This window comes from Bacillus zhangzhouensis (assembly GCF_000715205.1).
Taxonomy (GTDB): Bacteria; Bacillota; Bacilli; order Bacillales; family Bacillaceae; genus Bacillus; species Bacillus zhangzhouensis.
The window spans coordinates 1-57,671 of the sequence record NZ_JOTP01000014.1 but is presented as its reverse complement, the minus strand read 5'-3'; the positions used below and the strand labels follow the sequence as shown (position 1 = coordinate 57,671).

The following is a 57,671-nucleotide window of genomic DNA, read 5'->3' as shown; positions in this document are numbered from 1 at the left end:
GGCCAGCGATCCGCTGAATTGTTGTCACTATTCGGATAGTATACTTCTGTCATCCATAGCTCCTTCCCTCCTCCTTTTTGTTTGAAAAGAGGATACGGAAGCTGGCTGATTTGGGTCCCGTACAGGTGGGCACCGAGAATGTCCATATTTCTAAGCGCCTGCGGATCGTTTAGAATAGGATCGGATATATTTTTCAGGTACTGAAAGGATTCTGGCGCAATCACGCGGGCATTAATGGAACCGGCATTTTCTCTCATGAAACGCAGGATTTCCTGCGGGGTCCACCATGTCCATTCATGTGCATAATCGGGCTCATTTTGCACAGAAATGGCATAAAGATTCACTCCATTATTCTTCATGTACGTGACAAAGTCATTGAGATGCTGTGCATATGCTGCGTATTGATTGTATCTAAGCCGCTTTGCAGATGCGCCATTGCGGTTAAAGGTCTCAACCATATGGCTTGGAGGATTCCAAGGCGAAGCAATGACGAAAGCTCCATGCTCTATCGCCCTTTTGGCTGTTGCGACTTCTCTGTGCCAATTATTTCTGTTCTCGTCTACATAAATTCTAAGAATTGAAAATCCTAACTGATTCTGTCCATTGCCAAAGGCAGTTTCCCTTTGTGGTGCAGTCAAATCACCAATCCAAGCTGGGTGGTTCATTCCGCCAAAGCCGCGAATCACTTGTCTTTCTGCATTCATATTAATATTTGCATCACTTGCTGCTGAAACCTCAGTCACTCCAGGTCCTATGAACATAACAGACAGCATGGTAAAGCAGACCAATAATGTACAGATTGGTTTTTTTACAATTGACATCAAATTTTCCCCACTCCCCCATCAAACATTTATGGAACTAGCAGCATCCGTTTTTGTCTTCCGCTACTACCTTTGAGTAAACTGCCAGGAATCAAATTGAAATAGGTTTCCGGCGCCTGTTCCGGTAAAGACAAAAAATACGTTGTGCACGCCTGTTGCGCCGTTTACTGCCGTTTCTATTTCTCTCCAGTTGTGCGTACCGCCTGTGGATGGGACATTTAGTGTTCCGACAAGCCTGCCGTCTGCACTGCCAAGGCGGACTTCTATTTTTCCACCACCTGTAGCGGCTGCGACATTGGCTTTAAAGGTTCTGGCACCGCTTGATCCAAAGTCTACATTCCCTACAGCCACCCAATCTCCGTTTTGAATATTGGTGACATGCTGATTATTAACCGGTCCTCCGGGTGCTGAGGAGGCTTCTGTCAAAATGCGTCCATTCCAAGCGAATGTTTCAGCTTCAACCCGCTGATATGGATGCAGATTGGATAGCTGTTTCACCCCTTCATAATTGGCTGCTACTTCTCGAAGGGAACCGTCTGCATTATGCACAAGCTTATTAATATGTGGGGAACGGTAGCCTTTGCCAGCACCATATAATGCGGAACTGACAGTTTGCGTATGATACACCACATACCATTCGTTTTTAAAATTGAACACAGCATGATGGTTGTTACCGCCGCCACCGAAAAACGCGCCCGGATTTTTCAGGAAGTGTCCTTTATACGTAAAGGGGCCCATAGGACTTGAGCTCGTCATATAGCCGATTTCACCAGGTGGTTTATCTGCTGGGTGGGAGCCGCCAAAATTGATGCAATAGGAATAGTAATAGGTTCCGTTATATTTATGCATCCCCGAATCTTCAAACATAAAAGGGGCATCAATGGTCGATGCACTGCTGGCAACACTTGTCATATCAGGCCCTAATTTCAGGACTCTTGCTGTTTTAGGATTGGCCCATTGTCCCTGCGTTGGATTTGACCCGCCTGGAACGCCTCCGCCTGCATATAGATAACCTGTACCATCATCATCTACAAATACAGCGGGATCAAAAAGCCATACAACACCGGACATGCCTGGCGTACTTGGCGTGACAAGCGCTTTTCCGATTGGATCGGTCCATGGACCGATTGGACTGTCTGCTGTAAGGACTCCGATCCCTCCGCCACTGTTTGCGAAATAAAGGAAAAACTTATCCTTCCCATTGATCTTTTTCACCGCTGCTGCTGGGGCCCATGAAGCACCTGCCCATTTGGCAATACCCCGTCCGCCATTTGCTCCATTTGCGCCCGCTACTGGAATTGCGCCGTGATCTGTCCAGTTCACCATATCCGCCGAAGAGATGACGAATACCCTATTCAAATTTGCAAATGAATTATCTTTAATTGTTCCGTTACTATGATATTCATAGTCATCACTTGACATATAAATGTACACTCTTCCGTTATAGGTGAGAGCATACGGATCTGCCCCCAAGTGGTGGTCTATGAGCGGGTTTGCATTCCCTACTCGTTTTGCAATTGGGGTGCTTGCCGCACTCGCATCATATACCGGTATAAAGCTCAGTACCAAAGCAAGAATCAATAAACCTACGCTGCACTTCATCCTCGTCCTCATCGTTTCATTTCCTCCTGTTTTCTTCTTCCTCATATTGGGGTTTACGCCCAATTCCAAAATATGTTGATATGTGGTGATGAAGAATGAATACAAAGGATGATTTCTAGTGCAAATCACTGTAAACATCATGATGAAAACCCTTACTTTCCGACTAGAAGACAACAAAAAAATGCAGTCATCCATTCTGGAGCTGCATTTTTTCCTCTTTATTCAATGAATGTAGACTACATATAACGAGCGGTTACCATTTTCTTTCTTGTGTAAAACTCCACTCCATCTGTTCCATTGGCATGCAAGTCGCCGTAGAAAGAATCTTTCCAACCGGAAAAAGGGAAGAAGGCCATTGGTGCGGGAACACCGATGTTAACGCCGAGCATACCTGCTTCTATATTTTCGCGGAATTCTCTAATGCTTGATGCACTATCCGTGTATAGGCAGGCACCGTTAGCAAATTTTGATTGATTGGACAGGTCGATCGCTTCTGTTAGTGAAGAAACACGGACAATTGATAAGACTGGGGCGAAAATCTCGTCCTGCCAAATTTTCATTTGATGTGTGACATGATCAAAGATCGTTGGTCCAACAAAATAACCTTTTCCATTTGTTTCATTGTCTTGTCGGCCATCACGAATGAGGCTTGCCCCTTCCTCAATCCCTGATTGGATGTATTGAAGCGTTCGCTCCTTGTGCTCCTTTCGAATGACTGGACCAAGAAAGACATCTTCATCGATTCCGTTTCCAATCACGAGCTGATTTGATTCATCAACTAATTTTTGAATCAAATCGTCCGCCACTTCTTCTTCAACTGCGACAACGGCTGCGGCCATGCAGCGCTCTCCTGCTGATCCAAAAGCAGCCCCAATGATTTGTTTTGTTGCTGCATCTAAGTCGGCGTCTTTCAAGACAATGGAGTGATTCTTTGCACCGGCAAGTGCTTGGACACGTTTGCCATGCTCTGTTCCTTTTTTATAGACATATTCTGCGACTGGCTGAGAGCCGACAAACGAAATGGCTTTGACCTTTTGATGTTCAAGCAGGCCGTTTACGACATCGTGAGCACCATTTACAATGTTGAGAACACCTTTTGGTAGTCCCGCTTCTTCAAATAGTTCTGCTAGCCGTGCAGCGAGAATGGGCGTTCGCTCTGAAGGTTTTAAGACAAATGTATTTCCGCAGGCAATGGCAAGCGGGAACATCCAGCATGGGACCATCATCGGAAAGTTAAATGGTGTAATACCACCGATGACGCCAATTGGATAGCGGTACATGCCAGACTCGAGTCCTGTTGCGATATCTGGCAATTGTTTTCCCATCATTAAGGTCGGTGCGCCAGCGGCAAATTCCACACATTCAATCCCGCGCTGCACTTCTCCTTTTGCTTCTGTTAAACTTTTTCCGTTTTCAATTGTGACCAGCTCTGCTAGCTCATCCCATTTCTCAACGAGTAACTGTTGGTATTTAAATAAAATACGTGCACGCCTAGGGACAGCTGTTTTAGACCATGTGGTAAACGCTTCTTGTGCTGCTTGTACTGCACGTTCTACATCCGTTTTCGTTGAAAGTGGTACTTCTGCAATGACTTCGCCAGTAGCCGGGTTATAAACAGCCTCTGTTTGACTTGTTTCTGCCTCAATCCATTGTCCGCCAATATAATTTTTCAACGTTTGTACATCTGTTCTGGTCATGTTCCCTCTCTCCTCTTTGTTCAGATTGTCATGCTATAAGACGTTTATTTATCGTCATTGTCTCATCTAACGGGAGCTCATCTGTATACACTCTTTGTCAAATCAAACCGCTGTTTTGGTTTACGTTGTGATAAACAGCATTCTCTATGATGAAAGGTCAATTGCTGTCAGCTCTTTTTTGCCGCAGATTCGTCCCCATTTTAGATCAGTTTGTCTGTGTGTCATATGACATCACGATGCAACCATTTTTTGATGCATTATTGGTTAAATGTTGGTGAACTTTAGAGAATCATAATATTAAAAACGCTTACAGTCAATGATCTTTTTTGCTCGATTTCCTGCTTGTTACATAAAAAACCTGATGCGTGGTGCATCAGGTAGAGGCTCGTTCATTTCAGTTATGTGGAGGATGCGACATATTGGTTCGGTTCTTTATAATCTGGCAACATCTCTCCATGTGCTTCAATTAATTCATCACATAATTTGATGGTGTCATCAATCGAAAGTTCAGCGCTTGTATGTGGGTCTAGTAAAGCCGCTTGATAAATATGCTCTTTTTTGCCGCTGATCGCTGCTTCGATCGTCATGAGCTGTGAACTGATGTTGGTCCGATTGAGTCCAGCCAATTGTTCAGGTATCTCACCGACATAACATGGCATGATGCCGCTTCGATCTGCAACACATGGCACTTCTACACAGGCTTTTTCAGGCAGGTTGTGAATGAGTCCTCCTGTGTTCAGTACATTCCCGCCAAATTTAAAGGGAATGTTGGTTTCAATGGCTTCAATAATACGTGAACCATATTCTTTAGAGCGAGTATGGGTGATTTGTGTATTCCCCACAAGATCATGCTTCATTGTATTCCAATTATTGATTTGCTCCTCGCAGCGCCTCGGATATTCATCGAGCGGAATGTTAAACTGACCGATCAGTTCTGGATAGCGTGATTTGATGAAATAAGGATGGTATTCGGCATTATGCTCTGAGGACTCTGTGACATAGTAGCCGAATTTATCCATTAGCTCAAATCGAACCATATCATGATGCCTCGATTGCTGCTTTTCTTTTGCTCTTTTTTTGATTTCTGGATATAAGTCTTTTCCGTTTCGTTTCACCTCTAATAACCAAGCCATGTGATTAATGCCGGCAATTTTTTCTTCAATACCTTCATGGTCCATTTCAAGTGAGTCAAACAGATCCTTTGTACACACTTGCACGCTATGGCAAAGACCAACCGTTTGGATTGGCGTATAACGCAGCATGGCGCCTGTCAGAGTGGCCATTGGATTTGTGTAATTTAACAATAAGGCATTTGGACAAACCTCTTCCATATCCTTTGCAAAATCAAGCATAACAGGAATAGTTCGAAGTGAACGAAAGATGCCGCCGATACCAACCGTATCAGCAATCGTTTGTCTTAACCCATATTTTTTCGGAATCTCAAAATCAATGACAGTGCTTGGCTGATAGCCGCCAACCTGGATGGCATTGATGACATATTTCGCATCCTTTAAGGCTTCTTTACGATTGTGATAGGACTGGATCGTCACATTTGCAGCGTAGTTTTCTTTTAAGTGCCGCAGCATCGTTTCTGATTCTTTCAGCCGGTTGTGGTCGATATCATATAACGCGAATTCAAAGCCGGCAAGTGCAGGGACAAACAGACAATCTCCTAATATATTTTTAGCAAAGACGGTACTCCCAGCACCGATAAACGTAATTTTTGACATAGACGACTCTCCTTTTTACAGCAATGTAGGATTACCCTTTGACAGAGCCTTGTGAAAGCCCTGCGATAAAATATTTTTGCAAAAGTAAAAACATCGTGACCATTGGCAGCATCGCGATAAGAGCAGCGGCGCCAACGAGCTGGAGCTGATGCTGATTTTGACCAAAAAAATTGGATAAGGCGACCGTGAGTGTATGCATCTCTTTATCTTGCAAAAAGAAGATGGCAAATTGATAGTCGTTCCAAATATACACACAGGCAATAATTAAAACAGAAGCGGTAATCGGCTTCAGCAGCGGAAAAACGACGGTGAAAAAGACTCTAAATGTTCCCGCGCCATCAATACGAGCGGCTTCTTCAAGCTCCTTTGGAATCGTTGAACGGATAAAGCCTGCGTATAAAAAAATCGTCAGCGGCAAAAAGGCGGCCACATTGTTTAAAATAGCGATTTGATACGTATTCATCATTCCGATTTGAACGACCATTTTATATAGCGGGACAAGAGCTGTGAGCGGTGGAATGACCATAATGGCAATGAATAACACATAAACCGCTTTATTGAGCTTTGTGACCCTTCTTGCGAGCGGATAGGCTGCAAGAGATCCAAGAATGATGAGTAAGACAGCGGAGCTGAACGTAATGATCACTGTATTCAAAAAGGACTGGCCAAGCTGAGCCTCTGTCCATGCCTTGCGAAAATTTTCAAGGTGAAGCGTTGTCGGAAACAGCCATTTTGAACTGAAATCTCCTATCCCCTTTAGCGATGTCGTCACTAAGATATAAAATGGGATGAGGTGAAGCAATGTAATCAAAAGTGCGAGTAAGGAGTACCATCTTTTCTTGCGTTTATAGGCGTTATCCATCACACCTCGGTCTCCTTTCGTTTGAAATAAATCAACGCTGCGACACTTATCACAAGAATGATGACAGCCATGAAGACACCTTGTGTCGCGGCATAGCCTGCATCCTGACGTTTGAAATATAGATCATACATAAAGGTCGACATCGATTGCGAAGAATCTCCAGGTCCGCCGCCAGTGAGTGCCACAATGACATCAAACAGCTTGAGTCCGCCAATGACATTGAGCACTATATTAATGGTGATGGACGGCATTAAAAGCGGCAATGTGATCCGCCTGAATTGCTGGAGGCTTGATGCGCCGTCTAATTGTGCCGCTTCATAATAATCCTGAGGAATACTTTGAAGTCCTGCTAAATAAATGATCATTGCAATTCCGACGAATTGATACGTGTTGACAAGCACAATGATCCATGTGTTTAATTGCGGATTGCCAAGCGCATTTATTTGGTCAAATCCAAAAAGCGTCACCACATCGTTTAAGGCACCGCCTTGATAAGCAAACACAAAATACCAAATATAGCCCATAGCAATCGGACTGATCATGACGGGTAAATAGATCACAGTCCTTGTGATGGCTCTCATCTTTAAGCTTTGATGTAACAAAAGAGCATACCCAAGTCCAATGATATTTTGTAAGATGGTGCTCCCAATTCCGTAAAGAAGTGTGTTTTTGACAACAAGCCATGTGGTAGGGTCTTGAAGCAGCCGTTTGTATTGATCAAGCCCAATCCACTCATAGTTTTGTGAAAAACCGTTCCAATTTGTAAAAGAAAGCTGAATCCCGTTAAAAAAGGGATAAATGATAAAGGTACTGACCACGAGAACAGCTGGCATGTACATCCACCAAAGTGATGAATTTTGGCTTCTTTTCATTTTCTGTTTTGGAAAAGAGGTGAATGCGGTCGCCTGTTTTGCTTTTGTGGTGTCACTCATTGGCTTCACTCCTGTTTCAGCATCAGTCGGCTATTGTTTTTTCAAGCGCTTATATTCCTCTTCCATTTTCTTTGATAATTGTTCTGGTGTGATGGAGCCTGCTAATAATTCTTGACCGGTTGTTGCCATGACAGCCCACATTCCGCTTGGTAAGTATTTTCGGTCAAAATATGGTTCAATCTTGATATGTTCGTATTGATCGTAAAACGTAGAGTAATAGTTTTTGGCTTTCACTTGCTTTAAGGCCGTTTCAGAGGATGTGCCCTCTGCGATTTTCTTCACATTTTCTGGTTTTGCTAAAAAGTCGATGAATTGTTTTGCTTCTTTTAGATGTTTAGAGTCCTTCCAGGCAGCGACAGTGAATCGTTCTCCGCCAATCCAGCTTTGCTTATCTCCTTCATGAATGGCTGGAACAGGCATCGTACCTACTTTGATCGATTGATTGAGCTCTGTCGCTTCAGGACCTAGAGATCCTCCGACAAAAGTGAAAGCGATTTTGTTTTGCGCCATCAGCTCAGGTGCCTGAGACAGTTTCGCTGTGAGGACATCTTTGTTTAAAAGGTCTTGATCCTTTAGCTCCTTCATGAACTGTGCAAGCGGAGTATAGTGAGACCAATCAAACGTTCCGTTTTCAAGTTCTTTTCCGTATTGATGTTTTTGATCGGTGATTAATAAAGGTGTGGCTAGTTCGTCAAAGATCTGGGCGATATTTGAATTATCTCCTCCTGGTATCCAGAGCGGCACAACATCTCCCTTACTCCTTTCTTTGACCGTTTGTAAAGCACTTTTGAGTTCATCAAGTGTTCTAGGTACTTCAATGCCATATTTTTTTAATAGATTGGCATTGAAACTAAGCCCATCCTTCGCTTGATTCAGCGGATAGGCGTACACTTTGCCATCTTTGTCCTTTAAAATCTGGTCGAGTGAAGGATCAAGCTGTTTGACCCAGTCCATCTCCTTTAAATCAGCCACATACTCGCTATATCGCAGTTTGGCCCAGCCATGTGTATCAAATAGGTCAGGCATATCGTTCGCTCCCATTTTGACACGTATCATATCTTCATAGCTGTTGCCAGGGAAATTGGCGTCGATTCGAATATGTTGATGCTCCTTTTCAAAATCACGAATCACTTCTTCAAACGCTTTTCTTTCTCCGCTGTTACTCATCGTCGAAAATAGAGTCAGGGTGACCTTTCCGTTTGCTTCAGAAGCGCCGTTATTGCTGCAAGCAGACAAAATCATGGTCAAAACAAAGGCTACAGTCATCAGCAGCATGCTTTTTTTATTCATGGTTTCCTCCTTTTGATCACTGAAAATTCAGACGATTGTTGATAGAATTCATGCAGTTGCGGAAACAAAAGAAGTCCATTATACTGGAATTCTATTCTTTTCAAAGAGATAAGAGAGCATATCGGTAAGCTGCCTTGTGTTCAGCATGATCTGGCCATCATGCTCAGCAGCTTCCTTTCTGCTTTTTTGTCTCTTTTTTGTTTGCTGAAATGCTGTTTCACCCCCTTTCATGGATTAAGCATGTGCTGCCTCTTTCAATGAGCTTCGTGGGCACGACGACTTTTAGAGGGAGTTTTCTTCCGTGTATCCGCTCAAGTAACAGCTTCAGACCGACTTCCCCCATTTCTTCTGTATACACTTTGACTGTTGTGAGCGGCGGGCTTGAAAATGAAGCGGCTTCAATGTCATTAAACCCAACAATGGATACATCGAGAGGCACACGGAGACCCGCTTCATGTAGAGCACGCATAGCACCAATCGCCATAGAGTCACTTCCGATAAAAAAGGCTTCTGGAAGATTTCCTTTTTCGATGGCTTGTTGCATAAGCGTATAGCCTTCTTGCATGGAGTATTCACCAATGTGGATATCATCCAAATGAAGACCTCCCGCCTCTTGCATTCTTTTCACAAAAGTTGTTTGTCTTTCGTCTTCAATGACAGCGTTCCCTTCGAAAAAATGTTCTCGTTCTTTCCCGCCGATATAGCCTAGGTGTGTATAGCCGAGAGATTGCAAGTGTCGAATAGCGCGATCAGCCGCTCTTACAAAGTCCACATGTACGCAATCATACAAATCTTCATCTGCATAATGATTGATAAAAACAATGTGCTTCATGCGATTTGTCATTTTTTCAACAGTATCGGGGCTGATTCGTCCAATGACGATCAAACCGTCTATCTCTTTTAGCATCGCACCTTTGTCTATGCTTCTCAGGCGAAATGTATGGAGGGTGGACAGGCCTTGTTTGGCATATTCTTTTTCGATTCCTTTTCGAATGGATGAAAAAAAGGGATCATTTAATTCTTCATCAATGGATTGTGCGACAACGACACCGATGACTGGGGATTCAGATGGGCTTTTTCCTTCTGCTTGATCGGCTTTTCTTGCTCTCACTGGGGTATAGTTTAACTTTTTAGCAATGTCGAGGATGTTTTGTCTTGTTGCGTGTGAAACGGCTAGCGTTTGGTCGCCATTTAACACACGAGATACAGTGGAAACGGATACTTTTGCATCATGAGCAATATCTTTGAGTGTGGTCATAGGCAAACTCCTCATGGCTTTTTTGACTAAATGTTTACTAAAGATATTTGAAGAATAACACATAAATAAAGCGCTTTCAATTATAAATTTTCGCTTTTTTTCATGTTTTTGAGTATGTGTTGGTGGATGTGCAGTGATTTTAGTAAATTTACGTAAAAAAAGAGGATGGATTTCATCCTCTCGTTTCCTAAGGTGATTTCATTGCGGCTGTTTCTTTTGCAAACAATTGCTTCATTGTTTCCCACGCGATGTCGAGTTGTTCGTGAAGTCCAAATAAACCTGAAGTGCCGATGATATAGATCTCATTTCCAGCCTCAGCAAGTAGTCGGAACGTGCTTTCATTACAAGAGCCGTCTACTTCGATTGAAAACGAGTACCCTCCCTTCTCTTTTACATCCTTCACCTCTTTGATTTTCTGAAGCATTTCCTCAATAAAAGGCTGTCCGGCAAACCCTGGATCGATCGTCATGATCGTCACTCGGTCTATTAAATGAATAAAAGCATCTAATGCCGCAACTGGTGTGGCGGGATTTAGGACAAAGCCGACCTCACACTTTCTTTGGTGGATATGCCGGATGATTCGAAAGACGTCTTTTTGCACAACTTCCGGGTGTAAACAAATCATCGTTGCGCCTGCATCAATACACGCATCGATTAAAAATTCCTGGGGATGTTCGGCCATAAGGTGAACATCAATCGGTACATCTGTCAGCTTTCGAAGCTGTTCAATGAAAAAGGGTGATAAGGTGATATTTTTCACGTAATGTCCATCCATGACGTCGACATGATACCGATCTGCTCTCGTGTTAAGAAGATGAATTTGTTCACGGAAGTGCGTTAAATCCATGCACATCAGTGAAGGTGAAAAAATGGCTTTCATTCTCAGCCTCCTCCTTTTTTAAAGATGAAATAAAAACTTGATCAATCCAATCAAGATTCCGATGATCCCGAAGTCTGTATCTCCAAAAGTTGTCCCTTCAAAGCCAAGAGTTCCTAACACAGGGAGTAAACAAGCAGGTAAGAATGAAAGAAGTAATCCATTCACAAATGCCCCTGCGACAGCACCTCTCACCCCTCCTGTTGCATTGCCATACACTCCTGCTGTAGCACCGCAAAAAAAGTGCGGGACAAGACCAGGGACAATGACAGTTAAACCAAACAAAGGTAAAAGAAAAATGGATACGATCCCTCCTGCAAAGCTGCATAAAAAACCGATAATAACCGCATTTGGAGCAAAAGGGAAAACGGTTGGTGCATCAAGTGCCGGCTTTGCACCTTTCACAAACCGATCAGCAATCCCTTTAAATGCAGGCACGATCTCGCCAATTGCCATTCGCACCCCTGCTAAAATAATGTATACACCAGCTGCAAAGGTAATGGCCTGGATGAGAATAAAGACGGCGAAATTCGTGCCTCCGCTAATCTGTTCTATAAAGGAAATCCCTGCAAACGGTGCAATCGCAAAAAACAGCAAAGCCATTGTGATCGAAATCGCAACCGATGTATCTCTTAGAAAGCCGAGTGATTTAGGTACTTGAATGGTTTCTGTTGATTTCTCTGGACGGCCTACCCATTTGCCGATCATTCCCGCTGTAAAATAACCGAAGGTACTGAAGTGGCCGAGCGCGAGATCATCGCTTCCGGTGACTTTCCTTGTAAATGGCTGTAGGATAGCGGGTGCTATGACCATAGCTGCTCCTAATATCATGGAACCGGTGGCGATAAGAAGTGCCCCTCCCATGCCGGCTGTTGAGAGAACGACTGCGAGCATAGCAGCCATATACAACGTATGATGACCTGTTAAAAAAACGTATTTAAATGGTGTGAATTTTGCCAGTAACAGATTGACCAGCATGCCAAAAATCATAATGAGAGCTGTCTGTGTACCGAATTCCTTTTGAGCAATCGCAGCCATGGCATCTGTATTTGGGACAACTCCTTGAATGTGAAAGGCTGCTTCAAACATCTTTCGAAAAACACCAAGTGAATCAGACACGACTGTGGCGCCGGCTCCTAATATTAAGAATCCCATAGTTGTTTTCAAGGTGCCTGACACGGTATCTGCGGCTGATTTTTTCTGCAAAAGTAAACCAGCTAGTGCAAACAAACCGATGAGAATGGCAGGTGTGCCCAATATATCGTTCATGATCAGTTCTATCATGATGTGAATCCCCCTTTTTCCTGACCTATATGTGTTTGCGAAGGACGTCTTTAATGGCTTCCTGGTCTAACAAGTTATTTAATCCAGCAACCTTTCTTGTGCCGTCATCCAGTTGATCAATAATGTCTTTTGCTCCGATATACAGATCGGCTTTTTCATTTTTACTTGTACTGAGATCGGTATGATCCACTTCAGCTAAAAGGCCTAACTCTTCTAAAGCTTTTTTGACATTCATTTCTACAATAAAGCTGCTTCCTAATCCGTTTCCACACACAACAAGAATTTTTTTCATTGTCTTTTTCCTCCTTTATACTTTTGAAAATTGATCAATTAGTTCTTGAATCGTTGCTAATTCCTCTGCTTCAATTAATTGTTGGATTCGTTTTTCATCACTCAACAGCATGGTCAGTTGTTTGAGTGCTTTCAGGTGAGTCATACTGTCAATGGCAGCTAGCACAATGACGAGCCGAACCTGCTTTTTTTCATCCTTTGAAAAGTAAACAGGCTGTTTGAATGACATGAGTGACATGCTTAATGTGTTCACGCCGTCCTCCGGTCTGGCATGCGGAATCGCCACTTGTGGTGCAATCACAATATAAGGCCCATTTTGATGAACGGACTGAATCATGGCTTCCACATAACCTCCCTGAATGGCATTTTGATCGAGTAAAGGCTGCGCTGCTTTTGCGAGGGCCTCTTGCCACGTTTCTGCTGTTTGCTGGAGCTGAATGGTTTTTTCTGTTAATAAATCGTTTAACACTGGTTTCCACCCTTTCTGATGGGATACATATGCGGGATGAAGCAGCTCCTTAAGATCACGAAGCAGTGCTTTTTCATTTTGTACGATGGTATGCTGCTGAATGATGTTGAATAAATCGTTTACCCTTTGCTCATCAAGCCTGTTTTTTCCGCCTTCCCCATATTGGAGTAATATTTTTTTCTCATAGGCGGTAAGAATGGGGTGAACGATGTGAACGGGTTTTCCTTTAAACGAAATAGGTGTTGTTGATACAACAAAGTCGGCATCGATGGATGACAATTCTTCATATGAACGCTTAGATAACAGACCGCGTACCTCGATGTAGCCGATTAATTCAAGTAACTGTGTTTTCAGCATGTAACTTGTGCCAATTCCTTCGCCGCACACAATGTATACAGAACGCCTCTCGATCGGTGAAATCCCTTCTCTTCTCATCCAGCCGCCAAAATGCATCGCAACATACGCAATTTCATGGTCGCTCATCTTTGAACAGGTCACCTTTTCTAAATGGCCTGCGACCTTTTGAGTGATTTCAAACACCTCTGGCTGTGTTTTTTTCATAGAATCTGTTAATTCATTGATGATACCAACGTGATAGATGAGCCTGTAATAGGCCGGAATTAAATGCATTGTTAAGTTTTGCTCCAAGGCTTCTGGCTCTTGAAAGGAAATACAAGCATACCGCTGAAAGTCAAATATCATTTGTCTGGCGATGGTACGAATGAGATGCTCTACAGGTTTTTTACTTGAAGGAAACTTTTGTTTCTTTGCGCTGAGCCATAGCGTGCTAAGAAAATAGATTTCATCATCATGAACATGAAGACTGGTTTCTTTTTGTATCTGTGTCATGAAACGAATAGCGGACAAGCATTCATCTGTTTCCTGCAATGTACGCTTTTCTTCGTTTGAAATGTATACAGCGCGTCCTAGCTTCATCCGCTTAAAGTAGAAAAAGAGATCCAAAGACAGCTGATCCAGCATGTCATCTGCAAACTCGAGCTTTAGTTCTTGTTCTGAGTGCTGGAGGAGAAGGTGTAACCGCTTATATGAAATAGGGCCCTTTAACCAAAAAGATGGAAACTCTTTTTCGTTTTTTATCATGGTGCGAATGGAATGAATATAAGGTTTCAGCGCCAATCGAATCATTCTTTCTTCTCCTGAAATCAAATAGCCGCAGGCTGCCTGATAGTGAAGCGTGAGCTGCTGCTTTGAAAGTGCTTCTTTTAGCTGTTTCATATCTTCAAGCAATGTATTTCGGCTCACTTTGGTCAGCTTCATAAAATCATCAATTTTTAGACGTTTCTCACTGCATGCAATGGATAAGAGCAGGATCGCCCTTCTTTCCTTTACACATGGTTCATAATCAGAACCAACGAGAATAGTGTTCGCTTTTTGAATAATGACTTCTTTTTCATGTGTGAGTAAGTAGTAGCCAAGTTGATCTTTTCGCTGAACGCCACTAAGCTCATGAGTTTTCAGCCAGCTATTCATTCGTTTGATGTCAGAGTAGACGGTTCGAGTAGAGACATTCAGTCGATTCTGTAAATCTTCAATTGATAAATAAGATGTCGTGTGAAGCAGCATCGATAATAAAGTGGTGCCCCTTTTGGTTAAGTGCAGTTCGAATTCCTCCCTTCTTCCCTTTGGTTATAAGTCTAATCGACTGACATACGGCAAAGAAGTCCAAATGTCTTCAGCTTTTGATGTGCAGGTTTTTGGGTGTTCTTTTGCTATAAGAAAAAGCACACCCGCTTGAGTGTGCTTTTAGACTTGTATACAAAGGCTAAATTTATCCTTTGGTCTTCTTTTATGTAATAGAAAACCTTTGTAATGAGGTTAGGAATCTTCTGAAAAATTTCGAGCCTTTTATTACTTCATTTTCACTTTTTCTTTCATTTTCTCTATTATTTTATTAAGCCACTGTAGCGGGTATAATGAGATCTCTGGAAAATTGATTTCTACATTATTAACGATAAAGCTTTCTTTTTCCTGTAAATTTAAAGTACTATTCAAAAAATCCTGACAATCTTTTATAGTAGACAGCAGACATTCTTCGCTAGCTAAATGAATAAACTCATTTAACGCTTCTTCTCGTGAATGAATATCCTGATGAAATGTCCCACCTAAAAAATCTTCTAACTCCTCTAAATAACTGTAGCTTTCATTCATTGAATCACCTCTACAATGTAATATAATTAAAATCACCAATTATATTAGACAAGTGAAACCTTGATTCCATTAAAATCAAAGTAGTGGTGATGGTTATTCTATTTATTGTTAACTCAGTTGCCACAATAGAAACTCGACTTTTTCTATTAATTCGCCTTTTTGGTTCGTTTCAAATGATGTGACTGGATTTTCCCAATTAAAGTCTTCTACTACATCCAAACCATAAACCCCTTCCGGATCAGCTTCCGGATACCATCCAACATCTAGCAGTATATTTTTCTTAATATTCTTGATTTGCAATAAATCTTCTGTTAAATTTAACCATTTATCTTGTTCATCTTTATTTAGTAATGCCGGATCTAACTCTGTTAAAGAATTGTAACTAATTTACCAGCCTGAAGGTATTCTAATTGGCTGAAGTTTATATTTAGGAAGTTTTTTCTCAATTTTCATTTTAAATACTTACGCTCCTGATGATCTTGGTTTAGCTATTTTTAAATACTCTTGTAATCGATTACCTGCTATTGGATGACCATGAAAAACCCCACTTGAAGTTAGTTCCGCTCTAACCCAAGACGTTTTTTAAGAAACTCACTTTTCTCTGATCAAATAGAAGCTGTTTTTGTATCTATATTCCTATTTAAGACTAATATGTTATACCCTTTCTTCTTAAACTAACGCACCTGTTAGCATAACAAGAAAATGATTATTTTATTTTTTTTAGCATTTTAAAATTAGCCAACTTAACCCCCTTTTTTTCCACAGTTTGTGAACAAACAATTTTGTAACCTAGATGTTCAAAAAATGGCTTAGCTGTAATACTTGCTTCGGTATCAATTTCTAAAAGATTTAGTTTCTTTGCCTCAGATTCGAGCATATCAACTAAAGCTGTGGCTATACCTTGTCCTTGATAATCTTTATGAACGAATAGTCTATCTAAGTACCCGGTATGCGTTAAATCGCTAAAACCAACAACTTTACCATTAACTTTAGCAACAAATGTGATATTTTGACTCAATGATTCCTTCCAAGAATTAATTTTAGATTCTTTTTCATCTCTTGGTGCCCAAGCATCCAATTGTACTTGGGAATAATCTTTTGAATTTACGGAATGAACTGTTTCATAAAACAATGAAACAATCTCTTTTGTATCAGTTTCCTTAAACCTTATAATTTCCACTTTCTGTATACCTCCCCTTATTTGGATAAGCATCCTATGTTGTTATTCTCAATGAGAACTTCTTGCACCCTCATAACACATCTCTCATAAAAGATATTACCGCTTCGTCTAAAGACCTCACAGTGTCCTTTCTTACGATTTAGACTTAAGCAATTGCAGCTCTTGATCCATGATTTCAGCGGCTTTGGAAATAAATTGAATGATTAAATCCAATTCTTCAGGCTTGTATTCATTTGTGAGTTTTTTGGTGGATGCCGATAAGGATAGAAAGAGTTCCTTCACCTGTGATTTCCCCGCTGTTAGTGGAACAATGATGACCCTTCGCTTGTCTTTTGGGTCCTTCTCCCTTTTGGCGTAGCCTGCTTTTTCAAGCCGGTCAATAAGAGCCGTGACGGCACCTGAGCTAAGACCTGTTTTTTCACTTAATTCACCTGCTGTGAGTGGTCCGAGTTCGTTTAATAAATCAGCTGATTTGAGATCTGTTGGAAAAAGGCCGAGCGATTGAGCAGCTGCTTGGTGGAACAAAACCGTTCGTGTGGCAAGGCGCCTCATCGTATGAATGATCAGGTCTGCTCGGTCTTCTGACTCGTTCTTTATTGACAACTTGTTATCCTCCCTTTAAAATCAATTTATCTTGATCATCAAGATAAATGTTCTCTTACTTTATCATTAAGTTGATCATAGCAAAAAAGAGAAGAGAACGTAAGCAGGAGGTAAATGAAATGAATAACGTGGATAAAGGCAAGGCATCCACTCGCTTTGTTGTCATCGGTTTGCTGTTAGGTATTTTTATGGCAGCGATGGACAATACCATTGTTGCAACAGCGATGGGAAGCATCGTAGCAGATTTGGGGAATTTTGATAAATTTGCTTGGGTGACCGCTTCTTATATGGTGGCAGTGATGGCCGGAATGCCGATTTATGGAAAGCTTTCTGATATGTATGGTCGAAAGCGTTTTTTTCTGTTTGGACTTATTTTCTTTTTAATTGGATCTGCGCTGTGCGGTATCGCACAAACGATGGATCAGCTCATTATTTATCGAGCCATTCAAGGGCTTGGAGGCGGTGCACTTCTTCCGATCGCATTTACGATTATCTTTGATATCTTCCCGCCTGAAAAGCGCGGAAAAATGTCAGGTATGTTCGGTGCAGTATTTGGTTTATCAAGCGTACTAGGACCGCTATTAGGCGCCATTATTACGGATTCGATCGGCTGGCATTGGGTTTTCTATATTAACGTGCCAATCGGTATCGTCAGTGTGTTCTTCATCGCCCGATACTATCAGGAATCGCTTGAACATCGCAAGCAAAAAATTGACTGGGCAGGTGCCATTACTCTAGTCGTTGCGGTTGTGAGCTTAATGTTCGCACTTGAGCTTGGCGGTAAATCTTATGCTTGGGATTCCGTACAAATCCTGACACTATTTGCTGTGTTTGTTGTCTTCGGTACCATTTTCTTTATCGTTGAGCGTAAAGCTGAGGAACCAATTATTTCATTTTGGATGTTTAAAAACCGCTTATTTGCGACATCTCAAATTTTAGCGTTTTTATATGGCGGGACGTTTATTATTCTTGCCGTCTTTATCCCTATTTTCGTACAGGCGGTGTACGGTGAATCTGCGACAAGTGCAGGCTTCATTTTAACACCAATGATGATAGGCTCAGTAATTGGCAGTATGATTGGCGGAACGATGCAGACGAAGGTGCCTTTTAGACGGCTTATGACCATCTCTGTGATTTCATTTTTCGCTGGGATGCTGCTGCTTGCCAACATGTCACCAGACACAGCAAGACTGTGGCTCACACTCTTTATGATGATATCAGGCTTTGGTGTAGGATTTAGCTTCTCCCTTCTGCCATCTGCTTCAATGAATGATCTCTCTCCGCGCTACCGCGGCAGTGCAAACTCAACCAATTCATTTATGAGATCACTTGGGATGACGTTAGGTGTGACGATTTTCGGGACGATTCAAACCAATGTCCTGACAAATCGTTTAGCAGATGCTTTTAGTGGAATGAAAGGAGCCTCCTCTCAAGTTGGTGATCCGCAAGCCATTTTCCAAGAGGGGGCACGCTCACAAATTCCACCGGATATTTTAAATAAGATCATTGATGCGATGTCACAAAGTATTACGTATGTATTTATGATTGCTTTATTCCCGATTGTACTTGCGGCGATTACAGTCGTATTTATGGGAAATGCACGAGTACGTACTTCAAATGAAATGAAAGAAAGCAAATAATGTGAAAAAGCAGAGCGACGCGGCTCTGCTTTTTTTCTTTTTATTGATATAAAAGATGCGCTTTGCCTTCACTGCCAACGATTCGTATTTTAGATGTGACCATGTCTTTTGCTGCTTGCTTGGCTTTTTGTAAATACATACGCGGATCTAAGCTTTCGGGTTCGTTTGAGAAATGATCACGAATGGCTTCAGAGTATGCGTTTTTCAGTTCAGTTGAGACATTGACCTTTGCCATACCAAGTGTGACACATCTTCTGACATCCTCTTCTGGTACAGCTGAACCTCCGTGCAGGACAAGTGGTACATCGACAAGCGCTGCAATTTGTTCAATGCGGTCAAAATCAATATCCGGCACTCCTTTATAAATGCCATGGGCGGTGCCGATCGCAGGCGCTAAAGTAGGTACCCCAGTTTCTTCTACAAATTGACGGCACTCTGATGGAATGGCTTTTTCAGCATCCTTTTCATCTACCACGATGTCATCTTCTACGCCGCCTACCTTGCCAAGCTCAGCCTCTACATTCACACCTACTTTTAATGCGAGGTCAACGACTTCTTTTGTACGGCGTACATTTTCTTCATACGAATGCATGGATGCATCGATCATAACGGATGTATAGCCAGCCCTGATACAGGTGAGAATCACATCAAAGTCAGTACAATGATCCAGATGAAGACCAATTGGGATTTGATATTGGTCAGCTGCCGCCTTTACTGTATCTGCAATGGCTTTTGCTCCAAGAGATTGAACCGTTCCGACCGTCGTTTGCAAAATAACAGGTGACTTTAATTCAGCGGCAGTTTCGAGCACCCAATAGATACTGTCAAAGGAGTGTACATTGAATGCCACAATTCCGTATTTTTCTTTTTTGGCAGCCTCAAGCATCGGTGTTGTTGAAAGTAAAGGCATGGTCAAACATCCTCTCTAGTCAAAATATCTTTATTTAATACAGCGAGCATTTCTTCATTTGTTCTTGTTTCAAGCAGCTTTTGACGTTTCGCTTCATCCATTAAGCCTCGTGAAAGGGCAGAAAGTGCTTTTAAATGAGTGGTCCCTGCTTCATTTTTGGGGATGAGTAAGGATAAGAAGAAAAAGCAAGGCTTTCCATCAAAAGCGTCCCATTCAATTCCGGTTTCAGTGCGGACGATCACTAGTGCTGGTTTCGTGATGGCGTCTGTCTGTGTATGCGGAATGGCAAATCCATCTTGAAAGCCTGTTGTACTAAGAGCTTCCCTTTCAGCTAAGCCTTTTTTGACATCCTCTTGTGATGTGCAAATACCTGCTTTGTAGGCAATGTCAGCAATGGCTGCGAAAACGCCAGCCTGTGAAGAAGCTGTTTCATGAAGATTCATATAGATATGTTCCATCATTTTTCTTCCCCCCTATTAAACTGCGGCTTTGTCTATTTTTTTACGATAAAGTCCGTATAGAATCGCACCGATCAAAGATCCGATCAGTATTGAAAGCACCCACTGAAATGCGCCTGTGACGACTGGCAGGACAAGGAATCCGCCATGTGGTGCAGGAACCTGTACGCCAAACAGATAAGTCAAAATAGCAGAGATGGCCGAACCGAACATGATAATTGGTAGCACAACCACTGGGTTTTTAGCCGCAAACGGGATGGCCCCTTCGGTAATATGTGTAGCCCCAAGAATATAGTTGATCGCCCCTGCATTTCGTTCTTGTGGTGTGAAATGTTTCCGGAAAATCGTTGTCGCAATTGCAATGATGAGTGGCGGTGTAATACATGCTGCAGACACACCTGCCATGAAATAAAGATTGCCTTCTGCAAGCAAAGCTGTTCCTGTCACATAGGCTGCTTTGTTAAATGGTCCACCCATATCAAATCCACACATCGCCCCAACAATTAAGCCTAGGAGCAGCGGATTCGTGGATTGAACGGATGAGAGAAAATCCATTAATGAATTATTTAACCCTGTGATTGGAACTAATAGAGGAGTCATTACAGCCCCTATCAAGAAAATACCGATGACGGGATAGATGAAGATCGACTTTAATCCATCAAGTGATGCAGGTAATTTTTGAAGCAGCAATTGAAGTAAAAGAATGATATACCCTGCTGCAAAACCTGCGATAATACCGCCTAGGAAACCGGCACCTCCATCGTTTGCAAGCAGGCCTCCTATAAATCCAACAACCATCCCTGGGCGTCTTGCGATCGAATCAGCGATAAATGCTGCTAAAATAGGCACCATTAAGCTAAAGGCCAGTCCGCCAATACTTTTCAAATAGGCAGCAAACGGGTGATACGTTTCATGCTGAGGATCAGCAGAGTAGATGCCGAATAGAAAAGAAAGGGCAATTAAGACCCCGCCTCCTACGACAAATGGAAGCATGTGTGATACACCGTTCATTAAATGCTTATAGATGGTGTGTATCCATTTATTTGACGTCTTTTGTTGAGTGGGTGAAGGAGCTGTTGTTTTCTCGGTAACAGCGGCCCTTCCTTTCACTTGATGAATAGGTGCATCACCATTTAAAATGCTCTGGATCAGATCAGCTGGTGTGCGAATCCCTTTAGATACAGGCACTTCTATGAGTGGTTTTCCATGAAAGCGCTCTGTGTGCACATCCTTGTCAGCTGCAACAATGACCCCATCTGCTTCCATAATGTCTTGATCGGTTAAAGCGTTTTCAATTCCTACTTGACCATGCGTTTCGACTTTGATGTCGACCCCTAATTGCTCAGCAGCTATTTTTAATGCCTCAGCTGCCATAAATGTGTGCGCAATGCCTGTTGGACACCCAGTTGCAGCGACAATTTTTTTGCGGCTCATGTTTACTCCCCCTTATATGCTGTGAATGTGGATTTGCTCGATTAACGACTTCATATCATGTAAATCACTTAATCCTTTAGAAAAGGCTGTAGATGCTCCTGTTGCTATGCCATAACGTAAGCATTCTTCAGCTGAATGTCCTTCAAGCTGTTTACTAATAAATGCTGCAAGCATGGCATCTCCTGAACAAGCTGTGTTTACCACCGTGCCTGTTGGTGCGTTTCCTTTTAATATGTCTTCTTTTGTGATGAATAGAGCCCCTTCTCCTCCGCGGGAAATGAGTACTTGCTCTGCACCCATCTCGATGAGTTTTTCACCGGATTGAATGAGTTCTGTTTCTGATAAATGATGTGTTTTGCCGAAAAAAGCGGCCATTTCTTCTTCATTTGGTTTTAATAAATACGGTTTGTACTGAAGTGTCTCAAGAACCGCTACAGAGCTTGTATCTAAAATGAATTTGACGTTGTTTTGATGACAAATTGCAGCTACTTCTGAAAAAATGCTGGCAGGTACGCCCTTTGGCAGGCTGCCTGACATAATGAGAATACCGCCCTGCGGGATTGCTGAAATTTTCTCACGAAAGGCGTGAAGTGCTTTTGCCTGAATGGCAGGACCTTGATTCACGAGCTTGTATTCTTCTGTTGTATTGATAAAAACGTTAATGCGCGTAATACCTTCAACCGGGATAAAATCTGTTTGAATGGAAAGATCTTTTAAAGATTGCTCAATATAAGAACCAGAAAACCCGGCAATAAAGCCTAATGCAGTGCTGTTAACGCCGTATTTTTTCAGCATAATTGAGACATTGACGCCTTTTCCATTAGGCTGATAATCCTCATCTTCCGTGCGGTTCACTGTATTTGCCCGCATTTCTTTCAATGCAATATATAGGTCTATAGCAGGATTTAAGGTACAGGTATAAATCAATTGGTTTCACCTTCTTTCTTTTCTCTAAGGAAAGTATCTCATACGATTCAGTGAAAATGTTTTCAGATTGTGTAAAGGTTTTCATGAGGAAAAGCCTTCCAGCACAAAGTCTAGAAGGCTTTCTTATCGGTTATTTCATTCGGATCACGTAGGCATCTAGTAAAATACGGGCAATGACATGTAGAGACAGCCGGGAGCGGACTTCATAATCTGGGAAGAAAGATTGTTCGCCTTTATATCCGACTAGTGTCATGTCTGATATTTTACTTAAAGTAGAATCAATTCTTGTTGTGACGGTAATGGTTGTGACCTGCTTCATGCTTAAATTTTGACAGGCTTCAACGAGTTCTGCTGTTTCTCCATTTAATGAAACGAAGATGGCAAGTTCGTTTTTATCAATGTCACGCGATTTTAGTCGAATGATATTCGGATCGTCGTGCACTTCACATGTTTTCCCGATGAGCTGTAATTTGATGGTCATCTCTTTGGCAATCATCTCAGAGAAGCCTCTGCCAAAAATATAAATTTTATCTGCATCATGTATTTTTTGAACGGCATCTTCAATTTGCCCTATACTTTGCAGTTGTATCGTCTTTAAAACCTCTTCTTCATTTTTACGAATCGCCAGCTTGATGTCTTCATCAATATTTTTTAGCTGGTCACTGTCATCTGTCATTTTTTTTTCTTGTTTCAATCGATATTTAAAGGATGTATAGCCATTGTAACCAATTTTTTTCATCAGTCTGACAATAGTGGCTGTCGACACATTGGCTCGTTCACTTAATGTGACGATGGATAAGGTGGAGATATCCTCTAAATGCTGGTGAATATAATGGAGTAAATAACGTTCTGTTTCACTTAACGTTTGATACACATCACTTGGAATGTTAAATAATGGTTCATTCAATGCGATTCCCCCTTACTTATTTCATACTATAATTAAATGCCCTATGAAAACAAGTTGATTCTTTTGTCCTGTATTTTTTATTAGAAGCCCAAATGAGTGAAATTTTATTTTTAACATAAACTAAGGAAAAGTAGTGCCTGTTTGAAAGGAGCTGATCACCATGCTTCATCTTTTATTTTTTCTGATCCTTCTGTATGTGGTGTATGTATTTTTGACTGCATTTGTATTGTTTTATTTCCCGTTTCAAAAAACATGCAAGGAGCATTGTATCTATAAAGCCTCTTCTATCTCAGGAGACGACCAAGGCACAAATCAAGTCATGCTTCTTGACGACGGGTTTGAGTCGGGTCAGGTCAGAATCCAAATGATTCGCGAGGCTAAAAAGATGATTCGTCTGAGTTATTATTCCATTCAAAAGGGGAAAACAGCCGAATGGTTACTTGGTGCTTTAATTGATGCCGCTGATCGAGGAGTGAAAGTTCAGCTATTATTAGATGGCATTTGCCACAGCCTGCGTGGGCCGCTGAAGCATTTGCGCTATGCCGTAGCAAATCATCCGAATATGGCGATTCGTTTTTATGAGCCTTTTCGTTTGTTCAAGCCATGGACGTGGCATAACCGCCTTCATGATAAGCTGCTTTTGGCAGATGGAAGAGTCGCTGTGATGGGTGGAAGAAATATCGGTGATAAATACTTTGCAGATCAGCCGCCGAAAGACTTTGCTTATGACCGTGATGTGCTGCTCTATAACGCCAAAAAGGGAAAAGTATTAGATGAAATGGAGCAATATTTCGTTTATCTATGGAATCATGACTTTACGAAAAGAACGAAAGATGTGTTCTCTAAGCAAAAAGCGAAAAAAGGGTTGAAACTGAGAAAGAAGCTGCTCAGGTCCTATCAAGAAGCGATGCGCACGAAAGAACCTTTTGTCATGTCCTCCTTTGATTGGGCAACAGATGCCACTTCTGTGAAACAGATTGCATTTTTCACAAATCCAGTGGAGCGCTTTAATAAACGTCCTCTCGTGCTGAAAAAGTTAAACGATCTAGCTCACCGGGCAAAGCGTTCTGTTCTCATACAGACGCCTTATGTGATACCAACACGGCCCATGAAGGATGGACTTACTCCCTTACCTGAAGATATTCAAACGACAGTTGTCACGAATTCTCTTACAGCCACACCAAATCCTTTAGCATTTGCAGGATATTTAAGCACGAAAAAAGAGCTGATGAAAACAGGTGTGCATTTATATGAATATGAAGGTCCGTATTCTATTCATGGGAAATCGATGGTCATTGATGATTATTTAAGTATTATCGGGACATATAATTTAGATGCAAGGTCCAGTTTTTTAAATACAGAATCGATTTTGGTCATTGATAGCGCACCGTTTGCGTTATCTCTTACACAGGCAATCGAGCGAAAAATTGCCTATAGTGTCCTCGTGGCTAAAGACCGAACAGAATATAAAGCGAGCACCTATGGGCAGAAAAAAAAGCCTTTGATGAAAAGGCTCCTTTTAAATGGTTTATCGACGATAACCGTTCTTTGGCGGCGATTGATCTGAACAAGGGCAGCTATTTTTGTGGCAGCCCTTGTTCTTGCGATTGATGCTCGTCTGCTTGCTCTAATTTGGTCAGCTTAAACACCAAGATTCCGGCAACGATGACAAGAACACCTAATAGTTTTGTAAAAGAAAATTCCACTTTCTCTAACCCAAGCCAGCCGAGCGAATCAAACAAAAGCGCGCAGCCTAGCTGTGAGATAAGGACAATCGAGATCCCATAAGTCGGACCAAGACGTTTGATGCTCTGAACAAGACAGATGACAACCCCTACCCCAATGGCTCCGCTTACCCAGTACCAGGCTTCCATATGCCTTAATTGAAACATGCCAGTTCCTTCTAACATAAGACCCATAAAGAGTGAAGCAATAAAGCCCATTCCAAGAACAAGTGTCGTTGTTGACCAAGAGCCTGTATGCTCATTGACTTTACTATTAAAAATGGTTTGTAAGCTGACAAGTGCACCAGCTGTGATCGCTAATATTATTCCTATAATCATATATAAATCCCTTCGTTTCTTCTATTCATAAATGTTGTGCTCTGCTATTTCTAAAAGCCCTTTCCGGTCACGAATCGTAATCTTGCCTCTTCGCCTTTCAATCAGACCTTTTTCCCTGAATTGCTGAATCACACGGTTAATATGACGGTAGCTCGTTCCAATTAGGCTCGCCGCATCAGTGAGACGAAGCGGGCGCGGGCGCGTGGTGTCGTCATCTGTTAAAACAGATAATAAATAGCTTGCGAGCCTGACCTCCACTGGATATAAAAGGTGGAAGCTTAAATCGTTTGATTTTGTATAAAATTTGTTTGTGATGCCTTTTAGCAAAAAGGTTAAAACATGAGGATCATCCTTCGCATCGTGCATGAGCGCTTGATGAGAAATCCTTAGCATATGTACTTCTGTGACAGCTTCGACTGTATTGACCATATCCGTCTGCTGGACATATTCAATATCTCCAATCGCTTCAAGAGGATTTTTAAAGCAAAGAATAAAGGTTTTCCCTTCCTTTGTGGTGGTGAAGATCTTTAATTTTCCTTTCACTAACAAGTACATGTACTCCCTCTTATCCCCTTTTGAACAAATCAGCTCACCTTGTTCATAGCGCCATAACGTCACATGTGACATCAAGTTCTGATGAAAGACGTTTTGTAAATGATGCGCCTTGATATAAGAAGAAAAAAGAGATTCATCGTGAAGCTCCTCCATCTGACTACCTCCTTTATAGCTTTAAAATGATCACGCCCGCAATCATCAAAAGAATTCCTGCATAATGAGGCCATTTCATTTTCTTCTTCTGTACACCAAACCATCCTTTTGCATCAATTGCAAAGGTAAACGCAAGCTGGGCTATCAGTAAAGCAGCGATGGTGAGGGTCACACCGATTATTTGAATTGCGGTGACTTCATTAAAGATAATAATGGCTGCAAATGCACCGCCAATTAAATAGAGTGGCTGCACCTTTTGATACTCCCTGAAGTGCCCATCCCGTACGATGAGTAAAATGAATAAAGAGATGATAAAACCGGTCAGCTGGGTGATGGTTGCTGCCTGCCATGTACCGATATCTTGACTAATTCTTGCGTTGGCTACGCCTTGCAGTGTAATACAAGCGCCTCCTAATAATGCGAAAATAACACCTTTCATTCTTTCAAATGCTCCTTCTTTTTCAGTCTAGTTCTATTAAATGATAGATGCCCTGATGTTGAAAAGGACATATGTCCCACTTTGCGTATTATATCAGAAACTTTTTCTTTTGCAGTTTCTTCGTTTTAGATTTTTCACAGTGGGTACAGTTTTATATCAGCTGAAAACAGAATATCGAATTGAATCACATATAAAAAGGAGACATGTCAGAATGAGAAATCAAGAGAAACATTTTATGAATGGAGAATGGGTCGCATCAACAGGAAACGAAACGACGGAAGTCATTAACCCCGCTACAGAGGAAGTCATTGGCACAATTAGCTTAGGAACAAAAGAAGATTTAGATAAGGCCGTCAAAGCAGCTCGAGCCGCCTTCCCTTCTTTCTCAAAAACGTCTCGGAATGAACGAGTAGAGATGCTGGAAAACATTGTGCGCGGGTATGAAAAGCGCAAGGATGAACTTGTAGAAGTCATGACACAAGAGCTTGGTGCACCGCTAAAAGTATCAGAAGAGGTTCATTACAAAATGGGCTATGAACATTTTTCTAAAGCAGCGGAAGCACTTAAATCTTATACATTTACCGAGGACCGCGGAGGACATACTATTATAAAAGAAGCGATTGGCGTCAGCGGATTGATTACACCGTGGAACTTCCCAACAAACCAAACATCACTTAAAATCGCGGGTGCCATTGCGGCAGGCTCACCAGTTGTCTTAAAGCCAGCGGAAATTACACCTTTTGCTGCGATGATTCTTGCAGAAATCATTGATGAAGCAGGCGTACCGAAAGGAGTCTTCAACTTAGTAAACGGAACTGGTAACGTTATTGGTGACGGCATTAGCTCACATCCTGATATTGACTTTGTTTCATTTACTGGATCAGGTGCTGTTGGCTCTAAAATTATGGAAAACGCGGCGGACAATGTGAAGAAAGTGGCTCTTGAGCTTGGCGGGAAATCCCCTCTTATTGTCTTAGATGATGCAGATGTGGATGAGGCAGCCGAAACCGCCGTTCATCATATTGCGATGAATACAGGTCAAGTGTGTTCGGCAGCCACACGTGTGCTCATTCCAGAATCAATGAAAGATGCGTTTGAAAAAGCGCTGCTGAACGCCCTGCCAAAGTTTACAGTTGGTGATCCGAGAGAAGATCACGCCACTGGTCCGCTCGTATCCAAAAAACAATGGGATACCGTGCAATCTTATATTGAAAAAGGAATCGAAGAAGGTGCTACCCTGCTTGCTGGGGGAACTGGAAAGCCGGACGGAATTGATAAAGGATATTTTGCGAAGCATACGATTTTCACAAATGTGAAAAATGATATGACCATTGCGCAAGAAGAAATATTCGGACCCGTCATGAGTGTGATCACTTATCAGGACCTAAATCATGCCCTTGAGATCGCCAATGATACAGTATACGGTCTTGCTGGCTATGTGGTTGGAAAAGATGAAAAGACATTAAAATATGTCGCTGAACACATTCGCGCTGGACAAATCACCATTAACAATGCCGAAACAGATTACTTTGCCCCATTTGGCGGCTTTAAGCAATCTGGTATCGGCAGAGAATGGGGAGATTTCGGTATCGAAGAATATTTAGAAGTGAAAGCTGTGATGGGGCTTCCAACTGCATAAGTCAGATAAAAAAGGAAAACGGTAATCCGTTTTCCTTTTTTATGCCCTCTCCCCTATTTGCGCAAACTTTGTCATTAGAAATCTTAATCATGACAATCAATATTATATATTTTACTTAATGGCAAACTTTCGGTAAAGTTCAAATTGAACCTATATATATAATTCCTATCGAATTAATCTATGTTTATATTCCTTGTGAGGTGGATATCGTTGCAACTTCAGGTATTGAACAGTCCGTTTAGTCAGCAGCAGGCAGAGTTACTCAATCAGCTGCTTCCGACTTTAACAGATCAACAAAAAATTTGGCTTACCGGTTATTTATCAGCACAGGCAGCTCTAGCCGGATCAGAAACTGCCACTCTGGCTCCTTCTCCTTCTGCCGTAGCACCTGCGCAGCCTGTCAGCAAAGATGTGACCGTACTTTACGGGTCTCAAACAGGCAATTCCGAAGGTTTAGCGAAAAAGACAGCGCAGCATCTTGAAGAGAAAGGCTTTCAAGTGACGCTCTCTTCTATGCCAGATTTCAAACCAAATAGTCTGAAAAAAATAAACAATTTACTGGTGATCGTCAGTACACATGGTGAGGGAGATCCGCCTGATAATGCCCTTTCTTTCCATGAATATGTCCACGGCAGACGTGCGCCAAAGCTCGATCATTTAAGCTATTCTGTCCTCTCACTAGGTGACAGCTCATACGAATTCTTCTGTCAGACGGGGAAAGAATTTGACGAGCGCTTAAAAGAACTGGGCGGGACACGTCTTTTCGACCGGATCGACTGTGACCTTGATTATGATGAGCCGTTCTCTGAATGGCTTCAAGGGGTTGCATCATCTCTTAGCGAAGGTGAAGCCGCAGCAAACCCGCAAGAATCAGCGGGAGCAACCAATCAAGCAGCTGCATCTGAATACTCAAGAACAAATCCTTTTTATGCGGAAGTGCTTGAAAATATTAATTTAAATGGCCGCGGCTCTAACAAAGAAACCCGCCACCTAGAGCTTTCTCTTGAAGGATCAGGACTTGTTTATGAGCCGGGAGACAGCCTTGGTATTTATCCGACAAATGATCCTGCGCTTGTTGATGAACTGCTCACGACATGCGGATGGAAGGCAGACGAAGCCGTAACCGTTCATAAAAACGGCGACACGCTTCCTTTAAAAGAAGCACTTACCTCTCATTTTGAGATTACAGTATTAACAAAACCTCTTCTTCAAAAGATTGCGTCCTTTACAAAAAATGAAGACTTGCATGCCCTTTTAGAAGAAGGAAATGAAGAAAAGTTAAAAGCGTATATAGCGGGAAGAGATTTAGTAGATGCTGCTCGCGATTTCGGTCCTTTTGAAGGAACAGCGGCAGACTTCACTGCTATCTTAAGAAAAATTCCTGCACGTCTTTATTCGATTGCAAGCAGCCTGAAAGCCAATGAAGAAGAAGTTCATTTGACAATAGGTGCTGTGAGATATGATGCACACGGGAGAGAACGTCAAGGTGTCTGCTCGATCTTATGTGCAGAGCGCTTAGAACCAGGTGATACACTGCCTGTTTATATTCAGCACAACCAAAATTTTAAGCTTCCTGAAAACCCTGATGCACCGATCATTATGGTAGGACCAGGCACAGGCATCGCTCCTTTCCGTTCATTTATGCAGGAGCGCGAGGAAGTCGGTGCAAATGGAAAGTCATGGCTATTCTTCGGTGATCAGCACTTTGTAACAGATTTCTTATATCAAACCGAATGGCAAAAGTGGTTAAAGGATGGCGTCTTAACAAAAATGGATGTGGCTTTTTCAAGAGATTCAGAGGAAAAGGTATATGTCCAGCACCAAATGAAGAAACAAAGTAAAGAATTATTCGAATGGCTGGAACAAGGTGCCTATGTCTATGTTTGCGGAGATGAAAAACATATGGCGCATGATGTTCATGGTACCCTTCTATCGATTATTCAAGAAGAAGGTGCGATGAGCAAAGAGAAAGCAGAAAGCTATCTTGCCAATTTGCAGCAGCAAAAACGCTATCAGCGTGACGTCTATTGATTTGATGCTTGAAAGAAAGGAGCTTTTACGACATGGTGAAGACAGCATTCACAGCGCCGGATGGACCTCCGAGCGACGTAGAGGAAATCAAAGAAAAAAGTGATTATTTACGAGGTACGTTAAAAGAAGTGATGCTTGATCCGATTTCAGCGGGAATTCCTGATGATGACAACCGCCTGATGAAGCATCACGGCAGCTACTTACAGGATGATCGTGACCTTAGAAATGAACGACAAAAACAAAAGCTTGAGCCTGCCTATCAATTTATGCTGCGTGTACGTCTGCCTGGCGGAATCGCCACATCAAAGCAGTGGCTTGTCATGGATGAGCTTGCTCACAAATACGGCAATGGCACGTTAAAGCTGACAACTCGTGAAACCTTTCAGCTTCACGGTATTTTAAAATGGAACATGAAAAAGACCATTCAAGACATTCATTCCACTATGCTTGATACGATCGCTGCTTGCGGGGATGTGAATCGGAATGTGATGTGTACATCGAATCCTTATCAATCGGAAGTGCACCATGATGTGTACGAGCTGGCAAAAAAATTAAGTGATGACCTGCTTCCTCAAACAAGAGCGTATCATGAGATTTGGCTTGATGAGGAAAAGGTAGCGGCAACGCCTGATACGGAGGTTGAGCCGATGTATGGGCCGCTTTATTTGCCAAGAAAATTCAAGATTGGTGTTGCGGTCCCTCCTGCTAACGATATTGATGTTTTTTCGCAGGATCTAGGCTTCATTGCTATTATCGAACAAGATCAATTAGTCGGCTTTAATGTCGCGATTGGCGGCGGAATGGGTATGACTCACGGTGATACAGCGACATATCCTCAGCTTGCAAAGGTCATCGGTTTTTGTACACCTGAGCAGGTCGTGGAGATTGCTAAACAAGTCATCACCATTCAGCGTGACTATGGAAACCGTTCAGTGCGAAAAAATGCCCGCTTTAAATATACAGTGGACCGCCTCGGCCTTGAGAATGTAAAAGAAGAGCTTGAGCGCCGCCTTGGGTTTACTCTTTTAGACGCACGGGATTATCACTTTGATCATAACGGTGACCGCTATGGCTGGGTAAAAGGCATCAATGGCAGATGGCATTATACGATGTTTGTAGAAGGCGGCCGTATCACGGATTACGATGATTACCCGCTGATGACAGGTATTCGTGAAATCGCAAAGATTCATACAGGTGACTTCCGCTTAACAGCGAATCAAAATTTAATCATTGGAAATGTCACATCTCATAAAAAGAAACAAATCGAGCAGCTCATTCAGGAGTTCGGTTTATCAGCTGGCCAGCAGCACTCTGCACTGCGCCGCAGTTCAATGGCTTGCGTTTCTCTTCCAACCTGCGGCTTAGCGATGGCAGAAGCAGAACGCTACCTTCCTCGCTTGATTGATAGAATTGAAGAGATTGTAGAAGATAACGGCTTAAGTGATAAAGAAATCACCATTCGAATGACTGGATGTCCAAATGGATGTGCCCGTCATGCTTTAGGTGAAATTGGCTTTATCGGAAAATCACCCGGCAAATACAACATGTATCTTGGCGCTGCGTTTGATGGCAGTAGGTTAAGTAAACTGTACCGAGAAAACGTGGGTGAAGAAGACATTTTAAACGAGCTTGGCTCTCTGCTCCCTCGCTACGCAAAAGAACGAGAAGAAAATGAACATTTCGGTGATTTTGTGATACGGGCAGGTATTGTCAAAGAAACAACCGATGGAACGAATTTTCATGTGCAATAAAAAAAGACAGGGGTCCTTCCTGTCTTTTTTCTATTGATTCTGTTTCCTTTTCAGGTATGCAGAAATGCTGTTATACACATTTGGGTTTTCTAATGAAGAAAGGTCTGGTGAAGGCTTCTGTTCATACGCCCCTTTTAGTAAACGCCGGACGATTTTTCCGTTTCTTGTTTTCGGTAAAGCTGAAATAAGATGAATCTCTTTTGGTGTGAGCGCTTTTCCTGCATGTGAACCAACGTGTGCTTTGAGTTCTTGAATGAGCATTTCTTCTTCAAAAGAGTGTGAACTGGTCACTATGAAACACACGAGCGCCTCTCCCTTCACCTCATCTTTTACCCCAATCACAGCGGCTTCGTGCACGGCCGGATGTCCCACAAGGATGGATTCAATTTCAGCTGGACCGATGCGTTTGCCTGCTGTATTAATGACATCATCCGATCTGCCCGTGATATGGAATGCTCCGTCCTCTGTTTGCATGACCCAATCACCGTGTGTCCACACCCCGTCAAATCGTTTGAAATACGTGTCTTCATAACGCTCAGGCTCATTCCAAAAACCACATGTCATGCCGACCCATGGCTTTTTCACAACAAGCTCCCCTACTTCATTCATGACGCTCTGACCTGATTCATTATACACATCTGCCGCCATTCCTAAGATCGCCGCATTGAAGAGAATCGGTTTGATCGGACGAAGCAAAGTACTTCCTACAATGCCACCAGACACTTCGGTCCCCCCTGAATAGTTTAAGATAGGGATGTTCTTTTGACCGATTGTGTCAAAAAGCCATTGCCACGGTGCTTCATTCCAAGGTTCACCGGTAGAAATGATGGCTTTGACATGCGGAATTTCAATTTCTGCAAGGTTCTGCTGCATTGCAGAACGAACAAATGTAGGCGAAAGCCCAAAATGGGTCACTTTCTGTTGATGGATGAATGACCAGAGATGCTGTTCATCTGGATAATCGGGTGCGCCGTCATATAGAACAATCGCGGCTCCATTGATCAAGCCGCCAAAGACTAGAAACGGTCCCATCATCCAGCCCATGTCTGTGAGCCAAAACAGCCGGTCTCCTATTTTGACATCCATACAAAGACCAGCATCAAAAGCCGCTTTTACAGGAAAGCCTGCGTGTGTATGGACAGCTCCTTTTGGCGTACCAGTTGTTCCAGAGGTGTACAAGATCATGAGAGGGTCTTCATTTGTAACATAGGTCGTGTCGTCGTTCATCGGCTGTTCTTTTAATACATCATTTAGTCTTTCATCATCTTGATATCCAGTATCAGAGGAAGCATGCACAATGACTGTTTTGACGGTATTTGTTTTTTTGATCGCATCAGCGACACATGCTCGCATGTTGATGGTCTTTCCCCGCCTTGTCATTTCATGCCCTGTGACGACAATGGTTGCACCTGAAGCACGAATGCGTACGGCAAGAGGCTCGCTTCCATAGCCCGAGAAGACCGGACTAAAGATCACGCCAATCTTTGCAAAGGCAAGCATGACAGCAACCGTTTCAGGAAGCATCGGCATATAGATGATCGCCACATCCCCTTTTTGAAGCCCTTTCTTCAAAAAACCAGTTGCGAGACGATTGACTTTTTCCTGAAGATGGAGGTAGGACCAACTCTTTTCTTCCCCAGCTTCATTTCCCCAAATCACCGCTGGTTGATGTTTCGTCTCTTCTTTCTCCGTCCATTTGTCCACGGCCGTTTCGGTGATGTTTAATTGACCGCCTTTATACCACTTTGGCCACATGAATGAATCTTGACCTAATGCGGCTTCATACGGCACCTTCCACTGAATGCCGATGGCTTTTTCAGCTTCTTTCCAAAACCATTCTGTGCGCTCGATACTAGCTTGATAGAATGCGTCATAAGTAGAAAAACCAAGTGAGTGCATCCACTTGTAAAGACGTGTTGTTTTGATCATCTGCTCTCCCGGTATCCATGCTGGTTTCAGGTTCATCATAAGGAAGCCCCCTTTAGACCGGATAAACCGGATGTTTTCGTCTCGTAAATGTCATCTCTTTAGAGGTATAAGCTTGTAATCTATTGCACAGTTCCGCTCTTAAACGGTCAAATGGGATGACGCCGTCGACAATCATTTCAGAGGCAAGCTCGTATATATTCATATCTTCCTGGTATTCCTTGCGTTTCTCTTGTATAAATGCGGCTCTCTCTTCGGCAGGCAGTGCGGCAATTTTATTCGCATAGACAGCATTTACTGCGGCTTCTGGTCCCATCACAGCGATTTGCGCCGATGGAAGAGCAAGGCAGCAATCCGGCTCAAAGGCAGGCCCTGCCATTGCATATAATCCTGCACCGTATGCTTTACGCACGATGACGGATATTTTCGGAACAGTTGCCTCTGACATAGCAGAGATCATTTTCGCCCCGTGCCGAATAATGCCAGCTTGTTCCACTTTTGTTCCAATCATAAAACCCGGTATATCCGCAAGAAAGAGAAGTGGAAGATGAAAGGCGTCACATAGCTGAATAAACTTGGCAGCTTTGTCAGCCGAGTCATGAAATAAGACGCCGCCTTTCACCCTCGGCTGGTTGGCGATAAGACCAACAGGCTGACCATTCATGCGGCCAAAGCCTGTGATCAGCTCTGCGGCAAACAGCTTTTTGATTTCAAAAAATGATCCTTCATCGATGAGTAAATCAATGAGTTGATACATATCGAAAGGTGTATTCTGACCTTTAGGGATGAGGTCTTGGATGGATATCTCAGATGATTTAGGTGCTTTTGCAGCTTTCGTTTTTGGTCTTTCCGTATAGTTGGCAGGCATGTAGGTTAAATAATCACGCGCGATTTGAATGGCCTCTTCCTCTGTTTTCGCTAATATATCTCCGCATCCAGAAATGCTGCAATGCATTTTTGCCCCGCCCATTTCTTCGAGTGATACTTTTTCTCCAATCACCATTTCGGCCATTCGTGGAGAGCCTAAATACATGGAGGCATTTCCTTCGACCATGACGACGATATCACAAAAAGCAGGGATGTAAGCACCGCCAGCCGCAGAAGGACCAAATAGTAAACAAATTTGCGGGATACGTCCAGACAGCTTGACTTGGTTATAAAAAATGCGCCCTGCCCCCCTTCTGCCTGGAAACATGGCGATTTGATCGGTGATTCTAGCACCCGCAGAGTCGACTAAATACAGCATCGGACAGTTGAGCTTCTCGGCTGTTTCTTGGATTCTAATGATTTTCTCGACCGTTTTGACGCCCCATGAGCCAGCTTTTACGGTAGAGTCATTCGCCATGACGCAAACTGTCTGTCCATTCATACGCCCCGTCCCTGTGACGACACCATCTGCTGGTAAATGTTCATCTTTACACTCTGCAAACATAGCATCTTCAATAAAAGAATCCTGATCCAATAATAACTGGAGCCGATCACGGACGAACAATTTTCCTTTTTCTTTGTTTTTTTGATGATATCGCTCGGACCCGCCTTTAAGAATTCGCTGTTTATTTAATTCATATTCCTCGATCATGCCCATTCCCCTTTCTTGCTAATTGCCTCTATAATGAGGCGTTCGTTTTTCTTGAAAAGCCTGAAGACCTTCTATTCGATCTTTTGTATGAATGAGACGCAAATAGGCTTCGTATTCTTTCATGAGACCTGTGTGTATATTGTGATCAAGACTAGAATGAATGGCTTGTTTTGCTTCTTTTAAGGCGATAGGTCCATTTTGAGCGATTTGTTTTGCGAGGGTGATGGCATCATTCATGAGTGAATCTGCTAAAGAGATGTGTTCAATTAATCCGATTTGTAAGGCTTCATCTGCTTGTAAGGAAGCGCCTGTGAAAATGAGCTCTTTTGCTTTACCGAGCCCGATCAGGCGCGGAAGTCTTTGCGTACCCCCGGCCCCTGGAATGATAGCTAGTCCTGTTTCTGGCAGGCCGAGTCTTGCTCCAGCTCTTGCAATGCGAAGATCACAAGCCAGTGCAAGCTCAAGGCCTCCGCCAAGTGCGTGTCCGTTCATGACTGCAATGACAGGTATAGGCAGGGATTCAATCTCGGTAAAGGTTTGCTGAATCGTAAGAACGGCTTCTTTGGCTTCTTCTTCTGTCATCAAGCGTCGTTCTTTTAAATCTGCTCCTGCGCAAAAGACTTTAGAACCAGCTCCTGTTATGAGCAAACAGCGGATGCTTTCATCTTGTTTGATTTCTTGAATGGTTTGGTTGATCTCCTCCAGCATCCCAGCAGATAGGGAATTCACTTGTTCTGGTCTGTTTAAGGTCATGATGCCAATCTGCTCATCTTGTATCGAAAAATTGACCAATGATGTCATGTCATTCATCCTTTATTAAGTAGTATGAGAGTGAAAAGCACGTAAGCAGTGACTAGGCAGGGTTCGCTCTACTTTTGTTTCAATCCATTCTGCCGCTTTGATCAATGCAGGAAGGTCGATATTTGTTTCAATCCCCAGTTTTTGAAGCATATGCACCACATCTTCTGTCGCCACATTCCCGCTAGAGCCAGGTGCATATGGACAGCCGCCAAGCCCGCCGCTAGAGGAATCAAATATTGTGATTCCAGCTTTTAATGCCGTGTATATATTCGCAAGCCCCATCCCCTTCGTGTCATGAAAATGAAGAGCGATTTTATCAGCAGGAAAGCGTTCAAGTAAAATGTCTAATCGTCTTTCTACTTGCAGCGGATGGGCTTCTCCGATGGTATCACCGAGTGATATTTCATCGATGCCGTAGGAGAGCAGAATATCCGTTAACCGCAGCACTTGATCCATTGATACTTGTTTTTCATAGGGGCAGCCAAACACGGTAGAAATATACGCGCGAGTGTTCCTTCCTTCTGCTTTTAAATCTGCTGTCATTTGTTTGATGACTGGAAGGGTTTCATGTATAGATTGATTCATATTCTTCTTGTTATGTGTTTCACTCGAAGAGATAAACATAGCACCTACGTCAAGATTTGCTTCAAAAAAATGGGCTAAGCCTTTTTCGTTAGGAATGAGTGCTGCATAGGTGGTATCGTCTTTTTTGTTTAAGGATTGGGCTAATTGTTTGGCGTCCTTTAAGGCTGGAACCCATTTAGGATGGACAAATGATGTGACTTCAATATAAGGAAGACGGGATGCTGCTAGTAAATCGATCCATGCTCGCTTCTCGTTTGTGTCCAGCCAAGCTGATTCATTTTGCAGTCCGTCCCGCGGGCCGACCTCTCTGATAAGCACACGTTTTGGTAATGCCATTTGGCTTCCCTCCTATTCTGTCAGCTCCAGTAGCACCTCTCCTTCATCGACAAATTCACCCTCTGCCTTATACACTTTGCTAATCACACCTGCCTCTTCTGCAACGATTGGAATCTCCATTTTCATCGATTCTAAGATGGCGACTTCCTGCCCTTTTTGCACTTCATCCCCTTGTTTTACAAGAAGCTTCCATAAGTTCCCGGCCATTTGTATCGTGACGGTTTTCATGAACGGTTTTCCTCCCTTTTTTTCATCAGAAAATCGGTTGTGATCCTTCCATGTAAGAAATCAGATGATCCGGCCATTTCCCTTAAAAGTGGTAAATTCGTTTTGATCCCTTCTATTTTATATGCTTGTAATGCCGCTTTTAATCGTTCTATTGCGAGTTTTCGTGTATCGCCGTAAACAATCATTTTGGCAATCATTGGATCGTAAAATGGAGTAATAACGCTCCCGTTTGTCACACTTGACTCATGGCGTATATACGGGGCGACAGGTGTAGAAAGTGTAGTGATTGTACCTGGTGATGGATAAAATGTGACTGGATCTTCAGCATAGATTCGCACTTCGATGGCATGCCCAATTTGATGAATATCCTCCTGATTAAAGGAAAGCGGCTCTGATGCAGCGATTTTCAGCTGCTCCTCGACAAGGTCAATTCCTGTGATTTCTTCTGTGACAGGGTGCTCTACTTGCAATCTCGTGTTCATTTCTAGGAAATAAAACTGTTGATTTTGATCAACTAAACATTCAATCGTACCAGCATTTTCATAGCCAATCGCTTTGGCTGCTTTGACGGCCATTTGCCCCATCTGATGTCTCACCGATTCATCGAGACAGGCGGCTGGTGCTTCTTCAATGATTTTCTGATGTCTTCTCTGGAGTGAACAGTCTCGTTCAAATAAGTGAACCCCGTGGCCGAAGGAATCAAAGAGGACTTGAATTTCAATGTGCCGCGCGTGTTCAATCACCTTTTCCATATACAAAGTACCGTCGTTGAAAAAGCTTTGTGCTCTTTTTTGATTTCCTTCAAACGCTCTGTACAGCTCCTCGTCACTTCGAACGAGCTGCATGCCAATTCCCCCGCCTCCGCTTGATGCCTTTAGCATGACCGGATAACCGAGCGAATGCGCTTTATTAACCCCTTCGTCTGCGTCATGCAGTGGGGCTGATACACCTGGAACGATTAGGATGCCCGCTTGTTCCATCGTTTTTCTCGCTTCAATTTTATTCCCCATTTGCTGAATGACTTGTGCAGTTGGTCCAATAAAGGCCATTCCTTCGTTTCGACAACGATCAGCAAAATCGGCGTTCTCTGATAAAAGACCATATCCAGGATGGATGGCATCTGTATTTGTTTGTTTGGCCACCTTGATGATCGCTTCCACATTTAAATAGCTTTCAGATACTTTTGCGCCTCCGATTGGAAATGCGCTATCTGCTTCTTGCACATGAAGGGCATGCTTATCTGCCTCTGAATAAACGGCGACTGTTTTGATCCCGAGCCGTTTACAGGTCCGAATAATTCTACGAGCGATTTCGCCTCGATTGGCAATCAGTACTTGTTGAAACATCGCTACCTTCACTCCTTTATTAGATCAAGCGCCTGCTTTTTCAGTCGAAATTTTTGAATCTTTCCTGATGCGGTCATTGGATACTCATCTGTAATGAAAAAATATTTCGGGATTTTGTAGCGTGCCATTTGGGACTGACAATAGCTGGTTAATGTCTCAATCGTGACCGTACTCCCCTGTTTGAGCCGAATAAATGCGGCTACTTCTTCTCCGTATGTCTCGTCAGGAATACCAACGACCTGTGCGTCAAGAATGGCCGGATGAGTGTAAAGAACATCTTCAATCTCTTTTGGGTAAACATTCTCTCCGCCTCTGATGATCATATCTTTCAGCCGGCCTGTAATTTTCACATAGCCGTCATGATCCATCTCAGCTAAATCCCCCGTATGAAGCCACCCGTCCTTATCAATGACTTCATTTGTTGCTTCTTCATTTTTATAGTAGCCTTTCATGACATGATAGCCTCTTGTACACAGTTCCCCCTGCTCTCCTCTCGGCACCTCACTCGATGTGCCTGGTGCGACGATTTTCACTTCGATGTGAGGAAGCGCCCGCCCGACTGTTTGAACCCGTCTTTCAAATGGATCATCGGTTCTTGTTTGAGTAATGACAGGTGAGCTTTCGGTCTGACCATAGGCAATCGTGAGCTCCCTCAAACCCATTTTTTCAATAACTGCCTTCATCACATGAGATGGGCAAAGTGAACCGGCCATAATACCCGTTCGTAATGTGGACAGATCATAATGGAGAAAATTCGGATGATCAAGCTCTGCGTTGAACATCGTCGGGACGCCGTGAAGAACGGTGCACTTTTCTTTTTCAACTGTTTGAAGTACTCGCTCTGGATGGAAAGATTCAACTGGGATGATCGTTCCCCCTTTTGTCAGACAAGCAAGCACCCCAAGAACAGAGCCAAAGCAATGAAAGAAGGGTACTGGGATACACATTCGGTCTTGTTGGGTGAGTTTCATACAATCAGCGATTTGACTGGCATTGCAGACGATGTTGGTATGACTGAGCATGACTCCTTTTGGATAGCCGGTTGTACCTGAGGTATATTGCATATTAATGACATCATCAGGGGACAGCTGATTCATTCGTTTTTCCCATTCATGCGCCTCCGTTCTTTTGGCAGCAACTTGTATGCTGTCCCAGCTACGCATGCCGTTTGGTACGTTCTGGCCAATATATACGACACTTTTTAAATAAGGAAATGATGCCGATGATATCTCATCTTGATTAGCTGTTTGAAGCTCTGGGATCAGTTCTTCAATCATTCTGACATAGGATGTCTCTTTGAACCCGTCTACGATAAACAGCATTTTGCTATCAGAGTGCTTTAGTAAATAAGCGAGTTCCTGTGATTGAAAATTCGTATTCACGGTGACAAGAACAGCTCCGATGGAGGCAGAGGCGAATTGTAGAATGAGCCATTCAGGTACATTTGGTGCCATGATGGCGATATGATCCCCCTTTTGAACCCCTAATGCCATTAGACCTTTACCTGTTTCCTTGACCTTTCTATAAAACGCTTCGTATGAATAACGTAAAGAACGTTTTGGATAAACAATGGCTTCATGTGCTGGGTGCTGCTCCTTTTTCTCTCTTAATAGGGAGCCGATCGTCTGTGGTTGAATCGACATCATTGCTTTCCTCCTTCACAAATAGTAAGCGTTTTCATTGCAAGATTACGCTAACAGTTGTCTTGCGATGACTAGCCGCTGAATTTCAGATGTCCCTTCTCCGATTTCCATCAACTTCGCATCTCTCACGAGTCGTTCAACACCACATTCTTTCATGTAGCCAGTTCCGCCGTGAATTTGGACTGCATCAAGACTTGCTTTTGTCGCCATTTCAGAAGCGAAAAGCTTAGCATAGGCTGCTTCCTTTGTAAACGGCTTGCCGTTATCTTTCAGCCAAGCGGCTTTCCATACCATTTGTCTTGCGAGCTCTATTTGCATCGCCATATCCGCCAGCTTAAACTGAATGGCTTGAAAGGATGAGAGGGTCTGCCCAAATTGCTTTCTTTCTTTTGCATAGGATAGCGAGGCGTCAAGTGCCGCTTGCGCGATTCCAACAGATAGGGCGGCAATCGAAATTCGTCCCCCGTCTAATGTATATAAAAACTGCTTGAAGCCTTTGTTTGGGTCCCCTAATATATGATGCGCTGGTACACGTACGCCGTCTAAAATGATTTCAGCAGTATCTGATCCGCGCACCCCCATTTTGTCATATGGATTTGTAATTGATAGCCCTTTTTGTCCTTTCTCGACAATGAAGGCTGAGATGACCGGGCGGCCGTGCTCATCATGATCCGTAACAGCGGTAACGATAATGGTTCTGGCAAAATTGGCATTTGTGATCCAGCACTTCTCCCCGCTGATGATGTATTCTTGTCCGTCTTTAATCGCTTTTGTTTTCGTTCCTTTTGCATCTGATCCTGCGTTTGGTTCAGTTAATCCGAAGGAACCGAGTGCTGTTCCAGATGCTAGCGGGACAAGGTGATCCATCTTTTGCTCCTCTGTACCGAAATAATAAAGCGGGCTTGCACCTAAGGAGACAGCAGCGGCATAGCTAAGACCTGTACTTGCACACTGTTTTCCGATTTCTTCTACAGCCAGCGCATATGATATCGTATCTCCACCCGAGCCTCCATATTTTTCTGGAAAGGGTATGCCCATAAAGCCGAGCTCCCCCATTTTTTGAAATGTTTTGATAGGAAATACTGCCTGTTCATCAATCGTTTGAGCGAGCGGTGCAATTTCTGCTTTTGCGAATTCTTTGACCATTTGACGGATCATTTGTTGTTCTTTCGTTAATTCAAAGTCCATCTTGCTTCCCCCTTTGTCTCTTCTCTATCATATTTATTAATCAAGTCGCTGCTTCATGCCAAGCTTGATTGAATTCAGAAAATTAAAATAAAAATAGTAGAAAAAAAGGAAATGAAAAAAGCATAAATGAAAGAAACTTCTCATTCATGCTTTTTTCATTATTTTACTGTTTTTGTAGAAGGCTTGCTTTCATGATGAAGGCGATTAAGAGCCGTTACTTTGTAGGTAGCACTCTTCTTTTGGTTCACTGAAATGTCTTTGACGGGTGTCATTGCGCCTTTTTCTTTTCTGACCGTTTGCAGTAATTCATATGTTCCTTTATTCGTCAATCGATAGACCGCATAATAGGATGCAGTAGAATGTGGGTCATTTTTGATCTGTAAAGCCGCGCCACCCGCTGTTTTTTTCACAGATTGGATGATTGGTTTTTTTGGAGCTTTCTGATGAAGCCACGGCATTTCTGGGATGAGAGCCGGTTTGCTATATGTCTCCTCTATTAATCGATCCTTTACATTCAAAGGGTTACGATTGATATCTTTTAGACTAAAATGCATGCTTCCCTGCACGAGTGGAGACTCCCTGTTCAGCTTGATTTGGCGAAAATATTCCTCGGGATCAGACCAAGCGGGGTCACTGTTTTGATTGATTTTATAAGTCGCTTGACCAATGTATAGGTGAACGGGCTCTCCCTTCACTTCATTTGACCACCATTTCGTCAATACATCATAGGCGGCTGCCTGAAAGCCGATGCTCCAGTAAATTTGTGGAGTGACATAATCGATATTGTGCTGCTGAATCCACTCTCTTGTATCAGCATACAAATCATCGTAGTTGGTCATCCCCGCTGTGGTGTTTGAACCAGTTGGATCGTCTTTTATATTGCGCCATACCCCAAACGGGCTAATGCCAAATTTCACATACGGCTTTTCTTTCTTAATAGTTTCGTTGATTTGCTGCACCAATTGATTCACATTATCTCTTCGCCAATCTTCTATACGCGTGAATGTCTTTTTTCCATATGTTTCATACGTTTCTTGATCTGGAAATGGCACACCTGCAATTTTATACGGGTAAAAATAATCATCCATATGCACCGCATCAATATCATAGTTCTTCACGACTTCTTCTATGCCGCCTACAATGAAGTCCTGAGCCTCAGGAATGCCTGGATTATAATAAAGCTGATTTCCGTACGCAATCGTCCAATCAGGATGTTTTTTTGCAGGGTGATCGGCTGATAACCGGCTGAGGTCTGTATGGTTCATTGTGATTCGATAAGGGTTAAACCAAGCATGAAACTCCAGGCCTCGTCTATGTGCTTCTTCTATCATGAATTCAAGCGGGTCATACCCAGGATCTTTCCCTTGCGTTCCGGTCAAATATTCTGACCACGGTCCGTATGCCGAAGGATAAAAGGCATCTGCTGTTGGTTTAATTTGCATGATGATGGCGTTCATATTCATCGCTTTGATCTCATCTAACAAATGAATGAACTCTTGTTTCTGGTCTGCGGCAGACAGCCCTTTCTTTGAAGGCCAATCCAAATTATAAACCGATGCGACCCAAACTGCACGCATCTCCCTGCTGCTTTCAAGCTTCCCTTTTGGCATGGGACGGGCTAGACTACTAGATGGAATCAATAAGAATACAAACATCAAAATTAGCGTCAGAAACATCATACTGATCTTTTTCAGCATATTTTGCATCACCTCATATCAAGTTTATTCTGCGATTTGTGATGGAATGCCAGCAGATGGTGTAAGCAGGATGTTTTTCATTTCATTGAGCTGCGCTTCAGGTACTTCGCACGCTTCGATTAAATACCGCTCTGCACTCCCGTATGTCTCCATCATCTCGCTTAGCACATCTTCAAGGTAATCTTGCTGCACACCAAGAAGCGGCTGAATTTGTTCTTTTGATACCCGGTATAAACTCATCATTCGGACAAATCGTTCCTGCCTTCTGACTAGCATTTGCACTCCTTCATTGGAGCGCATGTATTCACTTAAAACGGTATGCACCGGTACACCGGCTGCTAATTGAATAAGGGCAGATAAAAACCCCGTACGGTCCTTTCCGCTCGTACAGTGAAGCATAAGCGGATAATTTTTCTCTTCTGACAGTAGTGTAAACAACTGCTGAATCTCTTCTTTACGCTCGGTGAGCATGCTTTGATATAAATCTTTCATGATCGGCGTAAATGAGAGAGACTCCCCTTCTGCTACCAGCATACGAAGCATAGCCCATTTACTAGGCATCTTACTGTCAGGCTGCATGGGGATATGGATGATTTTGTCGTGTTCCCTGATCTTTGGCGGATGTGATTTACGTTCTGAGGTTGTACGGAGGTCGCAAACGGTTTGAATCCCAAGCTTCGAGAACATCGCAATATCTTGTTTCGTGAGGCGGGATAAATCTGCGGATCGATAAATCATTCCCTGCTTGATCAACATCTCATCTGCTGTTTGAAGTCCCCCTACTTCTCTAAAATTTGCAAGCTTTGAAAATGGGTTGTTTGACTGATTCATAGAAGTTAAAGTCCTTTCCTTCATTTTTCCTTTCTCTATCATACGCTTTTATAGAAAAGGAGAAAAGAGAAGCACACGACCCGATCATCATGTAAAAGGAATTATTGGTATAATGAAAAAAAGACATTCGGATTGATTGGAGATTGTAGCATGATAAAAACAAAACGGATCCAGCAAATCAAAGAGTATGTGTTTGACCGGGAATCTGCCTCACTTGATGAGCTTGTAGCGTATTTTGGCGTCTCCAAAAACACGATACGCCGAGATGTACAAGTATTGGTTGAATCCGGCGTGCTAAAGAAAGTATATGGCGGTGTGGCTGTGAACCACTCAACGCTAGTGGTGTATCAAGAGCGTAAAACACGTCAGCTGAGTAAAAAACAACTGATCGGTCAGACCGCTGCCGCTTTAGTCGAAAATGGGGATATGATTTTTGTTGATTCTGGTACGACAACCCTGGAGATGCTTCCCTATTTGACTGAGAAACAGGTAACCGTTGTGACAAATAATGTGGACTTCATCACACAGGCGATGCCTTATGAAAATCTCACCATCTTTTCCACCGGCGGGATGCTTGAGCGAAAAACGAATTCTTTCGTTGGCTATCAAAGTGTAGAGCGTCTAAAAGCATACAATGTGAATAAAGCGTTTATTGCGTCAACTGGTTTATCCATTGATCACGGCGTCACGAATTCTTCCCCGCTTGAAACGGATATTAAAAAAACACTCGTTCAAAAAAGTGCAAAAACGTTTTTATTAGTCGATGATAGTAAATTTGATCATTATGCTCTGACCACGTTTTGTGACTTACAAGATATTGATGTCGTCGTGACCAATAAAGAGCCAAATGAAGAGTATCTTCAATATGGAAAAGAGCATGATGTGCGGTTTGTCACGCCTTCATCTTAGGAGACACGAAAGCTTGTAACCGTTTTCCAACGGTTCAAAACAGAGGAAAGAAAAAAACGGCTCAGGAATTTGAGCCGTTTTTTGAATCATTCATCTCAAGCTGCATGATTAAGTGGAATAAATATCGGTACATTGCCGAGATCACGTCTATGAAAGGCGTATCTTCTTGGATGTCATCAAGCTCAAGAAGCTGTAAATTCACATCGAACAAGCCGTCTTGTCCATTAAATTGAAGCTGAGCACCATTAAATGGCGACAGCATTTCCTTTAGAATACCCGTGTCTTTTTTAGGCCGTTTTAATCCGAATAACACAGTATACGTTTGAAACACTTCGTCCCATTCAACGGCTAATCCATCGACCTTCACCACATCAAACCACTTCGATTCGATATAAATGAATTCTTTTTGTTGTTTTTTTACATATGTAAGCGGTGTGTTTAAAAATGAGGAGGCTTCCGTTTGAATCATTTCCTCTGTTTCCTTGTCCACACGCTCTATATATACATCGGCAAAGCGTGCTTCTTCCTTTATTCTTGCACCTTCTAACGGCCAATTGTGACGCGCCGCTTCGTCATATTCAAAGTCCGTCAGCGCCTGCCCTTCTTTCAATACATCTTGTAAGCGATTTTTAAGCGACATGGCTTTGTCTCCTTTCATCTACTTCATTTGCGTTTATTATTTTAGCATAACACACGAAAAGAAAGATATGTCCCAGTATATGATGGTATCATAGTGTAAAAAGAAATATCTCGGAGGGGTACGTTTTGCTCACAATGACACTGGCAGAAAAAATCGTAGACGAGGTCAAAAAAGTGCTGACTGAGGAAGTCATCATCGCACAAACAAACGGTACCATCATTGCGGCAACAGATCCCGCACGTATTGGTCAATTTCATGAAGGGGCATACCTTACGTCCTTTGAAGGACAGAAACGAATCCTTACAAAAGACGACGAAAAGCATATGAAAGGTGTCAAAGCTGGTATCAATCTGCCCATTTACTTTGAGCAAGAAGTCATTGGTGTGATTGGGATGACAGGAGATCCTGTACATGTGTCCCCTTTTGGCGAAATATTACGAAAAATGACTGAGCTGCTCATACAAGAACATGAATTTTTTCAAGAGTCTGAAACAGATGAACGGCAGCTTGAAGCGTTTGTGTTCGACTGGCTTCATTTGCCGGAGACATCCATTGATATCATTGAAAAAGCGCAGCGGCTTCAGCTTGATGTCCAAAAGCAGCGTGCAGTTGTCCTGATCGATTGTCAGGATGAATCATTTATGAAGCAGGAGCAATATAAAGCAATGAAGGCTGTGCTTCATCTCACCAAGCAGGAGATCATCGTGCGCTGGGGACATGCGCGTTTTTTGCTGATGCTGCAAACAACTGCGGAAGGTCGTGACGCTTTGCAGCAGCGCCTTTTTCACATGCATGCCTCGCTCTCAGCGCTATCCACGTCGAAAATATTGATTGGTACGGGGAAACCAGCGGCTTCTCATTTGATGAAGCAATCTTTTCATCAAGCCTTTCGTGCATTAAAATTGGCGCATGCTGATACACCGATTGTGTTTGATGAAGATTTGACGCTTGAGCTTTTTATCGAAGAAGTTAGTCAGGAAACAAAAGAAGTGTTTCTTGATCGAACGATTGCGCCCCTTCTCCCCTATCCTGAACTGGTGAAAACATTGCGGATACTCATGACATCAGATTACTCATTGAAATACACCGCAGAAGCGATGCATGTACATATCAATACACTGCATTACAGGTTAAAACGAATCCAAGATTTAACGACACTTGATCCAAAACGCATGCAAGATGCGATGCTCTTTTATTTAGCATTGATGCTGCTAGATCATGATACAAAAAAACCAACAAAACAGCCAGATATTTTGTAGAATCGTCCATAGGCATGAGGCGGTTCTTTTTTTATACTGGAAGAAACGATACGTCAAATCAGTGGGAGTGAATGTACATGTTAGATTCTGAATTTTCAAATCAATTAAAAGAGATTGCAGGTGCGTCTTATGTACAAGACAGCAAGGCGGATCGTCTTGCCTACTCTTATGATGCGACACCAAATTTTCAGCATATGCCAGATGCCATCGTGAGCCCTCACACAGTCGAGGAAGTGCAGCAAATTGTTCGGCTTTGCGCCTTATACAAGGTGCCGATCGTGCCAAGAGGATCAGGAACCAATCTTTGTGCAGGAACTTGTCCCACACAAGGCGGCCTTGTGATGCTGTTTACAAGAATGAACCAATTAATAGAAATAGACGAAGAAAACCTCACCGCAATTGTGCAGCCTGGCTTGATTACCCAGGAGCTCATTCGCCAAGTAGAGGAAAGAGGTCTTTTCTATCCACCTGATCCAAGCTCTATGAAAATCTCTACGTTAGGCGGAAATATTAATGAAAATTCAGGTGGTCTAAGAGGCTTAAAGTATGGTGTGACAAGAGATTATGTCCTTGGACTTGAAGTGGTTTTGCCAAACGGTGACATCATCAAAACAGGCGGCAAGCTCGCAAAGGACGTAGCTGGATATGATTTGACCCGTTTATTCGTTGGTTCAGAAGGAACGCTCGGGATTGTCACAGAAGCAACGCTGAAGCTTTTGCCGCTTCCAGAAACAAAACAAACGATGCTTTGCTTATACGAAAGCCTAGAGGAAGCCGCTACTTCTGTCTCGGCCATTATTGCAGAGCGGATCATCCCCGCCACATTAGAATTTATGGATCAGCCAACCCTAGAAGTCGTTGAGGATTTTGCGAAAATTGGTCTGCCTACTGACGTTCAAGCGGTGCTATTAATTGAACAGGACGGCAATCCTGAAGCAGTTTCCCGTGATATGCAAACCATCGCAGCAGTTTGCCTGGAGCATGGTGCAAAAAGCGTCAATATCGCACATTCTGAAGAAGAGGCAAGTGCGCTCTTAACAGCGAGACGGTCCGCTTTATCTGCTCTTGCCCGGTTAAGCCCGACAACCATTTTAGAAGATGCTACAGTACCCCGGTCTGAGATTGCCAATATGGTGCGGGCGATCGAAGACATTGCGAGGGAATACGAAGTGAAAATATGTACGTTTGGTCATGCAGGTGATGGGAACTTACATCCTACTTGTGCAACAGATGCAAGAAATGAAGAAGAAATGAAGCGGGTGGAAGAAGCGTTTCAGGCTATTTTTGAAAAAGCGGTCTCACTTGGCGGCACCATTACTGGTGAACATGGCGTGGGCCTTATGAAAGCCCCTTATTTGGAGCTGAAGGTCAAAAAAGAAGGAATCGCGGCAATGAAAGCCATTAAAGAAGCACTTGACCCGGAAAATATCATGAACCCCGATAAAGTGTTTGGAAAATCAACAAGAAAGCGGGTGGTGGTCTCATGAATTCCTCTAAACAAAAAGAGATTCAGCAAAAGTTCCAGCAGCAAATGGATGAAAAGGAGCTGCTCAATTGTATGCGCTGCGGATTCTGCCTCCCTTCCTGCCCTACCTATATTGAATCCGGTCAACAAGAAACGCACTCTCCCCGCGGCCGAATTGCTTTAATGAAGGCGGTAAGGGACGGTGTGATTGAACCAGATGAAGATGTCGAACATTCACTTAATCTTTGTCTTGGCTGCCGTGCATGTGAACCGGTCTGCCCTTCTGGTGTCAAGTATGGGCGATTACTTGAAGATGCCAGAGACATCATTCAGCAGCATAAAAAACAATCGTTTCCTGTTAAATGGATGAGGCGTGCTGTTTTTAAAGGTCTCTTTCCTTCACAAAGCCGTATGCGACAAACCGCAAGTCTTCTTAGATTTTATCAAACATCTGGTTTGCAAACTGCTGCACGTAAGACTGGGATGCTGAAGGTGCTTCCCTCGCATTTACAGCTCATGGAACAGGCACTCCCAAAGGTGCCGCGTCAAAAGAAAAGCCGTTTGACTGAATACAAAGCCACCAGCCCAGCAAGAAAACGTGTCGCATTTTTTTCTGGCTGTTTAATGGACACGGTTTTTTCCAGTACAAACGAAGCGACAATCCAGCTACTGCAGCTGTCAGGCTGTGACGTTGTCGTCCCTCCTATTCAGACGTGCTGCGGAGCACTTCATGGTCATAGTGGAGAAAAAGAGCAAGCGAAACAGTTAGCAAAGCAGAATATTGAAGCCTTTGAGGAGGCGGATGTAGATGCAATTGTTATGAATGCAGGCGGATGTGGTGCCTTTTTAAGTGATTACGATCATTTGCTTCAGGATGATCCAGCTTTTCAAAAGCGAAGTGAAGCCTTCTCAAAGAAAATCACGGATATATCAGACATTCTAGTGGAGCTGGAATTTCATCGCCGCATTCCTTTGGCTTTGCCTGAACAAGTCATCACCTATCAAGACTCTTGTCATTTACGGAATGGAATGGGTGTACAAGGCGCGCCAAGGGTGCTTATGAAGGCGATTCATGGTGTTTCGTTCAAAGAAATGAAGGATGCCGATCGCTGCTGCGGCTCGGCAGGGATTTACAACATCTTGCAGCCAAAAATGTCGATGCAAATTTTAGATCATAAAATGACGGAAGCAAGTCTATCAACGGCTGCTGCCATTGTCACATCTAATCCTGGCTGTCAATTGCAAATGGTGGCAGGGATCAAACGCTCAGGGCACTCATCGAGCATGCGAGCCGTTCATCTCGCTGACTTTTTATTAGAAGCCGTCCAATATGGAAAAGAAGCGTCCAGCTCATGAAGCTGAACGCTTTTTTCATGCATATCTTCAGACAATTGGTTGGATAATAGAGGAAAATCGCGGAAGGAGACGGTTCAAGTGCTGAAGAAAAACAAACAACATCAGAAGGACCCGAATTCAGTGTTTGAGGCATTATCACGTTCAGCAGATTTCACCAATGAACTGTCTCATATTGAAGATCTCTACTACCGGATTTCATTTTTCCGCTCTTTAATTAACGGAAACCTTCTACATGAACAGATTCTTCCTTGTATCAAACAAAGAAGTGCTCTTCAAACATTAGAAGAATTAAGAGAGCTGATTCCAATTGAACAAGCTGTCATCACTAGCGAGCATCAGAAAATAAGCAACAGTCTCCAACGTGGATATATCGCCATTCGTTTTAGCTCTGATTGGAGCAAAGCGCTTCTCCTCCCAATCGAAGAAAAAAAAGGCAGGCCGGTCGGTCCGCCTGAACTTGAATTTGGCATCATCAGTGCACAGGAAGCCTTTGTCGAAGTTCTTGACACAAATTTAAATTTAATTAGACGAAGACTCCCAACACCAGATTTAAGAGTTGTGGAAAAGACTGTCGGATCGTTATCTCAAACAAAGGTCGCGATCCTTTATATTGATCAAGTGGCGAATCCCGATAACGTCGAGACGGTTATTCAGCGAATTGAAGATGTCAATTATGATCAAATTTTAGATGCGAATTATCTTGTTCAAATGCTCTATGACGTGTCTAATACCATTTTTCCGCTTTTTTTAAATACAGAACGACCAGATCGTGTTTCTTCAGGGTTAACCGAAGGGAAAATTGCGATCATGGTCGATGGTTCACCGCATAGCTTGCTTGCACCGACCATTCTGTTAGAGTATTTTTCAACAATGGAAGACTATAACATGTCTTGGATCGCAGCTTCTTGCTTCCGCCTTTTACGTATGTTTGCCGTCATTTTTTCTATTTTTGCCACGCCTTTATATGTTGCGGTTTTAACATTTCATTATGAACTGATCCCGACTGATTTATTGGAAACCATTGTTGCATCACGATATCTTGTTCCTTTTCCGCCCATTATCGAAGCGCTGTTTTTAGAGATTTCAATTGAATTGTTAAGAGAAGCTGGCTCCCGCCTGCCAACAAAGGTAGGTCAGACGTTAGGTATTGTTGGAGGGATTGTCATTGGACAAGCGGCCGTTGCAGCAGGGTTAACGAGTAATATTTTACTCATTATCGTGGCATTATCAGCCCTTGCCTCTTTCGTTACACCTATTTACAAAATGGGTAGCGCCATTCGGCTTCTACGCTTTCCTTTCCTATTTGCAGCACAGATTTGGGGTGCACTTGGTATCAGTTTAATGGCCTCATTCCTCATCACCCATTTAATGAAATTGACATCGATTGGTCAGCCATATTTAGAGCCGATTTATCCGCTTCGCTTAGCAGACTTAAAAGACAGTTTTATTCGTCCGCAGCTCCGCTTTCTAAAAAACAGACCGAAAAATTTACGTGGACAAAATGAAACCATTCATCGCCAAAAGCCTAAGCAGGGACGCAAGGGGAAAAACGATTTTTATGAATAAGGAAGTGACATCATGAGCTCATCTTCTGTCAAAGAGAAATTTCAATTGTCCCCTTTTTTTGTATTGTTTTTAATCAATGCCAACCAAACAGGTGTTGGCGCCTTAAGCTTTCAGGCGAACCTTGTGCGATCCGTGAATAATGATGGATGGATAGCCATTCTGATCGCAGGTTTAAGCGTGAACTTGATGATTTTTCTCATTTATTTTATGTTTCGACAATCTCCTACCTCAGAATTTAGTGAAATTACTCAATTTGTGTTAGGTAAATGGCTCGGACAGTTTTTCAATGTGCTTTATATTCTCTATTTTTCTTCGTTATCTTTGATCGTACTTGTTCATTATATGGATGTCGTTCACGTATGGCTTTTTAAAGACATCCCTGGCCTGCTATTTGCAGGTGTCTTGCTTTTACTCGTTTATTATATTCATACAGGCGGATTCAGAACGGTGGCTGGATGGGCTTTTTTTAGTATTGTCCTGACGTACTGGCTGACGTTTGTTTGTTTTTATGTCATGAAATATAGTCACATTCGCTTGATGTTTCCAATGTTTGATCATTCGATGTCAGAGATGCTCGTCGGCGTCAAGGATGCCTCTATGACGATGTTTGGCTTTGAAACACTGCTTGTTTATTATCCTTTTATCAAAAAAGCTCAAACCTCACAAAAGTATGCCCAGATTAGTGCAGCAGCTACAACCGTTTTAAGTATGTTTCTTTTTTTAATTTCCATTGCTTATTACTCAAGTGCACAAATTAAATTAACGAAATGGCCGACACTCACGTTAACAAGCATTGTCAAGCTCCCTTTTATCCAGCGATTTGAATTTATTGAAATATCAATGTGGCTATTGATCATTATCCCAAATGTTGCAATCCCCTTATGGGCAGCTAGTAGAATGGCAAAACAGGTTTTTCACACAAAACAGTCGATCACTTTACTCGTACTCAGTGTCATTGTTTTAACGATGTTCACATTTTTTATAGATGCCACAAGCTTTGAAACCTTTAATGAATGGATTGAATATAGTGGGTTTGTCCTTATTTATGGTTTTATTACATTACTTGCAATTGCCTTATTGCTCAAAAAAAGGCTGGTGAAAAAAAGAGCATGAAACGTTATCTTCTTATCAGTCTCATGTTAGTCAGTATCACGTTATCTAGCTGCGCGCAGCCGCGACTTTTAGATGAATTGAACATTGCTCAAGCAGCAGGATTTGATTTGTTAGAAGAAGGAGAAATGAAGGGGTTTTTTGTCTTCCCTGTATTTAAGCGTGAACAGCAAGGCAGTTATCAAATATTAAGTGCACGATCCAACACGCTGAGCAACATTCAATTTCTCGTATCAGAAAAATCTCCTTTTCCTGTCGTCATGGGTCAGGTGCAGGTGATTTTGATTAGTGAAAAGCTAGCGACAGAAGTCGGTATGATTGACTTAATGAATTACATTTACCGTGATCCCATTATCGGAGCAAGACAGGTTTTTGCGATAGTCGGCGGTGAAGTGGAAGATCTTTTATACACAAAAATGAATCAAACCAACTTAAATATTGGGGTGTATATCGCTGACCTTCTCTCGCAAAATATGCGTAACGGCAATGAGCCATTGACGAATCAGCACATTTTTATGAATCAGATGCTTGCAAAAGGTGTGGATGCATACCTTCCTTATATCAAAAAAACAAGCAATGCCATACATGTCACAGGGGTTGCCTTATTTGATAATGAAAAAATGGTTGACCAAATTCCAGGGGACAAAGCCTTTACATTTAAAGCGATGATTGAGAACCATAAAAATGGTATTTATGAGTTTAGGTTAGGTGATCATGCGAAAACGCATGTTGTGATTGAAAACATCAAATCACATGTGTCCTATCAAATACGGAAAACAGAGCATTTGAGAAGGAAACCTAAGGTGACGATCACCATCAAACTTAAGGGTGAATTAAAAGAATTCATGAAATACAAAAGAATTGATTCCCCCTCGATCTTACAGCATGTCGAAAAAGAAGTGGAAAAACGTATTGCTCAGCAAGGAAAAGACCTTGTTCAATCATTTAAAAAGCAAAAAATAGATCCGCTTGGACTAGGCTTGAGATATCGGTCAAAGGACAAAGCAATGACACCAGAAAAATGGGAGGAAATTTATCCTGATGTAGATGTTCACATCAAATGCCAGATGAAAATTGTTCAAACCGGCGTGAGCCAATAATTGAAAAAGACTGCATATGAAAAGGGCTTAGCCATTTTTCAAGGGCAGTCTTTTTTTAATCTTCATCTTTTACATCCGGATCTTCAGGAATCGGTTCATTTAAGATCTCTTGGACGAGCTCTTTATATTGTTCAAGCTGCTTCAAATGTGTTTGAAACTGTCCTTGATAAATCAGGTAAGATTCTCCGTCAAATACGTAGCGAATCTTTTTTTGCTGGATTAATTTTTCAATATACGCTTCTGATACTTCTAAGTATTCAGCTGTTTCTGTGATTGTTAAATACATGCATGTGCACCACCCGTTCGTTTCATCTCACAAATTATATCACGAGCTGTTCAAAAAACGGATACCGCCTGTTCATGTTTTTTTCATCTTTTCTTCATTGATTCGTCAACTCCCTTATGTACAGTATTCATACACACAATTTTTAGGAGGTGACCATTCTTCACATGACAAGGAAAAGAATTCGAACGTATGCTGCTTTTTCAATTGTGGGTGCAAGTAACACACTGATTGACTTCATGATCTTTTTTCTTCTGACCGCCTGCTTTGTCCCCTATTTTCTTGCGCAGTGCCTTTCCTACAGTGCAGGGATGATGAACAGCTATTTTTGGAATCGAAAATGGACGTTTCAAGTAAAAAAGAAAGCCGACAAGTGGGAATGGATCAAATGGATGACCGTCAATGGAGCAGCGTGCCTCCTTACCTATCTTGTCCTATATGTCATGCAGCAATTAGGTTGTACATTATTATTAAGTAAAGTGATCGCTACCTTTGCAGGTTTCATGATCACATTTACTGGAAGCCGTGTGTGGGTCTTTCAATCAGTCAATAAAAAAGCAGAAATGGAGCGTTGATCTCATGAACATAAAAAAAGCCGTTATACCAGCAGCCGGATTAGGAACACGTTTTTTACCAGCTACCAAAGCACAGCCAAAGGAAATGCTGCCTATCGTAGACAAACCCGCCATTCAATATATAGTAGAAGAGGCTGTTGAATCAGGGATTGAAGATATTCTCATCATCACTGGGAGAAATAAGAAATCAATTGAAGATCACTTCGATCGGTCGATCGAGCTAGAACAAAATTTACTCGAAAAAGGAAAGAATGAACAGCTGGCTGAAATCAGACATATTGCGGAAATGGCCAATATTCATTATATTCGTCAGAAGGAACCTCTAGGTCTCGGACATGCAGTGTTATGTGCACGTCATTTTACCGGAAATGATCCTTTTGCTGTTCTTTTAGGTGATGATGTGATGGTATCAGACAAACCCGCCCTCTCTCAGCTCATGGAAGTCTATGAAGACAAACAAACAGAGGTAATTGGTGTTCAGCAAGTCGATCGTCTAGATGTCAGTAAGTATGGTATGATAAGACCAGCTAGACTAGAAGGTCATGTGTTTGAAGTCACAGACTTGGTGGAAAAGCCAGCCATTCATGAGGCGCCTTCCGATTTAGCCGTGATGGGCAGGTATCTTTTAACCCCATCGATTTTTTCTGTGTTAGAAAGAATCGGCAGAGGCGCTGGCAACGAAATACAGCTGACAGACGCTCTGAAAGAGATTGCACATCAATCACCCATTTATGCAAAACGATTAGATGGTTTGAGATTTGATGTTGGAGATAAGCTTGGCTGTTTTAAGGCAGCGACTGAAATTGGATTAATGCGTCATGATATGAGGCCAGCCATGCTAGCATATATAGAAAGCATACTCATGAGAGAAGCAAAACAAGCATAAGCTCTTATAAGAATGCTTGAAGAAAATCGTATTTAAAGGCAGTGTGAAATGAATGGGAACCTTTTTTAATGAAATTTTAACCTGGCTGACAAGCCTCGGTTACGTAGGTGTTGCACTTGGACTCATGATTGAAATCATTCCGAGTGAAATTGTTCTGGCCTATGGCGGATATATGGTATCAACAGGAACCATTGGTTTTGTTGGGGCTGTCATTGCTGGGGTCATTGGAGGCACGCTTGCGCAGTGCTTTATTTATTGGATTGGTCTTTACGGCGGAAGACCTTTTTTAACAAAGTACGGAAAATATTTATTCATCCATGAGCATCATATTGCCACTGCAGAGCGCTGGTTTGACCGATATGGAACAGGTGTCGTGTTTACAGCGCGCTTTATCCCTGTTGTGCGCCATGCCATCTCGATCCCAGCCGGTATTGCCAAGATGCCATTTTTAAAATTTGTCCTCTTGACTGGATTAGCCGCCATCCCTTGGTCCATCTTATTTATCTATCTCGGGATGCAGCTCGGGACAAAGTGGGATCACATTCAAAGTGTTGCCCACACTTATACAACACCTATTATGGCTATTGCCATCGTCCTTATCGTTCTGTATTTCGTGCTAAAAAAAATGCGTACGAATCGAAAACGGACAATCTAACGAAAACGCCTTTCACTGATGTTGTGAAAGGCGTTTTTTTCTGTTAGTGTGTCGATTGTTTTTTCATATATTTGGATAATTCCATAATCATTGCACCCATTCTCTCAAAAGACGGGGCAAGAATGCGGTCTACTCCCTCCTCTTTTAAAGCTTCAGCCGTTACTTTTCCGACAGCTACAGCCAGTACATGCTGCTCAAATAGGTCTTGCAGTTCTTCTTTTCTGCCCCATTCTGATGCTAGTTTGAAAAAGGCATGAACCTGAACTGCGGTCGTAAAGCAGACGGCCTGGACTTTCCCATCTTTCATTTCTTGAAGCAATGTTTCAGCAGCCTCTGGTTCAGGAGGCGTGTGCTGATATGGTAATAGCGGCAAAACGTCTGCCCCTTTATCATGTAAAAATTGCATGAGAGCTGGCGCATTTTCGCCGTGAAGCTGAACCATGACCCGTTTGCCTTGAAACTCTTTGTCTTCAAGCTTTGAGATGAGATCACGAATGGTTCCATCTTCATCAGAAACATCTGGCTGAATTCCGTGTTTTTTGAGAGCAGCAAAGGTTTTGTACCCTCTTGAAGCGATGTGGGCTTTTGATAAAATGTTCATAAATGCTTCTCCGAGAGTTAGTTCTTCTGCACTCTCAATTAATGTATTTGTGCCGATGCCTGTTGTTAAAATCACCCAGTCAGCCCCTTGTTTCACAAAGGTTTCGATGCCTGGTTTTAACTCCTCTTTGGCTAAAAACACTGTTCCTTGAAGGGAGCGAATAACGGCTTGTCCTCCTTGCTTTTCAACAAGTGTACGCATTTCTTCTGTTTTTCTCGTTCCACAAATGGCAATCGTTTTTCCTGCTAAGCCTTTACTCATTCTATCCCTCTTTTTCTATCACATATTATATGTATTAAATATAGATTTATTTGGAAGAGGTTGCAAGTGTCTACTAAAAAAGAGCTTGACGTTTCTGTGGAATTCGAGTATCTTTTGTAAGTGCAAATTGTAGGAGGTCATTATGGAAAAACAGAATGTTCAAGCAATTCGATTATCAATTGCAGACCCAACACCACTTGGTTTGTTTGGTTTAGCAATGGTGACGCTCGTTGCGTCCTCACAAAAACTAGGAATCACAGATGGCACTTCCCTTATCTTACCTTGGGCTATCTTCCTTGGAGGAATCGCGCAGCTTATTGCGTCCATACAAGATTCAAAGCATCATAATATTTTTGGTGCCACTGCCTTTGGCGCATTCGGTCTTTTTTGGATGGGCGTTGGAACCACTTGGCTCATTCAAGCTGGCGTTTTTGGGAAAACGCTTGCGGGAGCTGCGGATCCAAAACAACTAGGTTTTGCTTTTATTGGTTATTTGATTTTCAGCTTGTTTATGACGATCGGTGCAATGGAAACACATAAAGTGTTATTTATGATTTTCGTCTTTATTGATTTCTTATTCATTGGCCTTTCCCTTAGCTCGTTTGGTGTGATGTACGATGTGACCCATACCATTGCAGGCGTATCAGAGTTGATCATTTCCCTGCTTTCATTCTATGGTTCTGCAGCGGTTGTGCTCAATACACATTTTGGTCGTACTGTGCTGCCAGTTGGACAACCATTTCGCGTTTTTACAAAAGAATAAATAAAAAAAGAACTGCTCTGTGCAGTTCTCAGGCTGTCGAGAAAATCTCGACAGATTTATTTTTATAATTAAAGTTTACATTCTACAGTTTTTTTTTTGTTATTATCATA

The 57,671-nt window shown here is 42.5% G+C and carries 52 protein-coding genes and 1 pseudogene (1 of these 53 running past the window's edge); 16 read left to right on the top strand and 37 right to left on the bottom strand.

Translation table 11 applies throughout. The features are described from left to right. The 16 genes from xynC to BA70_RS12505 form a co-directional block, all read right to left on the bottom strand. Positions 1-821, bottom strand: the 5' portion of a protein-coding gene (xynC, locus tag BA70_RS12580) for a glucuronoarabinoxylan endo-1,4-beta-xylanase XynC (RefSeq protein WP_420834684.1). It extends 445 nt beyond the left edge of the window; only the first 821 of its 1,266 coding nucleotides appear in the window; its start codon is at positions 819-821; its stop codon lies off the left edge, out of view. Between the two features lie 66 nt (positions 822-887). After that, positions 888-2,435, bottom strand: a complete 1,548-nt coding sequence (locus BA70_RS12575) for a glycoside hydrolase family 43 protein (RefSeq protein ID WP_034322786.1) — start codon at positions 2,433-2,435, stop codon at positions 888-890. A gap of 224 nt (positions 2,436-2,659) precedes the next feature. Beyond that, positions 2,660-4,120 (bottom strand): CoA-acylating methylmalonate-semialdehyde dehydrogenase, encoded by a 1,461-nt coding sequence (locus BA70_RS12570; protein ID WP_034322783.1) that lies wholly within the window; start codon positions 4,118-4,120, stop codon positions 2,660-2,662. A gap of 398 nt (positions 4,121-4,518) precedes the next feature. Further along, entirely contained in the window at positions 4,519-5,850 is a 1,332-nt protein-coding gene (melA, locus tag BA70_RS12565) for an alpha-glucosidase/alpha-galactosidase (protein ID WP_034322780.1), read from the bottom strand. 31 nt (positions 5,851-5,881) lie between these two features. Then, positions 5,882-6,712: a carbohydrate ABC transporter permease gene (locus tag BA70_RS12560; RefSeq protein ID WP_034322778.1), complete on the bottom strand. Its 831-nt coding sequence runs from the start codon at positions 6,710-6,712 to the stop codon at positions 5,882-5,884. Next, positions 6,712-7,644 (bottom strand): carbohydrate ABC transporter permease, encoded by a 933-nt coding sequence (locus BA70_RS12555; protein WP_034322776.1) that lies wholly within the window; start codon positions 7,642-7,644, stop codon positions 6,712-6,714. The genes BA70_RS12560 and BA70_RS12555 overlap by 1 nt, the downstream gene beginning before the upstream one ends. 30 nt (positions 7,645-7,674) lie before the next feature. Further along, entirely contained in the window at positions 7,675-8,934 is a 1,260-nt protein-coding gene (locus tag BA70_RS12550) for an ABC transporter substrate-binding protein (RefSeq protein WP_051691147.1), read from the bottom strand. Between the two features lie 217 nt (positions 8,935-9,151). Further along, positions 9,152-10,192 (bottom strand): LacI family DNA-binding transcriptional regulator, encoded by a 1,041-nt coding sequence (locus tag BA70_RS12545; RefSeq protein ID WP_034322763.1) that lies wholly within the window; start codon positions 10,190-10,192, stop codon positions 9,152-9,154. 187 nt (positions 10,193-10,379) lie between these two features. Beyond that, a complete protein-coding gene (alsE, locus tag BA70_RS12540; RefSeq protein WP_034322760.1) occupies positions 10,380-11,072 on the bottom strand; it encodes a D-allulose 6-phosphate 3-epimerase in 693 nt (230 codons plus the stop codon). 18 nt (positions 11,073-11,090) lie between these two features. Beyond that, on the bottom strand, positions 11,091-12,353 hold the full coding sequence (locus tag BA70_RS12535) for a PTS ascorbate transporter subunit IIC (protein ID WP_034322757.1): 1,263 nt from the start codon (positions 12,351-12,353) through the stop codon (positions 11,091-11,093). Positions 12,354-12,378: 25 nt separating this feature from the next. After that, positions 12,379-12,645 (bottom strand): PTS sugar transporter subunit IIB, encoded by a 267-nt coding sequence (locus BA70_RS12530; protein WP_034322754.1) that lies wholly within the window; start codon positions 12,643-12,645, stop codon positions 12,379-12,381. 15 nt (positions 12,646-12,660) lie between these two features. Beyond that, complete coding sequence (locus BA70_RS12525; protein WP_275574589.1) at positions 12,661-14,733, bottom strand: BglG family transcription antiterminator; 2,073 nt, start codon at positions 14,731-14,733, stop codon at positions 12,661-12,663. A 249-nt stretch (positions 14,734-14,982) separates the two neighbouring features. Next, positions 14,983-15,282: a contact-dependent growth inhibition system immunity protein gene (locus tag BA70_RS12520; protein ID WP_034322749.1), complete on the bottom strand. Its 300-nt coding sequence runs from the start codon at positions 15,280-15,282 to the stop codon at positions 14,983-14,985. Between the two features lie 108 nt (positions 15,283-15,390). After that, the gene (locus BA70_RS19105; RefSeq protein ID WP_051691146.1) at positions 15,391-15,582 is read right to left on the bottom strand and encodes a hypothetical protein; all 192 of its coding nucleotides are present in this window, start codon (positions 15,580-15,582) and stop codon (positions 15,391-15,393) included. A gap of 406 nt (positions 15,583-15,988) precedes the next feature. Further along, complete coding sequence (locus tag BA70_RS12510; RefSeq protein ID WP_034322748.1) at positions 15,989-16,462, bottom strand: GNAT family N-acetyltransferase; 474 nt, start codon at positions 16,460-16,462, stop codon at positions 15,989-15,991. 132 nt (positions 16,463-16,594) lie between these two features. Next, positions 16,595-17,014 carry a MarR family winged helix-turn-helix transcriptional regulator gene (locus BA70_RS12505; protein WP_051691150.1) on the bottom strand — a complete coding sequence of 140 codons (420 nt, stop codon included), beginning with the start codon at positions 17,012-17,014 and terminating at the stop codon, positions 16,595-16,597. A gap of 170 nt (positions 17,015-17,184) precedes the next feature. Between BA70_RS12505 and BA70_RS12500 the strand changes: the two are divergent. Then, positions 17,185-18,757: pseudogene (locus BA70_RS12500) on the top strand (MDR family MFS transporter). Here the strand turns inward: BA70_RS12500 and BA70_RS12495 are convergent. The 5 genes from BA70_RS12495 to BA70_RS12475 all read right to left on the bottom strand — a co-directional run bounded on the left by BA70_RS12495 (position 18,746) and on the right by BA70_RS12475 (position 23,341). Beyond that, complete coding sequence (locus BA70_RS12495) at positions 18,746-19,615, bottom strand: class II fructose-bisphosphate aldolase (RefSeq protein ID WP_034322742.1); 870 nt, start codon at positions 19,613-19,615, stop codon at positions 18,746-18,748. The pseudogene BA70_RS12500 and the gene BA70_RS12495 sit on opposite strands and share 12 nt — an antisense overlap. 2 nt (positions 19,616-19,617) lie before the next feature. Further along, positions 19,618-20,076 (bottom strand): PTS sugar transporter subunit IIA, encoded by a 459-nt coding sequence (locus BA70_RS12490; protein ID WP_034322740.1) that lies wholly within the window; start codon positions 20,074-20,076, stop codon positions 19,618-19,620. A gap of 15 nt (positions 20,077-20,091) precedes the next feature. Then, a complete protein-coding gene (locus BA70_RS12485) occupies positions 20,092-21,507 on the bottom strand; it encodes a PTS fructose transporter subunit IIC (RefSeq protein ID WP_034322737.1) in 1,416 nt (471 codons plus the stop codon). A 12-nt stretch (positions 21,508-21,519) separates the two neighbouring features. Beyond that, positions 21,520-22,434 (bottom strand): 1-phosphofructokinase, encoded by a 915-nt coding sequence (pfkB, locus tag BA70_RS12480; RefSeq protein WP_034322735.1) that lies wholly within the window; start codon positions 22,432-22,434, stop codon positions 21,520-21,522. Positions 22,435-22,564: 130 nt separating this feature from the next. Then, positions 22,565-23,341, bottom strand: coding sequence for a MurR/RpiR family transcriptional regulator (locus BA70_RS12475; protein ID WP_034322733.1), 777 nt, complete (start codon positions 23,339-23,341; stop codon positions 22,565-22,567). Between the two features lie 160 nt (positions 23,342-23,501). Here BA70_RS12475 and BA70_RS12470 point away from each other — a divergent pair, with 160 nt between their 5' ends. After that, positions 23,502-24,908 carry a phospholipase D-like domain-containing protein gene (locus BA70_RS12470; protein WP_034322730.1) on the top strand — a complete coding sequence of 469 codons (1,407 nt, stop codon included), beginning with the start codon at positions 23,502-23,504 and terminating at the stop codon, positions 24,906-24,908. Positions 24,909-24,918: 10 nt separating this feature from the next. On the opposite strand, the gene BA70_RS12465 is transcribed toward BA70_RS12470, so the two are convergent. The 3 genes from BA70_RS12465 to BA70_RS12455 are packed head-to-tail and all read right to left on the bottom strand — an operon-like array spanning position 24,919 to position 26,551. Next, positions 24,919-25,404: a DMT family transporter gene (locus BA70_RS12465; protein ID WP_034322728.1), complete on the bottom strand. Its 486-nt coding sequence runs from the start codon at positions 25,402-25,404 to the stop codon at positions 24,919-24,921. A gap of 21 nt (positions 25,405-25,425) precedes the next feature. Then, positions 25,426-26,112, bottom strand: coding sequence for a Crp/Fnr family transcriptional regulator (locus tag BA70_RS12460; protein WP_034322725.1), 687 nt, complete (start codon positions 26,110-26,112; stop codon positions 25,426-25,428). A gap of 13 nt (positions 26,113-26,125) precedes the next feature. Next, positions 26,126-26,551: a DMT family transporter gene (locus BA70_RS12455; protein WP_034322722.1), complete on the bottom strand. Its 426-nt coding sequence runs from the start codon at positions 26,549-26,551 to the stop codon at positions 26,126-26,128. A gap of 211 nt (positions 26,552-26,762) precedes the next feature. On the opposite strand from BA70_RS12455, the gene BA70_RS12450 reads away from it, so the two are divergent. The 3 genes from BA70_RS12450 to cysI all read left to right on the top strand — a co-directional run bounded on the left by BA70_RS12450 (position 26,763) and on the right by cysI (position 31,972). Then, positions 26,763-28,190, top strand: a complete 1,428-nt coding sequence (locus tag BA70_RS12450; RefSeq protein ID WP_034322719.1) for an aldehyde dehydrogenase family protein — start codon at positions 26,763-26,765, stop codon at positions 28,188-28,190. A gap of 210 nt (positions 28,191-28,400) precedes the next feature. After that, entirely contained in the window at positions 28,401-30,221 is a 1,821-nt protein-coding gene (locus BA70_RS12445) for an assimilatory sulfite reductase (NADPH) flavoprotein subunit (RefSeq protein WP_034322717.1), read from the top strand. 32 nt (positions 30,222-30,253) lie between these two features. Then, a complete protein-coding gene (cysI, locus tag BA70_RS12440) occupies positions 30,254-31,972 on the top strand; it encodes an assimilatory sulfite reductase (NADPH) hemoprotein subunit (RefSeq protein WP_034322715.1) in 1,719 nt (572 codons plus the stop codon). 30 nt (positions 31,973-32,002) lie between these two features. On the opposite strand, the gene BA70_RS12435 is transcribed toward cysI, so the two are convergent. From BA70_RS12435 to BA70_RS12390, 10 genes are all read right to left on the bottom strand, one after another. Further along, positions 32,003-33,940: an AMP-binding protein gene (locus BA70_RS12435; protein WP_034322712.1), complete on the bottom strand. Its 1,938-nt coding sequence runs from the start codon at positions 33,938-33,940 to the stop codon at positions 32,003-32,005. A gap of 13 nt (positions 33,941-33,953) precedes the next feature. After that, positions 33,954-35,477 (bottom strand): acyl-CoA carboxylase subunit beta, encoded by a 1,524-nt coding sequence (locus tag BA70_RS12430; RefSeq protein WP_149865363.1) that lies wholly within the window; start codon positions 35,475-35,477, stop codon positions 33,954-33,956. Between the two features lie 18 nt (positions 35,478-35,495). Continuing rightward, positions 35,496-36,278, bottom strand: a complete 783-nt coding sequence (locus BA70_RS12425) for an enoyl-CoA hydratase (RefSeq protein ID WP_034322705.1) — start codon at positions 36,276-36,278, stop codon at positions 35,496-35,498. Positions 36,279-36,293: 15 nt separating this feature from the next. Further along, complete coding sequence (locus BA70_RS12420) at positions 36,294-37,199, bottom strand: hydroxymethylglutaryl-CoA lyase (protein WP_034322702.1); 906 nt, start codon at positions 37,197-37,199, stop codon at positions 36,294-36,296. A gap of 12 nt (positions 37,200-37,211) precedes the next feature. Continuing rightward, the gene (locus BA70_RS12415; RefSeq protein ID WP_034322699.1) at positions 37,212-37,427 is read right to left on the bottom strand and encodes an acetyl-CoA carboxylase biotin carboxyl carrier protein subunit; all 216 of its coding nucleotides are present in this window, start codon (positions 37,425-37,427) and stop codon (positions 37,212-37,214) included. Continuing rightward, positions 37,424-38,773 carry an acetyl-CoA carboxylase biotin carboxylase subunit gene (locus BA70_RS12410; protein ID WP_034322697.1) on the bottom strand — a complete coding sequence of 450 codons (1,350 nt, stop codon included), beginning with the start codon at positions 38,771-38,773 and terminating at the stop codon, positions 37,424-37,426. Before BA70_RS12410 ends, BA70_RS12415 begins: the two co-directional genes overlap by 4 nt. An 8-nt stretch (positions 38,774-38,781) precedes the next feature. Next, positions 38,782-40,419, bottom strand: coding sequence for an AMP-binding protein (locus BA70_RS12405; RefSeq protein ID WP_034322695.1), 1,638 nt, complete (start codon positions 40,417-40,419; stop codon positions 38,782-38,784). A gap of 42 nt (positions 40,420-40,461) precedes the next feature. Further along, the gene (locus BA70_RS12400) at positions 40,462-41,604 is read right to left on the bottom strand and encodes an acyl-CoA dehydrogenase family protein (RefSeq protein WP_034322693.1); all 1,143 of its coding nucleotides are present in this window, start codon (positions 41,602-41,604) and stop codon (positions 40,462-40,464) included. A 158-nt stretch (positions 41,605-41,762) separates the two neighbouring features. Further along, positions 41,763-43,301, bottom strand: a complete 1,539-nt coding sequence (locus BA70_RS12395) for a glycoside hydrolase family 10-like protein (protein WP_078061718.1) — start codon at positions 43,299-43,301, stop codon at positions 41,763-41,765. Between the two features lie 24 nt (positions 43,302-43,325). Further along, the gene (locus BA70_RS12390; protein ID WP_034322832.1) at positions 43,326-44,132 is read right to left on the bottom strand and encodes a tyrosine-protein phosphatase; all 807 of its coding nucleotides are present in this window, start codon (positions 44,130-44,132) and stop codon (positions 43,326-43,328) included. 150 nt (positions 44,133-44,282) lie between these two features. Here BA70_RS12390 and BA70_RS12385 point away from each other — a divergent pair, with 150 nt between their 5' ends. Next, positions 44,283-45,041 carry a DeoR/GlpR family DNA-binding transcription regulator gene (locus tag BA70_RS12385; RefSeq protein WP_034322688.1) on the top strand — a complete coding sequence of 253 codons (759 nt, stop codon included), beginning with the start codon at positions 44,283-44,285 and terminating at the stop codon, positions 45,039-45,041. 61 nt (positions 45,042-45,102) lie between these two features. Here the strand turns inward: BA70_RS12385 and BA70_RS12380 are convergent, their stop codons facing one another. Beyond that, positions 45,103-45,681 carry a hypothetical protein gene (locus BA70_RS12380; RefSeq protein WP_034322685.1) on the bottom strand — a complete coding sequence of 193 codons (579 nt, stop codon included), beginning with the start codon at positions 45,679-45,681 and terminating at the stop codon, positions 45,103-45,105. Positions 45,682-45,806: 125 nt separating this feature from the next. Here BA70_RS12380 and BA70_RS12375 point away from each other — a divergent pair, with 125 nt between their 5' ends. The 6 genes from BA70_RS12375 (at position 45,807) to BA70_RS12350 (ending at position 53,537) form a co-directional block, all read left to right on the top strand. Beyond that, positions 45,807-46,940: a CdaR family transcriptional regulator gene (locus BA70_RS12375; protein ID WP_034322682.1), complete on the top strand. Its 1,134-nt coding sequence runs from the start codon at positions 45,807-45,809 to the stop codon at positions 46,938-46,940. A gap of 77 nt (positions 46,941-47,017) precedes the next feature. Further along, a complete protein-coding gene (gene glcD / locus BA70_RS12370; protein ID WP_034322679.1) occupies positions 47,018-48,427 on the top strand; it encodes a glycolate oxidase subunit GlcD in 1,410 nt (469 codons plus the stop codon). Beyond that, entirely contained in the window at positions 48,424-49,761 is a 1,338-nt protein-coding gene (locus tag BA70_RS12365) for a (Fe-S)-binding protein (RefSeq protein ID WP_034322676.1), read from the top strand. Before glcD ends, BA70_RS12365 begins: the two co-directional genes overlap by 4 nt. Before the next feature lie 78 nt (positions 49,762-49,839). After that, the gene (locus BA70_RS12360) at positions 49,840-51,327 is read left to right on the top strand and encodes a spore germination protein (RefSeq protein ID WP_034322673.1); all 1,488 of its coding nucleotides are present in this window, start codon (positions 49,840-49,842) and stop codon (positions 51,325-51,327) included. A gap of 12 nt (positions 51,328-51,339) precedes the next feature. Next, the gene (locus tag BA70_RS12355; RefSeq protein ID WP_034322671.1) at positions 51,340-52,440 is read left to right on the top strand and encodes a GerAB/ArcD/ProY family transporter; all 1,101 of its coding nucleotides are present in this window, start codon (positions 51,340-51,342) and stop codon (positions 52,438-52,440) included. Next, a complete protein-coding gene (locus BA70_RS12350) occupies positions 52,437-53,537 on the top strand; it encodes a Ger(x)C family spore germination protein (protein WP_034322668.1) in 1,101 nt (366 codons plus the stop codon). Before BA70_RS12355 ends, BA70_RS12350 begins: the two co-directional genes overlap by 4 nt. A gap of 55 nt (positions 53,538-53,592) precedes the next feature. Here BA70_RS12350 and BA70_RS12345 read toward each other — a convergent pair whose 3' ends face one another. Further along, positions 53,593-53,823: an excisionase family DNA-binding protein gene (locus BA70_RS12345; protein WP_034322665.1), complete on the bottom strand. Its 231-nt coding sequence runs from the start codon at positions 53,821-53,823 to the stop codon at positions 53,593-53,595. A 164-nt stretch (positions 53,824-53,987) separates the two neighbouring features. Here BA70_RS12345 and BA70_RS12340 point away from each other — a divergent pair, with 164 nt between their 5' ends. From BA70_RS12340 to uptA, 3 genes are read left to right on the top strand one after another with little or no spacing between them, the layout of a single operon-like run. Continuing rightward, entirely contained in the window at positions 53,988-54,395 is a 408-nt protein-coding gene (locus BA70_RS12340) for a GtrA family protein (RefSeq protein ID WP_034322662.1), read from the top strand. 4 nt (positions 54,396-54,399) lie between these two features. Continuing rightward, positions 54,400-55,281: a UTP--glucose-1-phosphate uridylyltransferase GalU gene (galU, locus tag BA70_RS12335; RefSeq protein WP_034322659.1), complete on the top strand. Its 882-nt coding sequence runs from the start codon at positions 54,400-54,402 to the stop codon at positions 55,279-55,281. Between the two features lie 52 nt (positions 55,282-55,333). Next, positions 55,334-55,936 carry an undecaprenyl phosphate transporter UptA gene (gene uptA / locus BA70_RS12330; RefSeq protein WP_034322656.1) on the top strand — a complete coding sequence of 201 codons (603 nt, stop codon included), beginning with the start codon at positions 55,334-55,336 and terminating at the stop codon, positions 55,934-55,936. A 43-nt stretch (positions 55,937-55,979) separates the two neighbouring features. Here the strand turns inward: uptA and BA70_RS12325 are convergent, their stop codons facing one another. Continuing rightward, complete coding sequence (locus BA70_RS12325; protein WP_034322653.1) at positions 55,980-56,798, bottom strand: uroporphyrinogen-III synthase; 819 nt, start codon at positions 56,796-56,798, stop codon at positions 55,980-55,982. Positions 56,799-56,940: 142 nt separating this feature from the next. On the opposite strand from BA70_RS12325, the gene BA70_RS12320 reads away from it, so the two are divergent. Beyond that, positions 56,941-57,561 (top strand): acetate uptake transporter, encoded by a 621-nt coding sequence (locus BA70_RS12320; protein WP_034322650.1) that lies wholly within the window; start codon positions 56,941-56,943, stop codon positions 57,559-57,561. The last annotated feature ends 110 nt before the right edge of the window (positions 57,562-57,671 follow it).

Coding starts and splice junctions, on each gene's coding strand:
- BA70_RS12575 (WP_034322786.1), bottom strand. CDS start 2,435: ATGAGGACGAGGATGAAGTGCAGCGTAGGTTTATTGATTCTTGCTTTG.
- BA70_RS12570 (WP_034322783.1), bottom strand. CDS start 4,120: ATGACCAGAACAGATGTACAAACGTTGAAAAATTATATTGGCGGACAA.
- melA (WP_034322780.1), bottom strand. CDS start 5,850: ATGTCAAAAATTACGTTTATCGGTGCTGGGAGTACCGTCTTTGCTAAA.
- BA70_RS12560 (WP_034322778.1), bottom strand. CDS start 6,712: ATGGATAACGCCTATAAACGCAAGAAAAGATGGTACTCCTTACTCGCA.
- BA70_RS12555 (WP_034322776.1), bottom strand. CDS start 7,644: ATGAGTGACACCACAAAAGCAAAACAGGCGACCGCATTCACCTCTTTT.
- BA70_RS12550 (WP_051691147.1), bottom strand. CDS start 8,934: ATGAATAAAAAAAGCATGCTGCTGATGACTGTAGCCTTTGTTTTGACC.
- BA70_RS12545 (WP_034322763.1), bottom strand. CDS start 10,192: ATGACCACACTCAAAGATATTGCTCATGATGCAAAAGTATCCGTTTCC.
- alsE (WP_034322760.1), bottom strand. CDS start 11,072: ATGAAAGCCATTTTTTCACCTTCACTGATGTGCATGGATTTAACGCAC.
- BA70_RS12535 (WP_034322757.1), bottom strand. CDS start 12,353: ATGATAGAACTGATCATGAACGATATATTGGGCACACCTGCCATTCTC.
- BA70_RS12530 (WP_034322754.1), bottom strand. CDS start 12,645: ATGAAAAAAATTCTTGTTGTGTGTGGAAACGGATTAGGAAGCAGCTTT.
- BA70_RS12520 (WP_034322749.1), bottom strand. CDS start 15,282: ATGAATGAAAGCTACAGTTATTTAGAGGAGTTAGAAGATTTTTTAGGT.
- BA70_RS12505 (WP_051691150.1), bottom strand. CDS start 17,014: ATGAGGCGCCTTGCCACACGAACGGTTTTGTTCCACCAAGCAGCTGCT.
- BA70_RS12495 (WP_034322742.1), bottom strand. CDS start 19,615: ATGCCTTTACTTTCAACAACACCGATGCTTGAGGCTGCCAAAAAAGAA.
- BA70_RS12490 (WP_034322740.1), bottom strand. CDS start 20,076: ATGATGGAACATATCTATATGAATCTTCATGAAACAGCTTCTTCACAG.
- BA70_RS12485 (WP_034322737.1), bottom strand. CDS start 21,507: ATGAGCCGCAAAAAAATTGTCGCTGCAACTGGGTGTCCAACAGGCATT.
- BA70_RS12470 (WP_034322730.1), top strand. CDS start 23,502: ATGCTTCATCTTTTATTTTTTCTGATCCTTCTGTATGTGGTGTATGTA.
- BA70_RS12465 (WP_034322728.1), bottom strand. CDS start 25,404: ATGATTATAGGAATAATATTAGCGATCACAGCTGGTGCACTTGTCAGC.
- BA70_RS12460 (WP_034322725.1), bottom strand. CDS start 26,112: ATGGAGGAGCTTCACGATGAATCTCTTTTTTCTTCTTATATCAAGGCG.
- BA70_RS12455 (WP_034322722.1), bottom strand. CDS start 26,551: ATGAAAGGTGTTATTTTCGCATTATTAGGAGGCGCTTGTATTACACTG.
- BA70_RS12450 (WP_034322719.1), top strand. CDS start 26,763: ATGAGAAATCAAGAGAAACATTTTATGAATGGAGAATGGGTCGCATCA.
- cysI (WP_034322715.1), top strand. CDS start 30,254: ATGGTGAAGACAGCATTCACAGCGCCGGATGGACCTCCGAGCGACGTA.
- BA70_RS12435 (WP_034322712.1), bottom strand. CDS start 33,940: ATGATGAACCTGAAACCAGCATGGATACCGGGAGAGCAGATGATCAAA.
- BA70_RS12430 (WP_149865363.1), bottom strand. CDS start 35,477: ATGATCGAGGAATATGAATTAAATAAACAGCGAATTCTTAAAGGCGGG.
- BA70_RS12425 (WP_034322705.1), bottom strand. CDS start 36,278: ATGACATCATTGGTCAATTTTTCGATACAAGATGAGCAGATTGGCATC.
- BA70_RS12420 (WP_034322702.1), bottom strand. CDS start 37,199: ATGGCATTACCAAAACGTGTGCTTATCAGAGAGGTCGGCCCGCGGGAC.
- BA70_RS12415 (WP_034322699.1), bottom strand. CDS start 37,427: ATGAAAACCGTCACGATACAAATGGCCGGGAACTTATGGAAGCTTCTT.
- BA70_RS12410 (WP_034322697.1), bottom strand. CDS start 38,773: ATGTTTCAACAAGTACTGATTGCCAATCGAGGCGAAATCGCTCGTAGA.
- BA70_RS12405 (WP_034322695.1), bottom strand. CDS start 40,419: ATGATGTCGATTCAACCACAGACGATCGGCTCCCTATTAAGAGAGAAA.
- BA70_RS12400 (WP_034322693.1), bottom strand. CDS start 41,604: ATGGACTTTGAATTAACGAAAGAACAACAAATGATCCGTCAAATGGTC.
- BA70_RS12395 (WP_078061718.1), bottom strand. CDS start 43,301: ATGCTGAAAAAGATCAGTATGATGTTTCTGACGCTAATTTTGATGTTT.
- BA70_RS12390 (WP_034322832.1), bottom strand. CDS start 44,132: ATGAATCAGTCAAACAACCCATTTTCAAAGCTTGCAAATTTTAGAGAA.
- BA70_RS12385 (WP_034322688.1), top strand. CDS start 44,283: ATGATAAAAACAAAACGGATCCAGCAAATCAAAGAGTATGTGTTTGAC.
- BA70_RS12380 (WP_034322685.1), bottom strand. CDS start 45,681: ATGTCGCTTAAAAATCGCTTACAAGATGTATTGAAAGAAGGGCAGGCG.
- glcD (WP_034322679.1), top strand. CDS start 47,018: ATGTTAGATTCTGAATTTTCAAATCAATTAAAAGAGATTGCAGGTGCG.
- BA70_RS12365 (WP_034322676.1), top strand. CDS start 48,424: ATGAATTCCTCTAAACAAAAAGAGATTCAGCAAAAGTTCCAGCAGCAA.
- BA70_RS12355 (WP_034322671.1), top strand. CDS start 51,340: ATGAGCTCATCTTCTGTCAAAGAGAAATTTCAATTGTCCCCTTTTTTT.
- BA70_RS12350 (WP_034322668.1), top strand. CDS start 52,437: ATGAAACGTTATCTTCTTATCAGTCTCATGTTAGTCAGTATCACGTTA.
- BA70_RS12345 (WP_034322665.1), bottom strand. CDS start 53,823: ATGTATTTAACAATCACAGAAACAGCTGAATACTTAGAAGTATCAGAA.
- BA70_RS12340 (WP_034322662.1), top strand. CDS start 53,988: ATGACAAGGAAAAGAATTCGAACGTATGCTGCTTTTTCAATTGTGGGT.
- galU (WP_034322659.1), top strand. CDS start 54,400: ATGAACATAAAAAAAGCCGTTATACCAGCAGCCGGATTAGGAACACGT.
- uptA (WP_034322656.1), top strand. CDS start 55,334: ATGGGAACCTTTTTTAATGAAATTTTAACCTGGCTGACAAGCCTCGGT.
- BA70_RS12325 (WP_034322653.1), bottom strand. CDS start 56,798: ATGAGTAAAGGCTTAGCAGGAAAAACGATTGCCATTTGTGGAACGAGA.
- BA70_RS12320 (WP_034322650.1), top strand. CDS start 56,941: ATGGAAAAACAGAATGTTCAAGCAATTCGATTATCAATTGCAGACCCA.